The organism is Streptomyces sp. NPDC048389, assembly GCF_040706335.1.
Lineage (GTDB): Bacteria > Actinomycetota > Actinomycetes > Streptomycetales > Streptomycetaceae > Streptomyces.
In genome coordinates, this window is the sequence record NZ_JBEZKP010000041.1 from 25284 (window position 1) to 68464 (window position 43181).

The 43181-nt window shown below is 68.4% G+C and carries 28 protein-coding genes; 21 read left to right on the top strand and 7 right to left on the bottom strand.

From position 1 onward, the window contains the following. Positions 1-134 precede the first annotated feature (134 nt). The gene (locus tag AB0903_RS24555) at positions 135-1421 is read left to right on the top strand and encodes a hypothetical protein (protein ID WP_366706191.1); all 1287 of its coding nucleotides are present in this window, start codon (positions 135-137) and stop codon (positions 1419-1421) included. Here AB0903_RS24555 and AB0903_RS24560 read toward each other — a convergent pair. The 4 genes from AB0903_RS24560 to AB0903_RS24575 form a co-directional block, all read right to left on the bottom strand. Next, entirely contained in the window at positions 1393-3525 is a 2133-nt protein-coding gene (locus AB0903_RS24560) for a tetratricopeptide repeat protein (RefSeq protein ID WP_366706193.1), read from the bottom strand. The two genes, AB0903_RS24555 and AB0903_RS24560, sit on opposite strands and share 29 nt — an antisense overlap. Before the next feature lie 422 nt (positions 3526-3947). Then, positions 3948-6635, bottom strand: coding sequence for an RNaseH domain-containing protein (locus AB0903_RS24565; RefSeq protein WP_366706195.1), 2688 nt, complete (start codon positions 6633-6635; stop codon positions 3948-3950). Further along, positions 6629-9970, bottom strand: a complete 3342-nt coding sequence (locus AB0903_RS24570; RefSeq protein ID WP_366706197.1) for a hypothetical protein — start codon at positions 9968-9970, stop codon at positions 6629-6631. Before AB0903_RS24570 ends, AB0903_RS24565 begins: the two co-directional genes overlap by 7 nt. Beyond that, positions 9967-11124 carry a hypothetical protein gene (locus AB0903_RS24575; protein WP_366706199.1) on the bottom strand — a complete coding sequence of 386 codons (1158 nt, stop codon included), beginning with the start codon at positions 11122-11124 and terminating at the stop codon, positions 9967-9969. Before AB0903_RS24575 ends, AB0903_RS24570 begins: the two co-directional genes overlap by 4 nt. Before the next feature lie 652 nt (positions 11125-11776). Between AB0903_RS24575 and AB0903_RS24580 the strand changes: the two genes are divergently transcribed. The 7 genes from AB0903_RS24580 (at position 11777) to AB0903_RS24610 (ending at position 26300) form a co-directional block, all read left to right on the top strand. Next, positions 11777-15232: a helicase-related protein gene (locus tag AB0903_RS24580; RefSeq protein ID WP_366706201.1), complete on the top strand. Its 3456-nt coding sequence runs from the start codon at positions 11777-11779 to the stop codon at positions 15230-15232. Next, positions 15232-17130, top strand: a complete 1899-nt coding sequence (locus AB0903_RS24585) for a hypothetical protein (RefSeq protein ID WP_366706203.1) — start codon at positions 15232-15234, stop codon at positions 17128-17130. The genes AB0903_RS24580 and AB0903_RS24585 overlap by 1 nt, the downstream gene beginning before the upstream one ends. 233 nt (positions 17131-17363) lie before the next feature. Further along, a complete protein-coding gene (locus tag AB0903_RS24590) occupies positions 17364-18779 on the top strand; it encodes a hypothetical protein (RefSeq protein WP_366706205.1) in 1416 nt (471 codons plus the stop codon). Between the two features lie 179 nt (positions 18780-18958). Further along, a complete protein-coding gene (locus AB0903_RS24595) occupies positions 18959-20440 on the top strand; it encodes an ATP-binding protein (protein WP_366706207.1) in 1482 nt (493 codons plus the stop codon). Between the two features lie 76 nt (positions 20441-20516). Next, complete coding sequence (locus AB0903_RS24600; protein WP_366706209.1) at positions 20517-23306, top strand: Z1 domain-containing protein; 2790 nt, start codon at positions 20517-20519, stop codon at positions 23304-23306. Further along, on the top strand, positions 23303-24313 hold the full coding sequence (locus AB0903_RS24605; RefSeq protein WP_366706211.1) for a PD-(D/E)XK motif protein: 1011 nt from the start codon (positions 23303-23305) through the stop codon (positions 24311-24313). Before AB0903_RS24600 ends, AB0903_RS24605 begins: the two co-directional genes overlap by 4 nt. After that, entirely contained in the window at positions 24306-26300 is a 1995-nt protein-coding gene (locus tag AB0903_RS24610; RefSeq protein WP_366706213.1) for an AIPR family protein, read from the top strand. Before AB0903_RS24605 ends, AB0903_RS24610 begins: the two co-directional genes overlap by 8 nt. Positions 26301-26340: 40 nt before the next feature. Here AB0903_RS24610 and AB0903_RS24615 read toward each other — a convergent pair whose 3' ends face one another. Next, entirely contained in the window at positions 26341-26529 is a 189-nt protein-coding gene (locus AB0903_RS24615) for an AbrB/MazE/SpoVT family DNA-binding domain-containing protein (RefSeq protein WP_366706215.1), read from the bottom strand. Between AB0903_RS24615 and AB0903_RS24620 the strand changes: the two genes are divergently transcribed. Then, complete coding sequence (locus tag AB0903_RS24620) at positions 26528-27031, top strand: very short patch repair endonuclease (protein ID WP_366706217.1); 504 nt, start codon at positions 26528-26530, stop codon at positions 27029-27031. The genes AB0903_RS24615 and AB0903_RS24620 overlap by 2 nt on opposite strands. On the opposite strand, the gene AB0903_RS24625 is transcribed toward AB0903_RS24620, so the two are convergent. Beyond that, a complete protein-coding gene (locus tag AB0903_RS24625; RefSeq protein WP_366706219.1) occupies positions 27028-28944 on the bottom strand; it encodes a DNA cytosine methyltransferase in 1917 nt (638 codons plus the stop codon). The two genes, AB0903_RS24620 and AB0903_RS24625, sit on opposite strands and share 4 nt — an antisense overlap. A gap of 997 nt (positions 28945-29941) precedes the next feature. On the opposite strand from AB0903_RS24625, the gene AB0903_RS24630 reads away from it, so the two are divergent. Then, complete coding sequence (locus AB0903_RS24630) at positions 29942-30880, top strand: DUF5655 domain-containing protein (RefSeq protein ID WP_366706221.1); 939 nt, start codon at positions 29942-29944, stop codon at positions 30878-30880. A gap of 96 nt (positions 30881-30976) precedes the next feature. Here the strand turns inward: AB0903_RS24630 and AB0903_RS24635 are convergent, their stop codons facing one another. Further along, positions 30977-31735: a site-specific DNA-methyltransferase gene (locus tag AB0903_RS24635; RefSeq protein WP_366706223.1), complete on the bottom strand. Its 759-nt coding sequence runs from the start codon at positions 31733-31735 to the stop codon at positions 30977-30979. A 579-nt stretch (positions 31736-32314) separates the two neighbouring features. Here AB0903_RS24635 and AB0903_RS24640 point away from each other — a divergent pair. From AB0903_RS24640 to AB0903_RS24690, 11 genes are all read left to right on the top strand, one after another. Continuing rightward, on the top strand, positions 32315-33460 hold the full coding sequence (locus AB0903_RS24640) for a C40 family peptidase (protein WP_366706225.1): 1146 nt from the start codon (positions 32315-32317) through the stop codon (positions 33458-33460). An 86-nt stretch (positions 33461-33546) separates the two neighbouring features. Then, positions 33547-33855, top strand: a complete 309-nt coding sequence (locus AB0903_RS24645; protein ID WP_266400976.1) for a DUF6112 family protein — start codon at positions 33547-33549, stop codon at positions 33853-33855. Beyond that, positions 33855-34544 (top strand): hypothetical protein, encoded by a 690-nt coding sequence (locus AB0903_RS24650; RefSeq protein ID WP_366706227.1) that lies wholly within the window; start codon positions 33855-33857, stop codon positions 34542-34544. Before AB0903_RS24645 ends, AB0903_RS24650 begins: the two co-directional genes overlap by 1 nt. Before the next feature lie 27 nt (positions 34545-34571). Then, complete coding sequence (locus tag AB0903_RS24655) at positions 34572-35966, top strand: ATP-binding protein (protein ID WP_366706229.1); 1395 nt, start codon at positions 34572-34574, stop codon at positions 35964-35966. A gap of 146 nt (positions 35967-36112) precedes the next feature. Continuing rightward, entirely contained in the window at positions 36113-37585 is a 1473-nt protein-coding gene (locus tag AB0903_RS24660) for an SCO6880 family protein (RefSeq protein WP_366706231.1), read from the top strand. A 34-nt stretch (positions 37586-37619) separates the two neighbouring features. Continuing rightward, positions 37620-38072, top strand: coding sequence for a DUF6238 family protein (locus AB0903_RS24665; protein ID WP_366706233.1), 453 nt, complete (start codon positions 37620-37622; stop codon positions 38070-38072). 30 nt (positions 38073-38102) lie between these two features. Further along, positions 38103-39674, top strand: coding sequence for an ATP-binding protein (locus AB0903_RS24670; protein ID WP_366706235.1), 1572 nt, complete (start codon positions 38103-38105; stop codon positions 39672-39674). Further along, positions 39671-40192, top strand: a complete 522-nt coding sequence (locus tag AB0903_RS24675; protein WP_366706237.1) for a hypothetical protein — start codon at positions 39671-39673, stop codon at positions 40190-40192. The genes AB0903_RS24670 and AB0903_RS24675 overlap by 4 nt, the downstream gene beginning before the upstream one ends. Before the next feature lie 28 nt (positions 40193-40220). Beyond that, positions 40221-40919: a hypothetical protein gene (locus AB0903_RS24680; protein ID WP_366706239.1), complete on the top strand. Its 699-nt coding sequence runs from the start codon at positions 40221-40223 to the stop codon at positions 40917-40919. Positions 40920-41061: 142 nt separating this feature from the next. Continuing rightward, entirely contained in the window at positions 41062-42204 is a 1143-nt protein-coding gene (locus AB0903_RS24685) for a hypothetical protein (protein ID WP_366706241.1), read from the top strand. A 97-nt stretch (positions 42205-42301) separates the two neighbouring features. Next, positions 42302-43075 (top strand): hypothetical protein, encoded by a 774-nt coding sequence (locus AB0903_RS24690; protein ID WP_366706243.1) that lies wholly within the window; start codon positions 42302-42304, stop codon positions 43073-43075. Positions 43076-43181: the final 106 nt, after the last annotated feature.

Consider the following 43181-nt stretch of genomic DNA (forward strand, 5'->3'; position numbering starts at 1 on the left):
TACGGAGACCGGAGACCGGAGACCGGAGACCGGAGACCGGAGACCGGAGACCGGAGACCGGAGACCGGAGACCGGAGACCGGAGACCGGAGACCGGAGACCGGACCCGTCTTCGGGCTTTCCCCGGAGTGGCTGTTGGCGGATGGCACCCCGGTCGCGGACGTGCTGGCGCTGTCGCACCCCGAACAGATCGAGCGGTTGCGTAACGCCTGCCCGGAAGCGGCCCCGACAGCGGTACTCGCGGGAGATCCCTGCTTCGACCGGATGCTGGCAGCACGCCCGTATCGGGAGCGCTTCCGTAGAGCGTTGGGCGTGAAGCGCGGGCAGCGGCTCGTGTTGTTGAATTCGACGTGGAACCCGGAGTCACTGTTCGGGGATGGCGGCGACGAGGACGTACTGCCGTTTCTGCTGCCGAAGCTGACCGCCGAACTCGCTGCGGACGAGCACCGGATCGCAGCCATACTGCACCCCAATATTTGGCATGGCCATGGCCCTGGACAAATCCGGTCATGGCTGGACAGAGCGCAACGCAGCGGCCTTACGCTGGTGGATCCTCTGGAGGGGTGGCAGCAGGCATTGCTGGCAGCGGACGTCGTGGTGGGGGACTTCGGATCGGTCTCGTACTATGCCGCCGCCCTCGGCACCCCCACCTTGCTCGGAGCCGCACCGCTGGCAGGTCTGGCCGCCGATTCGCCGGTAGCCGACTTCGTACGAAGGGCACCACGACTGGACCCGCACGCGCCATTGCGACCGCAGATGGAAGCGGTGCTGGCCACGCACCAACTCATGAGCGGCCCTGCCGAGTTCACGACCTCCGCCCCGGGTGAGGCAGCGGCCCGTCTGCGCCGCGTCTTCTACGACGTCATGGGGATACCCGAGCCCACGGCGCCGGCGCTGCTCGACCCACTGCCGCTGCCCTCGTACGACCCACCGGTGCGCACTTCTCCGCTGCGGGTGCTGACGAGTGTGCTGGGCGCGACCGAGGTATCGGTCACCCGCTACGCCGATCCGCGCCATGAACCGCAGGGCCCGGGCGAAGCTCACACGGCGGTGCACGAGGACACCCTCGACCCCGGTCTCCTTGCCATCGCCGATGTGATCTTCAGGTACGGCTCACCCGACGACCCGAGGCTCGGCCCGCCCGAGTACTGGACCGCAGAGGTGCTGGAACGCCACCCGGGCTGCGCACTCGCCGCGTACGTCACGGCCGCCGGCGGTTGCGTGGTGCGGACCAGGGACGGAGCGCTCCTGCGTCTCGACGCCGACCCGCAGGCAGCCGACCCGGCCGCATACGCCTCCGCGTTGCATGCCTGGCTGGCCCTCGGCAAGGACCCCGCAGACCTGACAGACGGTCTGACGGTGTGGACCGGACAGACCGCCCACCAGGTGTCGGTCACTCAGGCCGGCCCCGGTCCCCGCTGACACAGCGCTCACGCAGGGCCCGGAGGTGGTTGACGTGATAGTGGGCGTTCTCGCCCGCGAGCGCGTCGATCGCCTCGTCGATCAGCGGCAGCGCCTCTGACTGCCGCCCGGCACGCATGTATGTGTCCGCCAGATCGGTGAGCGTACGGGCGGTGTTGTAGGGCTCCTTCTCGCGGAAGAACGCGAGAGCCTCCACCAGCAACTCCTCGGCCTCATCAAGGAGATGGAGACCGTTCAGCGCGCGCCCCCGGTGACGCTTCAGAAGAGCACGGGCACGGGGCTTGTCACCGTAGCCGTCGTCTCCGGGACCGATACGCTGCCATATGCCGTCCGCCTCGACGAACAGGTCGTGGGCGTCCTGGAAGCTCCACTGCCCCAGCCGTACAAGGCCCAGCGTCTCGATGGCGGTGGCCAGGCCGCGCAGATGCCCTGCCTGTCGCTCGGCCGCCGCAGCCGCCTCCGCGTGGATCTTCGCCTCGTCGAATTGCCGCGACTCGATCAGGGCCATCGCCTGCAGGGTGTGCATGCGTCCCGCCATCCGGGTGCCGGGACAGACGTCGTCAGCGACCTTCGTGCCCACTCGAAGGGCCGGCAGGATCTCTTCGTGGCGTCCGTCCTTGAGCTGCAGGGCCCACAGGGCTTCGCACAGCTGACACGCGGTATCGCCGAGACGGTACTCCTCAGCAGCGAATACCGCCTGAACGAGATTGCCCAGCTCGACGCCGAGGGCGGCGATCGCCTGGCCCTTGGACGCGTGGGGGCCAGGGGGCAGCACGGTGAACAGAGGGCCCACGTGCCAGCGTTCCGGCAGGGCGGCGCGGTCGGCCTGCACCGCGAACGGCAACAGCAACTCCACCGCGCGCACCACGGCCCGGGAGCAGGCGGGGATGCCGTCCTCGCGCGCGGCGGCCTGCTCGGCGTGCCGACGTACGGCGGGACGGAAGCGGTAGCGGCCGGTGTCGGTCTCCTCCATCAGCCCCTTCTCTACGAACTCGGCGAGCAGACGGGCCGCCTCGGCCTCCTCGACCTCGGCCATGGCCCCTGCCACAGCCGGGCTGAGCGCCGGCCACGGCCACAGTGCCGAAAGCCGGTACAGCCGGGCGGCAGTCGGCCCGAGCGTGCGGTACTGCTCCTGCGCGGCGGCGTAGGCGGGCTCGTTCCCGGGCATGGTGGGGATCTCTTCCTCTCCCAGGCGCGCTTCCAGCAGCGACGCGAAGGTCCTCAATGCGTACGGAGACCCGCCGCATTGGGCGAGCACCTGCGGCAATATGGCGCGGGCGCGGGCCTCCTGGACGGTCCGCTTGCCCGCGACTTCGGTGAGTAACTCGACGGCGTACCTCTCGGGCAGCGGCACCACCTCGATCGGTTCGGCGTCCACATGGGGAAGACGGCGATGGGCGACGATGATGGTGAAGACTTCCGGCGCCGAGGTGAGTAGAGGCGTCACCTGCGCGGCGGTCTGAACGTGGTCGAGAACGATGAGCAGCCGCCGGTCCGCGACAAGCCGGCGGAAGAGATGCATCCGCTCCTCCAACCCCGGCGGGATGTCCTCCGAGTCCAGTCCGAGGCTGCGAAGGGATTGTCGGAGGGCCATGGCAGGATCCGGCACCCGGGCCAGATCCACGTACAGTTGCCCGTCCGGATACCGCTGCAGCTCGCGCCAGCCCCATCGCAGAGCGAGGGATGTGCCGCCCATCCCCTCAGGCCCGTACAGATGAACCCTTCGAGCACGTCCGTCGAACTTGCGGGACGCCTCGCGCGTAAGCTGCCGCATCTGCTTGTCGCGATCAACGAAGCCCCGGAGGCCGTCGGGCAGTTGCGGAGAATTACGGATGCGCACCTGGACCAACGCCCTGCTGACCACCGCTTCCACCTCGGCCAGCCCCCGGGCGTGCTCCGGATCGCGCAACGCTCCTTCGTACAACAGCCGGGCCAGTCCCTCCCATTCGGCGGGCCGCTCGGGGGCCGGAACCTCCCGCCCCGCGATCCGACGTGCCAACCCGCCGATCATCAGGGCTACGTTCTTTCCCGCCTCGTTACCCACCCCCGCAGCCACGGTCCCCAGCATTGCCGTAACCGTCGCCAGCGATATGAGCTCCAGCATCCTGCGCTTCCCCGTTCCCACGCGCCGCCCACCGGGCGATCACACGCCTCGGCCTGGAAACCAACCGTAGCCGGGGGACCATGCATGGCGCGCGCATCGCCTCGGTTAAGGCCGTGTCCTACGAGGCGAGTTGGGCAGGGGAACAAATGTGAGTAGACGCTGCAGTTGGATCCTGCAGGACGGATTGCGGGAGCCCGTGCGGCCTCTCCTTCGGCCGCACGGGTGAGTTCGCAGGGCGGCGGGATACAGAACACACAGAATCCCGTCTCAGCAAAGGGCCGCCCCTCGTGTGCGAGACGGCCTTGCTCGTACAACCCACCGATTGGTACGCATCGTGTCATCCAGCCCCAGACGACGCGGCAGCCTCCGGGCTTGAGCTCCTCCGCAACCGCAGCTGACTGACGGCCTCGGCGTCGGACCGGTCAGGACGCGTCCTCGTCGCTCTCCTCAGTTGTCTCGGTCTCGAAGCTGACGCCTCGGTACTCCGGATGGTTACGGTCGACCGCGCCAGCAACGTGGAGGGGGACCGGATGGCGGGTGCGGGCGTCCCAGGCTAGGGACTGGTGGCAGAGTGCGGCGGCTAGCGCGGCCAGGTCCTGTGGTTGGTGGCCGTCCGGCCGAGGCACAGTGATCTGGGTCGCGGTGAAGCTGTGCCAGTCCTTACGGAGCAGAGCCTTTTGAAGCTCTTCGGGGATGGTGAAGCGGGTGCATGTGCTGCCGTTGATACTGGTCTGGCCGAAACCGTCGTAGGTGCGCGACTTCTGGGCGAGATACCAACTGGTGACCTTGGTGTCCGCCGTAGTGCGCTCGTGGAGCCAGTCATCGGGAGCTGCGGGCCGCTCTGGGTCGCGGCGGCGGGCGTCGGAGCGATCGACTGGGGTGGGGACCTCGCCGTACGAGGTGTTGATACTGACGACGGCGATCGGGCGGCCGTCGTCGTCAAGGCCGTCTCCTGGGAAGGGGCCGTTGCCGAGCTGGGCGTGCTGCAACCCAGGCCAGATGGTCCGGCAGGCTTCCGTGTCCACGAAGATGACGAGTGGGGTCTGGGCCGGCAGGATGCGCAGTGCCGCCTTGATGTGCTCGCGGACCAGCCCTGCGCCCTCCTTGTGGCGGGCGTGTCCTTCCACACCGATCGGTCCCGCGCCGAAGGCGGACTCCCCTTGCGGAAGGGGCTGCCAGGAGTGCGTGTGACGGTTGTACATCTCCATGCGCCAGGGCTGCTGCGGATCCGGGTGTGTATGGAGGGCTGTGAGGACTTCGACCATCTGGGTCTTGTTGGCGGCTCCGAATGTCTTGGTACTGACACGCTGTTGGCGTAGGTGCAGGCCGACAAGGATCGCGGGGCGGTCCAAGGTGACTCCGGGGGCGAGTCGTCCATCGACCGCTCCGAGGCGCAGGAACAGATCGCGGAGTCCGTTGATAGCCGGGTAGTCCACCCGAGGACGGGTTCGCTTGGGCTTTTCGCCCTTGTCCTCAACGGCCGGTTCACCGTCGACGCTTCCGGCCTGCGCCAGGAGTTCGAGTTCGGCCTCCAGCGCCTGGAGGGCCAGGTCCTGTGTTGCCTCGGCCGCGTCTTCGAGCTTGGGGGGCTTGGGCCGAGCACGCTGGGCGATGAACTGGGAAACCATGCCACGCCGGTGGAAGTGCCTGCGGAGGTCACGTTTCGGGTCGTAGCGGTCCGGGGTCTGACCCCGGCGAGGGGTGCGCTTCCTTGGATTCCAGATCGTCTCGACCCATACGCCGGTCAGGGCGGTGCCGACCAGGTCGGAGAGGAAGGCCAGTTCCAGGTCCCAGTCGACGGGGGTGGGAGAGACCAGCGCCGGCATGCGGTGGAGGCGGACGCGCAGCCGTTCGGTGAGTTGGTGATCGCGGTTGTCGTCCCAGTCCGCTGCCTGCGCCGGCTCTTCAAGGTAGGGGGTCAGGGCGGTGATCATACGTTCGCGGGTGTACTCGTCGTCGTAGAGGGCGAGGATGCGAACCTGGTCGTGGCCTGTCCCGCTCAGTGCCTGGTCAAGGTCCTCCCGTACGACCGGCCCCTTCGTGGTGCGCGTCACCTCGACATCGGTGCGCTCGTACGCGACCTGTTCAAGGCCGAGCTTGGCGGCTGCCTTCTTGATGTGGTTGGCGAGATAGAGGTTGAAGCGGGTTCCGGTGCCCTTGCCGAGCGGATGCTCGGTCGGGCCGGGGACCAGAGCGCGTACCGGGCCGTCCATGGTGGCCAGCGTCTCGTTGGTGCCGAGGTCGATGGCCTCAAGCTTGCAGGCTTCTACGACCTGTGCGGCGAAGTTGCGCGTGTAGGGCTCCCAGCCCTCACCGGTGCGGCGGTGGCCGACGGGCAGGCGCAGCACGGTGTCCTTGCCGCGGGCGACGAACGCGGTGCGCGTGCTGGCCCAGTGGGTGGCGAGCCTGCTGAAGGTCGGCAGGACGTGGATCCCGATCCGGGATTCACCGGGCAGGGTGATGACTCGGAAGTCGAGTTTGTGCATGGCGTAGCCGACCCTCGCCGGCCTCTCCGTCTTGCCTTCCAGGATGTGGTTCCAGGCGAGCAGGCTGCCCTTGGTGTCCATGAGCCAGTTCAGGCGCTGTCCGCCGCTCGGAGCTGAAGCACCGGGAAGGTTAAGCGGGGTCTTGGCGACGGTCGCGGCGAAGTTCCATGCCGCGACCTTGTAGAACCACTGCGGTGCGCGGGGCCGTCCCGAGTCCGCGTTTTCCACAAAGGACCCGAGCGCGCGCTCGTACTTCTCGGACTGGGCCAGGAGGGGACCGAGGGCGTTGTCGTCCGCTCCGCCTCGGATGTGCCGTTCCCAGCTGCGCACAGCCCGGGTGAGAAGGCGAGGTTCGATGGGGGCGGTGGTGACTAGGACCGCGGGGACGGCGAGATCGTCCTCGGGCGGGTCGAGGGTGTCCGGCATGATGACGACCGGCTGGTTGGTCACGGCGGACAGCGCCGTGGCGAGGCCGGCGTAGGCGGGGCGCAGGGGCTTGGCATTGTCGCTGTCGCGGAAGCGGGGCAGTTCGCTCCAGGCCTGAGCGAAGTCCTCACTCAGCGGGTAGAACACCGCAGAGCCGAGACGCTCGGGATCCAGGAGGTAGGCCAGGGTGGTCAGCATGCGGTGTCCAGGGAGTCGCGAGTGGCGGTGTGGTTGTCGGCGAAGGTGAAGAACGCCCGGAGGGCGGCACCGTTGGTGCTGAGGAGGACGTCGAGTTCGCCGGTGCGAGCCCAGTCGGCACGGAGCTGGCGAATGAGGCTGGGCAGGTCGGAGTTGCCCTTGGGATCGAGGAACGCATAGTCGACGAGCCGGAGCCGCCCGGGGGTGCCACCGCGTCGGGCGCGGCCCACCAGCTGAATGATGGAGGCGATGAGTTCGGCGGCGATTGCCTTCTTGGCGCGATGCGGCAGCGCGCTGAAGTAGCGTCGGCTGCTCAACAGCTCGTCGAAATACGTCCCGGCGGTCTTCTTGGACCGGTCTAGTTCGATCCAAGGGTGGGCGTGGACGCGCCGATCGTCCAGCGCCCGGGCCCCTACGTGGGCCAGCAGCTCGTCCGGGTCGTCGACGATGGACATGGGGCGCACGGCGAGCCAGATGGAACCGATGCGGGAGCGGCGTTGGCCGGGCGAGAGGATGTTGAGGCTGCGTTCGGCACGCTTGAGCGGGGCGATGAGGATACGGGCGTGGGCGCGGGCGCCGAAGTCCTCGAGCTGGTCTCCGGCGATCTCGATCCACGGCCGGTCGTCGGCCTCCGGCCCGTCCGTCGTCCCTGCGTCCGCGTCGGGCCGCACCGCGACCGCGATCAGGCCCGGTGGTGCGCCGGCTGCACGCATGCCTTCGGCCAGGTCACGGCAGCTCTGGTAGGACGTCGTGGCGAGCAGGATCGCATCCTGAATGCCAGGCATGTTCTCTGCTGCGAGGACTTCCAGTTCGCGCGACAGCTCGCTCCACAGTTTCATGCCGAGTTGTCTGGTGGCTTCGCGCCTCTGCTTGCCGGACAGCCCCGAGATCCGGATCAGCTCACCTTCCAGGCCGGGGATGGGACGGGCGTCGATGGTTACCTCGGAGCCCTCGTCCGGGACGACGAACATGGGCCGGGCGTGAATATGGTGCCGATGCGCCCCCGGCATGTAGGCGGTCGCCGACAGTCCGAGCACCACCCGCCGGTGCCCCGCCTGAGCCAGAGCGGTGATCTGTCCGAGGGATGTGATGTAGCTGTGGGGGTCGCCGCCGAAGGCGGCAGCGCTGAGCTTGGTGTCCTGGGGAGACTTGGGACTGTGGTCTTCGGTGAAGGCGAACACCAGTCGCCCGAGCGGGCCGTGCGGGATCGCGCGCCAGCTCTCGTAGCCGCCTACAGCCTGAGCGATCTCCTCTGCCGCCGGCACCCCGGCGAGCTTGAGCTGCGGGGCGTCGTGAACGAATCCGTACAACATCGTCCTGAGCGGCACGAGGAACATCCTGCGTACCAGCCGGTCGATGACTGCGGCACGGGTCTTCGTCACGGGAACCCAGGGGACGAGCATCTCGAACAGCTCGCCGCGTACGTGCTCCAGGACTCCGGCAGCGTCGCTGGTGGCCGTGATTTCCCGGATCGCCCGCGCGAACTCCCGCACATGCTCGGGCAGCAGATACGACGCGATCTTGCGATCGCAGACGGCTTCCAGGAGTGCTGCCGCGCCCGGGCTCGGCAGTGGATCAGGTTCGGCGGACACCTGAGTGGAATCGTTCACGAAAAAGGCCGCCAGATGCCTGGTCAGCCAGCCGTCCCAACGCTGCGGCACGATCCAACGTCTGCTCCCCTCGCTCTTACGACGCTTGTGGCCCGGCTCGTCGGGGAGTTGGTCGCTGAGAGTCAGATCGCCTCGGGACAGGTGCATCGTGTAGGTCTCGGCCAAGCGCCTGCACTCCGACACGTTCGAGCGCGTCCGTTCTTCAAGGGCCGCCGGCAGACGACCGAAGGCACTGACGAGCTGCGTGTCCACATCGATCAGCGGACGGTCGTGTCCGCGATCTCCCCATGCCAGGGTCAGCCCGCGCCCGGATCGGTCCATCACCGTCGACTGGAAGGCGTCGAGTTCGTCGATGAGGACGACCTGGCAGCGGCCCATGATGAACTGCTCCACGCTGACCTTCTCGTCCACCGTCCCGTCGTCCAGTTCCAGTGGGATGTGCATCCGGCCCGCGTAGAGGTTGGCATGCGTGGTGACGATGATCCGGGCCGAGCATGCCTGGCGGGCCAGCCGGAACTTGCCACAGTCCTGTTTGAAGGGGCAGACCTTCGGGGCCGGCATGCTCCGGTACGGTTCGCCCCGTTCCGGACGCACCGGGGTCAGCCTGGTACACGGTTCCCCGCCGGGTACCCAGGTGTCGACTGCCTCGTCAACCGAGGCCAGGGCGGGCAGTTGGCAGGAGTATCCGATCCGGGCGAACACCCAGTCGACGTACTCGGGATTCTCCGACCCCTTGACCGCTCGTTCCAGCTCCCGCATGAGGCTGTTCGGCGACATCAGCGGGACCACCACCTCCGAGGGGTCCACCCCAAGTCGCTCCCGGGTGTCCAACTTCTTCAAGTCCTGCTCGATGGCATGAGCGAGCTTCAAGGCGTTGGCGTTGGTGTCAACGACCAGGGCGACGGTGTGCCCCTCCTGCACCGCCCAGGATCCGTAGCTCCGGAGCATGACGCTCTTACCTGAGCCCGTGGGCGCGCTCAGGACTCGTGTCGTGCCCGCGGGCAGCCTCAGCGCCTTTCCGACGGCTTCGCCCCGCCCGGTCCGCATCTTTTTGAAGAAGGGGACGAGGGTCTCAACACGGAACGCCTTGCCTGGCGGTTCATCAAGCTGCGCGTTCAGGTCCAGAAAGTCCTCGACCTTGAGCACTGCTTCCACAAGCTCGGGAGCGGTACGCAGACGCTCGGTCCGTGGCGGCGGCGGGGCGTGGTGTTCATCGAAGGTGTAGTAGGCGAGGACCGGGGCGCTCTGGCGTCCCGCCATCGGCACACGCAGCGTGTGGGTGTACTCCCCCGGCTTCGCGACTGGGCTGGTGACCAGCTGCGAGGCCCGGATGTCGTCCAGTTCGGTCAGGAGCCGGTCGGCGCAATCGCGAGGGTCGAGGCCGTGGTGGGCGCCCACCTGTTCCTCGTCGTCGAGCAGCCGGAATCCTGGGATGTCACCCCTCAGGAAGTAGTCGCCCGCGTGATTGCGGAACGCGGTCTCGTTGGCAAGTTCGTTGGTCCGGTGGCGCAACAACCGACTGAGCCGGTGCTGGTCCTCCAGCGAAAGGCTGGCGTACTGGTCCCAGGCGTCGAACTTCCCGGTGAGCAGGAACTGAGCAGCGGTCAAAGAAGTCCCCGATCGGCCCTCCGCGGGGAAGTACACCTGTGCGCAGACACAGGCACAGGCGATCACGCGGGGCAGGAGCCTGGACTCACGCTCGCTGAGAACGTGCACGTCGGTCACAGGGCCCGCCTCGCCTCGGACAGCTTCTTCTTCACGATCCGGTTCACGTCCTCGACCCTCAGCACCGTGTAGTCGGGCAGGAGGTCCTGCAGCTCCTGGCGCTGCGCGATGCCCCGATGGTCCGGGAGGACGATGGTCTTCGCGGCGAGCGGCTTCCTGGCGATCTCGTCGGCCAGTGCGCTGGCACTGGCGACGTCCTTGAGGTCGACCGCCAGCGTCCACTGCAGCGACTCGATGGCGAACTTCAGGTCGTAGGCGTCCTGGTGCGGCCACAAGCTGACATCCAGGAGCGGCTTGCCGTGCCACTTTTTGTAAAGCGCGAGCTCGTCGACGCCAGGGACGACGATGTACCGCCAAACCGGCAACTCCACGCACACCGTCCGCCGGCCACCGTCGGTGCGCAGCAACCGAGCCGCAGGCTGGCGGCCTACTGTGTCATCACGCGGTCGGAGCTTGGGCGGCCGGCCGTCCTCCAGGCTGCGGATGCCGTACTCGGCGTTGTGCGCCCGATAACTGCAGCGCACCGTCACTCCGCTGACTCGCATGGGCCAGCGGCACGTTGGACACGGCCACCAGTGACGCCCCTGATGGACGCGGTCCGGCGGGAGCGGCGCATAGCGGACCGGAGGCTGGATCCCGGCGTCGCTGCACTGGTCGGCGATCGTCTCCAGTTCGCCGGCCGGATACTCGATCACGTACCGTCGGCGGGCCACGTAGTCCGCGTCGCTCGCACCGGTCTTGATCTTCAGGAACGCCTCGTTCTGCACGATCTCCTGCTGGAGCCAGGTCCAACTTGGCATCCATCCCCGCCCGCGGTCACCCTTTTCCAGCAGCGAGACGATCGCCGAGCACCCGTCGGAGTAGACGTCGTCACTGAGTTCGTCCCATTCCAGGACCGTCAGCCACCCCAGAGGATCGTCCTCGAACACCTCAGGGGCGATCTGCCGCAAGGGGTACCGCGACAGCTGGTCGACGAGTTCAGTCGGCGTCAGCGCGGTCCGGCCAGGGCCGAGAAGCGAGTTGACCACACCGGCCATGCTCATGATTTCGCGCCAGGCCCGCGGTTCGTCACGGCGGACCGTCCAGGCGTAACCGATACGGATGGCAGCACTGACCAGGGTGGTGCGGCGTCGGCTCAAGACAGCATCAAGCACCGTCACTCCTCCATCTCACTTTACTGAGTGTCCTTGACAGAGAGTTTTGTGTGGCAGGAATGATGCCTGGGTCCATCGGGGCACGACAACAAGCACGCGAAGCAGGCGTGTCGCTGAAAATTCATCCTTAATCAGGGCATTCATTAGATTTCCGGGATGAGTAACCCAGAGCTGGAGTGTTCGATCGTGCGAGCGTCTGTCGGCGTCGACTGCACCGTTTCACCCGACGCCGAGAGCCGCCTTGGCACCTGGCGAGGTAACCGTGCCCACCAGTCAGTGCAGAACTGATCGAGCTGACATCTGATTCAGGTAACGGACGGGCTGGATCAAGACAGAATCGCCCAACTTGGCATACCGGCTTGTGACTTCAGAGGTCTGCACCCGATGCTGCTGAGGTTCGGAGAAGCAGAAGGCGTCCGGCCATGGCGTCGTGCCATGGCGGCTTCTGACTCGCGGACCCTGGAGTTCCCGTGGACACCCTTGTCCTGCGGGCCGACTTGGCGTTCTCGCCTTTGTCGGCACGCCCTTCAGAGCCACCTCGGCTCACCCCTCGCCCCATGTGCGCGAGCGACCGGAGCACCTGCCGGAGCAGGTCCTCCCGTGATCTTCCTTCTTCGTCGGTAGGACGCACCCAATCCGACGGGAAGTCGCAGTGACCACACCTCCGTTCCAGCCGAGCGTCACCCAGCAGACGGTGCTCGTCGAGCACCTCGTCAACGCGGTGGTGAGCGACGCGACCGGAGAGGCCCAGGGCGACATCTGCCTGGGCGAGCCTCCGAGCGCCCGCTACTTCATGGAGAGTCTCGGCCCACACACCGTCGAACCAGGTGGTGTCGCCCCGAGGTACGGCCGCACCACTCCGGACAGCCTCGGATTCGAGTTCGAAGCCGAGAACGCCAGCTCCATCACCGTCAAGGCCCGTGCGTCGTTCTACTACGCGGCCCTTCCAACCCGCGCCCAACAGCGTGAGTGGGCCGGGGAGCGCGAGGAGTCCTACCGGCTTGCACCGCTGTTCCGGCGCCTGGGCGTGACGGTCGGGCCGGTCGAGATTGTCGTCGGGCACGAGACCGGGCTCCGCCAGACCCTGGAACGCGAGTTCCGGCACGCCTTCGACGAGGCGGTCCAGCTCGCTCTCCGGGACCCGCGGATCGACCGCCGTGCCGGGAACGACCGCAGGGAGCGGTTGGTACCTCCTGCAGCGATGACGGACGACACGGCATTCGAGCAGTGGCTGGCCCAGGAGGTTGGTGGGAACGCGGTCGTCCCGTCCCCCGCCGCACATGTCGTGGTCACGTCGAGGCTCGTGGCATCCGGAAGGCTCCGGGTGACCGTGACGCTGCAGAACCTTGCAACCGACCCCGTGGTGACTGTCCAGGGTCGCGGCAGTAACGCCGGCCGTACCCGTCGGGACGAGGCGAGGGACAACGCACTCTTCCGCGCGGGGCTGGAGGTCGAGGGCGACCGCCTGCTGCCCATCGTGATGGACCTCGGCGCCGATGCCTACCGATACTCCGGTGAGCTGGGAGCGTACGCCAACAACTGTGGCGTCGAACCCCGGTGGCACGATGGCCGACTTGTGGCGGTGCGCAGCGTACCGGTGCCACAGCACGACACACACCGCGCCGTGCCACGGACCGACGAGCGCTGGGGGTACACGACGCTCGCCTCCGACCCCCTCCCGGTTCTGGACGATCTCGCGGACGAGATGGAGGCATACCTGAAAACCCCCGCCTGGAGCACCACGGATCTCCAGGACAGGCCCGAGCTGGCCCACCGGAAGGACGCCGACCGGAGGGCCGCAGCCTTGGAGGTGGCACGCTTCCGCGACGGCGTCGGCTGGCTGCGACGGGACAGGCGTCTGCTGACGGCCTTCCAACTCGCGAACGAGTCCATGGTGGAACTCAACCAGCGCCAGAAGCGGCCGAGTCGGGGGTGGCGCCTGTTCCAACTCGTGGCCATCGTCAGCCAGCTCGGCGCGCTGGCCTGGCGAGAACATCCGGAGCACCTCTTCGCCCCGGGGCTCTGGGGCGACGACGAGGGCGTAGACCCGACCGAGGCAGCAACCGTCGTCTGGTACCCCACCGGGGGCGGCAAGACCGAGGCCTACCTCGGCCTGGTCCTGGTGTGCATGTTCTACGACCGGGCCAGGGGCAAGAAGGTCGGCGTCTCCGCCTGGTGTCGCTTCCCGCTCAGGCTGCTGACGCTGCAGCAGACCCAGCGGCAGCTCGACGCAGTTGCTGCGGCAGACACTGTCCGGAGCCGGAACGCCGAACGGCTCAGGGAGGCCGGCGGCGACCCGGGGTGGCCCTTCTTCATCGGCTTCTACGCCGGTGGCGGCAACACGCCCAACTCGCTGCTCTCCGACGGCATGCTCGACCGACTCCGGTCCAGCGAGGAGGCACGGCACACGTACCGGCTCGTCCACGACTGTCCATACTGTGGGGAACGGTCCATCCGCATCCCGGAACCCGACCCGTCGCGACTCCGCCTCGAACACGTGTGCAGCAACGAGGCGTGCGGGAAGACCCTTCCGATCGTCGTCGTGGACACGGAGATCTATCGCTACCTGCCCACGGTGGTGGTCGGAACGCTGGACAAGCTCGCCAACATCGGGCTGTCGGACCGATTCGGCGCGCTCCTGGGCGACGTCGACTGCTGGTGTGCCCCACACGGATTCGGCCGGGGCGGGAAGTGCCACGAACGTCACGCGCCAGGCCACGCGAAAACCACCCCCCGCCGTCTGGACACCCCTCTCTACGACCCCTCTCCCTCGTTGGAGATCATCGACGAGCTGCACATGGTCAACGAGGAACTCGGAGCGTTCTCGGGGCACTACGAGGGCCTGCTCGCCGAGGTCCAGCGCACCCTGTCCTCCCGGCAGCGCTCCGACGGGAGGGGGGTCAGGATGAAGGTGGTCGCGACCACCGCGACCATCCGCGGCGAGGACCGCCAGAGCGAGCACCTCTTCGGTCTGAGGTCTGTGGTGGTTCCGCTTCCCGGGCCGAACCTGGACGAGAGTTTCTACTGGCGGCTCGACCGGAGCCTCCCCCTGCGCCGCTTCGTCGGAGTCATGCCGACGCGTGGAACGGCAGAGATGACGCTGGTCAGGATACTGACGTCTGCTCACCGGGCGCTGTGGAAGCTCGACCGGCGCCAGGACCTGCCCGCAGCTGTCTCCGGCTGGCCCGACGACGAACTGCACGCGGTCGTGGACCTCTACCGTACGAGCCTCACCTACGCCACCACGCTCGTCGACTTCGGCCGTATCCGACGTTCACTGGACACCCAGGTCAACGAGGTCCTGCGTAGGGAGGGGTTCCCGGATCTCCGTGTGGCCGAGCTCAAGGGCGAGACGCGCTTGGACGAGGTGCGCGGAGTCCTGGACGACCTGGGCAGTACCAACGGCAACACGGGCATGGTCGTGGCGACGAGCATGGTCAGCCACGGCGTTGACGTGGACCGGCTGAACCTCATGTTGTTCAACGGGATGCCCAGGTCCATGGCCGAGTACATCCAGGCCTCGTCCCGCGTGGGCCGCGCCTACCACGGCCTCGTGTTCATGCTCTTCAACCCGGTGCGGGAACGGGACCGCTCGCACTACCGCTACCACGGCAAGTTCCACGAGTACCTGGACCGGATGGTTGAGCCGGTGGCCATCAACCGCTGGAGCCGTTTCGCGGTACGCAGGACCCTCCCGGGCATCCTCATGGGCCACCTGCTCCAGATCGCCAACCACGACTGGTGGCAGGAGGGCAACGCGCCCGGCCACCTCCACGATCTCTCGAAGATGCAGGCGGCCCTCCGTGACCCCGTCGGCGGGGGACTGGAAACGGTGCAGCTCACCCAGCTGTTGGAGGCGCTACACACGGTCTTCCAGTCCGAGCGTCCCGAGGGGGAGGAACTCCGACGCGACCTCGTGGACATGGTGGAGCATGCGCTGGCCAACCTGCGGTCGGCCGGTGCGTCCGCCGGTCTCGCCGGCGGGAACAGCCGTGGGTACCGCGCTACGGGCGACTACCTCGGCCTCGAGCACCGGCCCATGACCAGTCTCCGGGACGTCTCCGAAGGCATCCCGTTCCACGTCGTGTCCGATGGCAGGAGGTCGTGATGGCGTTCAACCCCAGGAATGACGACATGGCCCGTGGTCGCGGCCAGGTTCTCTACCGGTACCGTCCCGGGCAGACGTTCGATCACCGGGGCGGGTACACGGCTCAGGTGGTCCAGTTCGGGCGTGACGAGGAGTTCGACGGCCCCTCGCTCGACCGCGAGCACCTGGTCCAGGAGGCCACGAGGTTCGTACGCAGGTGGCGGGCCGCCGGCCGCGCGCTCGCCGGCGGAGCAGACCGGGCACCGGAGTTCCCCGGAGACGAGGACCGACTCGCGGCGCGCCACTACGAGGTCGTCGTCCCCGGCAAGGTCTTCTGCCGGGTCTGGCCCCGAGTTGTACGGTGCTCCAGTGGTGAGTGCGGCCACGTCTGGACGGCCACCGACCCCCGGCCCGGAACCGACGACTGGCCTCCGGCATGTCCCGCCTGCGGCAACGGTGTCGGAAACCGGCAGCTCCAGTTCGTCTTCGCCCATCGGTGCGGGGAGATGTCACCCATGCACCCCCCACACAAGTGTCCGCGGGGCCACGCTCGGTTCAAACTCGACGACCGCGCCAGTCGGTTCCGTGACTTCCGATGGGAGTGCATAAGCTGCGGCTTCCACCTCCCCGTGCAGCGGAGCTGCGTCAACTCCTCGTGCAGTTACCCGGACAAGTACATGAGCCCCCTGCTCCACACCGCGGGGACCGCTCACGTAGGCCAAGGCCTGACGCTTGTGAACGTGACCACGACCGAGGAGGCCACGCGTCAGAGCAACCCCCTCTACACCGCCGCGGTACTCGGCTGGTGGCTCGGGGAGATCACCGAGGACGAGTTCCGCCGACTCACCGACGGACACACGGTCGACGTCCCCGACGAGGTCGTCGAGAGCATCCGTGTGATGGAGGAGGCGGGACTGCACGACCAGGCACGGGCACTCCGATCACGGTTCATGCCGGTCGAGGTGGACCACCTGCGGGACCGGGTGGGCAAAGCTCTCGGTCTCGACACCGAGGGTGATGACGCGCGCGGGCTCGCGGCCGAGCTGCACACCTACCGGCGGGTCCTCAACCTGGAACGCCTGAGCGTTCCCCGTCTCCAGCGGGAGGCCAGGAACTCCACCCGTCGCGCACTCTACGAGCGGTACCCCGGGGTCCTCACCGCTGCCGGCCTGAGTCAGGACACATGCCTGGTGAGCGATCTCCCGATCACCTACCTTGCGATCGGCTACAGCCGAACCGGGTTCAGCCCCGAGGAGGCGGACCTCGTGCCCTACCGGGGGCGTGCCTCGCGGGGCGCACCCGAGAGGACCCTGCTGTACGCCCACCCCACCCAGGCGGAGGCGTTGCTCTTCCCGGTGGACAGGCAGCGGGTGAGCCGGTGGCTCGTCCGCAACGAACTCGTCAGCCGCAGCGCTCTCGAGGACGCCGGCGGTGTCGCCCAGTGGCTGGTGCACCAGCTCGGTCCGAGCAACGGTGAGGCCCTCTCCCACGAGACCCGCCCGGCACCGGGACATCCCGATCTTCCGGTCCACGAGCTGTTCGGTCTGCTCCACTCCCTGTCCCACCAACTGCTCCGAGCCCTCGCGGTGGACAGCGGCTACAGCGAGACGAGCCTGTCCGAGTACCTCTTCCCGTACGACCTGGCTTTCGCCATCTACCCCAACGGCGGGAGCGAGTTCAGCCTCGGCGCCATGCGGACCGTACTCGAGCAGAACCTGGACGCGGTTGTGAGCCGGGCCGTCGACAACGACTCCTGCCTGTACGACCCCAACTGCATGATCACCAACGAGGGCGCGGACCACGGTTGCCTCCAGCTTCCCGAGACCGCGTGCCAGTCCTGGAACCGGAACCTCTCCCGCTGGCACCTGTTCGGTTCTCCTGACGGTTCGAGAGTCGGGTACTGGGATCCGACCCTGTGAAACACCGGTGGGGAGGGCCCTGCTCCTGGTCTCTCCCCACCACCGGCCCTGTCGCGGGTCACAGGGCCTGTCAACGGTCGATCGTGGACGAGTGGGAGTCGCGTGTGAAACCCGAGTTGGACCTTCTGGACGCTATCTCCAGCGCTCGTGACCAAGTCCGTGCGCACCGGGCCTGGCGTTCCGGACCTGAGCGGATCTACGACCTGCTCCGGACAGCGACCAGGCTGCGGGCGATGGAGATCACCGCAGGGGTGACATCCGACCTGCCCTGGGAAAGCGTCCTCGCCCAACTCGTCGTCTGGCACCACGAGTTCCCCGTCGGCACGGGTCCGTGCCCGGAAGCCGACGCAACCGAGATCACTCTCGCCGCTGCCGCCGCCCAACACCTCGATCTGCTCGAGACCGGTGTGCGGACCGGCGCCTACCAGGTACGTCTGACCGGGAACGACTTCCGGGTGCGTCACCGCTGGAACGCGTCGGTCGAGGTCGCAGACATGATCCTCACAGAACGCGCCGTTCCCACCCACCTACCGGACCTGTCCGACGTGGAGCGCCGGTGGATCTCCACCAGACCTGTGAACTCCCGGACGGGACCGCCCCCGGAGGTCCTGCGGGCCGCCGTCGACCGCGCCTCGGAGACGATCGAGGCGTATCGGCAGGCGGTGCCCGAGGGGCAGGTTCCTGACTCGTTTCCGCTTGGCGAGGGGATGACCGCCGGGGACATGATCCGCGTCCTGGCCGTGGTCATGGGTCTCGCCTCGCTGTGTGAGGAGACAGCGCACCGTCTCTCCAGACTCGAGACAACCCTCGCCCATATGCCGGTCACGCGGTTGATGGACGTTCTGGCCGAGATGTGCCCGGCCGTGTCCGAGCCCCACCGGGCCCTGGTGGTGGAGAGGCTCACCTACCGGGCCGGGCGTTCGTCCAGGACCTCCCCGCTGGTACGGCACGGCGACTCCCTGATCATCTGTCCGCCCTTGGTCACCCCCAGGGCCGTGGACTCGATCATGCTTCGTTCCGCTGCCTACGACCCGCGAGGTTTCGGTCGAATCGGACGCGAACAGGGCGAGCGCGCGACGGCGTGGGCCGACTGGCTGCGCGCCACCCCGGGCGCCCTGGTCGCCGAGCGAGTCCCTGCGGTAAGGACCGACGGCCGGTCCGCTGGCGACCTTGACGTGGTCGTCGTGGACCCGGCCAAGCGTGTCGGTCTGTGCCTCGAGATCAAGTGGCCGATCGAGGCGCTGTCGCTGCCCGAGGTCGTGAAGGTGGAGAACTGGGTCACCTCCGCGGCCCGGCAGCTGGACCGCCTGAGGGGAGAGCTTCGGGAGGGCGAAGCGACGGCCCGTCTGCCGCACGGCTGGCCGACGTTCGGTGCGGTCGACTGGACCTGGTGCGTCGGCACCCCGCAACAGCTCTCCCTGCGTCCCCTTCCCGTGCCGGAAATGCACGCCACCTCCCTCCGGTACGTGCAGGCCCTGGGAACGCCACCCGACCTAGACGCGCTCGTGGGAGTACTGGTGAGGCCCGACCTACCGACCGAGGGGGTGCACTTCGACGTGGCGAAGAGGTCCTTCCCCGTGGGGCGTCGCCGGGTACGCCTGGATACGCTCGGACTGTCCGTGGACCTTTGGCACCCTCGGTTCCGGTAGGACTGCGGTCCGGTTTCCGATAAGTACATCGGATTCGCTAGGATCGCTCGGGGGCAGCATGCGAATGCTGTGTGCGATGTGAGCGAGACATCGGCTGACTGATCGCGAGCCCGTCACATCCCAACTCACGGGACCGGCAGCCACGAAGTGACCGCCTGCCGAAGGACCCGGTTCGGAGCGTGCTGGTGGAGTTCGACGTCGCAGCTCCCGACCCCGCAGGCATGGTCGCGTCCCTGAGCTCCCTCGGTTACTCGCTTCCGGCGGCCATCGCAGACCTGATCGACAACAGCATCTCCGCCGACGCGCAGAACATCGACGTCGACTTCACCTGGGCCGGCCGGGACTCGTGGGTCTCGGTGGTCGACGACGGTACCGGCATGACCGAGAAGAACCTGATCATCGCGATGACCGTTGCGGCCCGTGGTCCCGGAACGCCGCGTACCTCGACGGACCTCGGACGCTTCGGAGTGGGCCTGAAGTCCGCGTCGTTCTCTCAGGCCCGTCAGCTGACCGTCGCCACCGCCACCGACGGCACATGGCACACACGTACCTGGGACCTCGACGTCGTGGAGAAGTTCGGGGAGTGGAGGCTTCTGCGGGGTGCAGGCCCGGAGACCACCGCGCTGGTGGAGACGCTCGTTGCCGACAGGACCCATGGAACGGTGGTCCTCTGGAGACAACTCACCGGCTACCGCTCCGACGAGGTCGCCGAGGACGACGAGAAGACGCAGCAGCAGTTCTACGCGGAAGCCGAGCGCACAGGTACCCACCTCGGCATGGTGTTCGCCCGCTTCCTCACCGGCGCCTCACGTCGGCAACTGCGCCTCTCGAACAGTCCGGTGGAACCCTGGGATCCCTTCCTCGCCTCCCACCCCTCCGTGCAGCGGCTTCCGGCGGAGGACCTTCCACTCGCAGACGGTTCCGTACGGGTGGAGCCGTACGTCCTGCCGAACGCACAGCGCCTGTCGGTCTCCGCCTACCAGGCGGCAGCGGGTCCTCAGGGGTGGCTCGGCCAGCAGGGCTTCTACGTCTATCGACGGGACCGTCTGATTCTGGCCGGGGACTGGCTGGGTATCCGCGGGCTGCGACGTGAGGAGAAGTTCAGCCTCGCGCGCATCGCGGTGGACATCCCCGCCGAGAGTGACGCGGACTGGGCCGTGGACGTCCGGAAGGCCAGCGTCGTACCGCCGGTGGCCCTCCGGGGGCACCTTCGGCGGATCGCCATGCACGCACGAGGCCAGGCAGCGGACGCGCTGCGGCACCGGGGACGCATCGCCGCACGCCGGTACGGGGATCCTCTCCGGTACGTCTGGACCGTCCGCAGGGATGACGGCAGGATCAGTTGCAGGATCAACAGGAGTCATCCGCTCGTCCAGGAGGCCCTCAAGGGCGGCCAGGGGGACGGTACCCGCCTGCGCGCGCTCCTCCGTCTTCTGGAGGAGACCGTTCCCGTGACCGCGCTGCGGGTTCTGCACGAGACGGACTCCCTCGACGACCCCGAGCCCTTCGGCGGGCCGGGGCCTTCGGACGAGCAGACACTCGAAGTGGCACAGCAGGTCTTCGAAGTCATGCTGGGCCAGGGCCGGACGGCGGAGGAGGCGCGAGCCCAGCTCAGGCTGATGCCACCCTTCGACCAGAAGCAGGGGTTCTGGAACGAGTGACCGCACTGTCCTGACCGCACTGTCCGTACCCACCTCTAATCTACGCAGCGTCAGATCTGTCGGCCCGGAGGTCCCCGTGAGTCCCACCCCTGATGACGCCATCGCCAAGGCCACGCAGGCAGCACTTCTGTTCCTGCCCACCGACCACCAGGCCACCCCGGACGAGGTGGAACTGGCCGTCAACACGGCCCTCAGCGTGATGACGGCCCAGGGTCTGAGTGTTGACCGACAGCAGCTGACCAAGGTGCTGGAGGCGATGACCTCCGTATTCCAGGAGTCCTCGTCGGCCCTGCACAACGACGAGGGCCACCTGCCGTGGCTTGCCGACGCGAAGAACGACCGCGAATGGGACTTCTGGGACCGCTACAAGCGCTACCTGCAGATCGTCCGCAAGCTACCGCCCCGTGTCGTGTCACGGCTCGACCAGAGCACCGACGACGTCCTGGGGGAACTCGAGGACCCCCGCCGCCTTGGAGAGTGGCACCGTACCGGTCTGGTGATCGGGCAGGTGCAGTCCGGCAAGACCGGTGACTACATCGGACTCGCCTCGAAGGCAGCAGACGCCGGCTACCGCCTCATCGTCGTCTTCGCCGGCATCCACAACGACCTGCGCAGCCAGACCCAGCAGCGGATCGACGAGGGGCTCCTGGGGTTCGACTCCCAGTACCAACTGCGGTCCGACCAGAAGGGCGCCAACTACAAGATCGGCGTCGGGGCGATGTCCCATGTGAAGAAGCTCCCTGCGGCGTCCCTGACCAACAGCGCCGAGAAGGGGGACTTCGACCGCAAGACGGCGTCGAAGGCGAATCTCCCGATCGGCAGTTTCCCGATCGTCCTGGTGGTCAAGAAGCACCGGCGTATCATCGACTACCTCCGCACCTGGGTCACCGAGGTCCACGGCGAGGAGGACCCTGCGACCGGCCGGAAGATCGTCCGTGACATCCCCCTTTTCGTGATCGACGACGAGGCGGACAACGCCTCCATCAACACCTCGAAGGACCCGGACACGGAGCCGTCGAAGATCAACGCCGCGATCCGGCAGCTGGTCAACAGCTTTCAGAAGTCCTCGTACGTGGGCTACACCGCGACCCCGTTCGCCAACATCTACATCGACCCCGACGCCGACCACGACGAGCTGGGGAGCGACCTGTTCCCCGCAAGCTTCATCCGCGCCCTCCGCGCCCCGTCCAACTACCTCGGCCCTGAGCGGCTCTTCGGTCTCCGCACCGACGACGAGGACGAGGACGACGTGGAACCCCTGCCGCTCGTGCAACGGATCAGGGACACCGACACCTGGATGCCCGACAGGCACAAGCCCAGCCACGTGCCGTCAGACACCCTCCCCGCCTCCCTGAGGACGGCGATCCGCTCGTTCGTCCTCACGTGCTCCGCACGCCGGGCACGCGGCCAGGTCGCGGTGCACAACTCGATGCTCGTACACGTCACCCGCTTCACCGCCGTGCAGGGGCACGTACGCGAGCAGGTGGACACCTACGTCCGGCTTCTGGGCGACAGCCTCCGGGACCGGTACGGAAGCGCTGCGGCCCAGTGCACGGAGGAGTTCCGCCAGCAGTGGGAGCGCGACTTCGTCCCCTCGACCCTGCAGTTCCCCGCTGACGAGGCCGAACGACTCGAGTGGACCGACGTGGCCGAACAGCTCCTCCCCGCGCTCCGCAAGATCTCGGTGAAGGCCGTGAACGGCACCGCCCGCGACGTGCTCGACTACGTCGAGAACCGCAAGAACGGTCTCTCCGTGATCGCCATCGGCGGCGAGAAGCTCTCCCGGGGGCTGACGCTCGACGGCCTGTCCGTCAGCTACTACCTCCGGTTCTCGAAGACGTACGACACCCTTCTGCAGATGGGCCGCTGGTTCGGCTACCGGCCCGGCTACGAGGATCTCTGCCGTCTGTACACGACGCCCCAGCTCGTCGACGCCTACGCAGAGATCACGTCGGCAACCGACGAACTACGCCGGGACATCGAGGAGATGGCCGCGCTCGGGCTCACCCCGCGGGAGTTCGGCCTGAAGGTCAGGACCTCGTCCCTGGGCCTCGGAATCACCGCGGCCAACAAGATGCGGCAGGGAACACGGGTCCGGCTCAGCTACTCCGGGGAGATCGCCGAGACCACGATCTTCAACCTGAACGAGGAGGTGGTCCAGCACAACTTCGACACGTTGGACACCTTCGCCAGAAGTCTGACGGCCCTCGGCGCCCCCACTGTCGACGAGGACAACGGCAGCGTCATCTGGGAGAACGTGCCGCCCGAGGAGATCGCAGCGGGTTTCTTCGACACCTACCTGACGGACCGTAAGGCACATCGGGTGCGGCCGGCGTTCATCGCCGCGTACATCCGCCAGAGCGCGCGGTACGGAGAACTGGGGAACTGGACCGTCCGTCTCGTCAGCAAGTCGCCCGCCGAGAACCCGGTCGACATCGCAGGCCACAACGTCGGTCTGGTGACGCGGAAGACACCCCATGCCACGACAGACGGCCGCTACACGATCAAGCGCGTCCTCAGCCCCCTGGACGAGAGCACCGACCTGGACGAGGGACAGAAGGCAAGGGCTCTCGCTGCGGTCAGGAAGGCCGCCGAGGGCAAGACGAACCGCAACGGCGAGCCCCGCGACCCGAAGGTCCCGACGGGACGCCCCCTGCGGGATCAGCGGCGCACCGACCAGCCCCTGCTGCTGGTCTATCCGATCGCCCCGCCGGCCTCCAGCGCCCTCGGCGCCTCGACGCCCCTGGTGGGGTTCGCGGTGAGCTTCCCGTTCTCCCAGTACCAGAGCAAGACGGAGTACGTCGTCAACGACATCTGGTGGAAGCAGGACATGGAGATGGACGACGTGGAGGACGAGGACGAGTGAACATCGACGAGGAGCTCTGGCTCGAGTTGGAGGAGCCCCAGGCTGGTCAGGGTAGGTCGACCCGCCGCGTGTACCCCGAGTCGCCGCACGACATCCACGTGTCCGTCACCCACCCGGGACGCCGGCGGATGCTGCTCCTCAAGGCCGGCGCCCGGGCGGCCGACGGCATCGTCCGGTCGGTCGGCGAGCTTCCGCGGACGGCGGGTCTCGACCTGTGCATCACGGCCCAGTCGCGTCACGAGTACGAGCTGCAGGTGTCCCTCACGGCTGACGAGCTGCGTGAGGTGTTCACCCCGCTCGTCTCGGACATCGCGTCCGCGGTGAAGGACGCGCCCACCACGGAGACCGCCCTCGAGGCAGCCGTGCGGCGGTTCAGCTCCTGGCAGCAGCTCCTGCGGACGGTCGGCAAGAACGGTCTCACCGCCGACACCCGACGAGGGCTGTTCGGCGAGTTGTACTTCCTGAACGAGTACGTGCTGCCGTCCGTGGCCCAGACCCCGGGAGTCCAGGCATGGACCGGGCCCGGTGGAAGCAACCAGGACTTCCAGCTTCCCGACGTGGCCGTCGAGGTGAAGACGACCACCGCGAAGAACCCGCGCACCGTTCGGGTGGCGAGTGAGCGGCAGCTCGACAGCACGGGCACGCCGGCCCTGCTCCTCACCCTGATGTCCGTCGACGAGCGGCGCGGCGGCTCGGGAGAGAGCCTGAACGCTCTGGTGGACCGTATCCGTCACCGGCTCACTAACCCCGCAGCCAGGTCACGCCTCGACAGCCTGTTGATACAGGTCGGCTACCTGCCGGGACACAGGGACCTCTACGACGAACCCCGCTACACCCTCCGCCAGGCGGAGACCTGGGAGGTCCGTGAGGGCTTCCCCCGGCTGATCGAGTCGGAACTTCCTGCCGGGGTGGGCGACTGCACCTACAACATCAGCACGTCCGCGCTCGACGACTACCGTGTCACGACTGACCAGGTCACTGCCTTTATCAGAGGAACCGATGGCTGAGCTCGACCTGAACGACTTCGCCCGCACACTCATCGCCGACACACAGGCGACTGCGGAGGCGGAGCAGACCTCCATCCCGGGGACGTTCACCCGCCGGGTGCTGGAGGACCTCGAGCTGGCCGGCGTGGTGTCGAACACCTTCACCGCCTACCACAAGGCCCATGGTGTCGAGGTGTACGGATACGGCCTGGGCGAGGCCAACGGGAGCCTCGACCTGTTCATCACCGACTTCAGGCTGACCCAGTGGGAGGACAAGCTCACCAAGGCGGAGTCGGAGAAGCTGTTCAGGCGCCTGCTGACCTTCGCCCGCCGGTGCGGAAGCATACGGCCGAACCTCGACGAGCACTCCGACGTGCGTGACATGTGCGAGGCCGTGGAGAAGGCGCTCGCCGACGTTCCGAGGATCCGGCTCTTCCTGCTGAGCAACCGGGTGAGCACGTCGGCTGCTCCGGCGCCGACGGAGCTGGGCGGCATCCCGGTCACCCACGAGATATGGGATCTGAGCCGTCTGCACCGTCAGGCGACGTCCGGGATGATCGGAGAGCCCATCGTGGTCAACTTCGATCCCCCGCTGCCCTGCCTCTCGGCTCCGAGCTCGGAGCCGAACCACTCGGTGGTTCTCGCGGTCGTTCCGGGCCAGAGGCTCGCCGAGCTGTACGACGAACACAGGACCAGATTTCTGGAACTCAACGTCCGTTCCTTCCTGCAGACGCGCGGCACGGTCAACCGCGGCATCAAGGACACCCTGCTCAAGGCGCCGGCGCGTTTCCTGGCCTACAACAACGGCATCACCGCCACGGCGTCCCACGTCGACTTCGTCGAGAGCGAAGACGGGGAGTACGTCGCCATCAGAGAGATGCGCGGTCTGCAGATCGTCAACGGCGGTCAGACCACGGCGTCCCTCCACCACGTGCTCGTCGGTATGAAGGGCGACCTCTCGCAGGTGCGCGTCCAGATGAAGCTCACCATGGTCAGGCCCGAGCACCTCGCGGAGATCGTTCCGAAAATCTCCCGGTTCTCGAACACGCAGAACAGGGTCTCCCTGGTCGACTTCAGCTCCAACCACGAGTTCCACGTCGCCCTCGAACGGATCACCCGGACGCTCTGGGCCCCCGCGGCGGACGGAAGTAGCCAGGAAACCCGCTGGTTCTACGAACGCGCACGGGGCCAGTACGCCGACGAGCTGTCGAAGGCCACCACCCCTGCGGCGCAACGCAAATTCAAGGTGCTGTGTCCCACCCGACAGAAGTTCAGCAAGTCCGATCTCGCGAAGTACGTCCACTCCTGGGGGCAGTTGCCCTACTTCGTCAGCCGGGGTGCGCAGAAGAACTTCGCCGAGTTCATGATCCGTGTCGAGGAGTCCACGCCGACCGTCGACCTCAGGTACTGCCAGCGCGTGATCGCCATGGCTCTGTTGTTCAAGGCCGTCGACAAGGCCGCGGCCGAGCACGGGGCGGGCAGCCACAAGAGTCTGGTCACCACCTACACGATGGCCCGTCTCTCCCTTGCGACAGACCAGCGGATCGACCTGGACCGCATCTGGCGGGAGCAGGACGTCACTCCGGCCCTCAGGGCGGCCCTGGACGAGCTGTGCCCCCGGGTCATGCGTGTCGTGGTCGCCGCGAACAAGCACGTCGGTGAGTGGGCGAAGCAGTCCGCGTGTTGGGACGCCGTCTCGCGGGTGCGCTGGACAGTGCCAGAGACACTGGCTGACGAACTGTTGGAGCAGCCGGTCGAGATGGCGGCCCAGCCCGTCGGCGGGGACGAGGCCGTGGACGAGGTCGAAAGCATCGCCGTGGAGGAGTGGGACGCCATCGGGCAGTGGGCCAAGGAGACCGGGAACCTCGAACTTCCCGAACGCCAGCTGGCGTTCACGGTCGCCAAGCGACTCGACACCGGCGAGCTGATCCCCGCCGCCCAAGCGGTCCAGGCCCTGCACGTACGGCGTGAGGCTCTGCGCCTGGGGTTTCGTCCGACGTCAGCGTAGCTGGGAGCCTGACGGCTCCTACGCGACGCACTGGGGAACGCTAGAGCCGACCATCTTCGAGGAGGTCGCGGACCGCGTCCTCGGCCCGCCGGAACACGATACGTCCGTCACCGTCGCTGAACGCGAGCAGCTCGGTGCCGGGGCTGATGCCAGCTTCAGCCAGGAGCCCCAGCGGGATCTCGACCCGTCCGCTGTCGTCGACTCGCAGTTCTGCCGGTTCTCGGATCATGGCCCCCAGTCTGCCACCGTGGAAGCGCGGGACGAGGGCCCGCCGAAGAGAGAAGGTGACGAACACGGGTGACGAATGGGTGAGTACCCACGAGGGCGAGCACCTTCGCGGGCGCAGGATCCGAGACACGGCTCCGGAGCGATCCCTGCGGAGCGCCGTGCACCGGCTCGGGTTGAGGTTCCGCCTGCACCGGAAGATCGCAGCCCGGTGCACGGCGGACTTCGTACTGCCGAAGCATCGGGTCGCGGTCTTCGTCGACGGTTGCTTCTGGCACGGGTGCCCGGAACACGGACCCCGCCGTTTCCAGGGCCCGAACGCACGTCTGTGGTCGGAGAAGATCGCGGCGAACGCCGCGCGGGACCTGCGGAACACCGAGGCCGTAGAGGCTGCGGGGTGGGTCGTGGTCAGGGTCTGGGAGTGTGAGATCCGCCGTGACGCCGACGCCGCAGCGCAACGTGTGGCGTCGGCGACCCTCCGGGTACCCGGAGCTCCCTATTCCTAGTCCTCCGTGCCCGCGAGGGTGAAGAGGTCATCGGACAGGGCGTCCTTGCGCGGGCAGTACGCAGCAAGGGGGCACTCGGAGCAGACTGGCTGCTTCTCCCTGCACAGCTCCGCGCCGATGAGCCGCAGGGCCGCCATGCGGAGAGGCGCGTCGTCGCCCGCTCCGACGAGTTTCACCAGGTGAACCCGTCCGTCACTCAGCCTGTTGCGGTCCACCTCCGTGTTGTTCAGCCTCGCGGCCACCCGCAGGGTTCCGTGGCCGACCAGCATGAGGTCATCACCACTCAGCAGCCGGTAGAGCGCTTCCTCACTGGGCTTCAACGCCAGTTTTTCGAGTACGGACTCGGGCTTGTTCCAGATCAGGGGCTGGTCCACGAGGGGCGCCAACCGATCGATCCGGGCTCTGACAGCATCGGTGGGTGCCGCCTCGACCAGCCTCCCGAAGACCGGCGACGTGAGCCGCTTCGCCTTCCGGACGGTTGCCATCAGCCCTGCCAACACCGTGGGCTTCATCTTCGACATCGACACCACTGCCATCACCGCCGCGTGGAGTACGACGGGCTTCACTGCGGGTAGTTGGTACCAGTCGACTCCGCCACGCCTCCGGTCCGCCCAGTCGGTGAGCGTCTGCCGCACCTCCCGCCAGTGCGGTCGCAGTCCGGCAGAGGGCGGCTGCACTCCTTCGAGCGGCTTGAGGACCTCGGCCGCAGCCTCGCCCAGCAGGGGGGGTACCGCGTTGCCGATCTGACGGAACGCGTCACTGCGCGTGCCTGCGAACCGGAACCGGTCGGGGAACGTCTGGAGGCGGGCCGCCTCACGCACGGTGAGAGTGCGCGCCTGGTCAGGGTGGATGTACCAGTAACCGTCCTTGGCGATGTGAGCTGTGATGGTCCGGCTGAGGTCGGCCCAGTCGAGCTTCTTGTACTTGTCCGTGAAGTGGTTGGCCTTGTACCGACGCAGCCCCTCGTCGATCTCCGAGTACAGGGTCTTGGAGTCCATCTCGGTGAAGATCTCGAAGTCGTCCTCCCGGACCCTCCGCGTCATGTGGTCCCAGACCAAGCCCTTCTCTGCGCCCTCCCTCATGGTCTTCGCGAAGGCAGACGGCTGCCTCGGTGACCTGTAGTCGAGTTTGCGACTTCCGACGCGTTCCAACGGCACGACGTCAAGCTTCGGAAGATCGCCGATGGCGTCCCGCAGACTGGTCCGCTTCGCGTCAGGATCACGCCAGGCAAAACTGTCCACGTCGTTCCGAGCCAGCAGTATCAGGCGCTTGCGGTGCTGCGGCACGCCGTAGTTCCAGGCGTCGACGAGGCGGACCTGGGTCGCGTACCCCAGCTCCTCCAGCTCGTCCTCGATCATGCGGATGACGAAGAAGTCGTCACCGAGGCCCATGTCGGGCACGTTCTCCATGAGCACTACGCGCGGGCGGAGCCTCTTGACCACGTCCAGGTAGGCAACCCAGAGTTCCTTGCGACGATCCAGCGGATCACGATTGTGTTTCTTGACGAGATGGCGGATCTTGCTGCGCCCTGCCCTGCTGAACGGCTGGCACGGGGGGCCGCCGGCTACCAGGTCGATCTTCGCCGGTCCCACCAGTTCCACGAGCCGGTCGCGCTCCGAGGGATCCCCGAGGTCCATGTGGAGGCTCATGCCGGGGAAGTTCGCCGCGTGTGTCTCCAGCGCGCGTTCGTCGAAGTCGACGGCGGCTGCAACGGTCCATCCAGCCTTCTCCAGGCCGAAGGTCAGACCACCGGCACCCGAGAAGAGGTCTACCGCCAGCTGCTTCCCCTCGCCGAAGGTTTTTAGCCACTCCGGGAACCCGTCGGGGGTACAGCTGTTTTTGTGCGGGTCGAGTTTGAGGTAGTCGCTCCGCTCAAGAGGCACACCGTAGTACCCCCCCGGTTGCGCTGCCACAGTCCAACCTCCGCCACGACGAGATGAATGAGCACCAGGAGATCACGGAAGTGGTGTCCAGATCAAGGTACGAGGCCTGTTCTGAGCTGCTGAGTCGGGCGGCCCAACCAACTGCGACCGGCGCTCACAGACGCCGGGGAGGCGTCCAGAGGTTGTTGTTCTCCAGGCAGTGGTCTGATGCATTCGGGACACCCATCGTAAGGGACACAACGACCTGCGAGTTGCCGCAACCCAACCGAAATACTACACAGAGTGACCATTCGCGTCTGTATGGTCGCGCGATACCGCGGACGTCCAGCACTTTAGCGAGGACTGGAACGGCGCGCTGCCGCATCGGCTCTTCACCCAGCGGAAGATGGCAGGCACCTTGGACTTCACCCGCCGGCGGACCGCCAGAATTGCTAGCGAGGCACATCCCCTTTCCGCCGAACTGACCCCGCATAGTCTCGGCGCGTGGTCACCACGACCCGCCATCGTTCGCGAGTCCGCTGTTGCCCATCGATCCACCGTGCTCGCGGTACGTGTTCGAGGACCGGAAGGTCAGCCATGAAGTGTGCGATTTCGACGTAGTAGGCGTAGCCGCCGCTTTCGGCGAGGTCGCGCAGGCGGGAGATCCCGGCTGCCAGCTCGCCTTGCGCATCCAGGACCGCATGGTGGAAGCACATGGCCAGTTGGAGTTTGGCCGCCGCGCAGGAGAGGCCCGAGACACCGATCTCGGCGAGAAGGACGGCGGCCCGGTCCTGCAAGTCCCCGGTGCACCCGGCATCGCGGGGGATGACGCGTTCGAAGTCCCCTTGACGGCTGAGGGGCAGGCCCAGATCCAGGCAACACGGCGAATGTCCGCAACTCCACTTGGTTCGAGCCCCGTTCCCCCGTCGACGCCGACGGCGCTCCGAAGACCGACAGGCTCCCTCACAGAGGCAGCCCGACAGCGCGGAATAACCGTGCTCTCCGGTCGATTGTCCGACTGTTGACATCGGGGAGGAGGGGGAGGCTGGTGACCGACCTGAAGCTGTTCCGGCTGGATGCCGATGGCCGGGACGTCGAGCTGCGGGGTTCGACGGTGGCGCTGGAGGTGGAGCTTCAGCGTCGGATCGAGGCGGGGATGGAGGCGATGCTCAGCATCCGCTTCCTGGCGTCGGAGTACCCGACCGGCCCCTGGCACCGGGGCCGGATCGACACGCTGGGGCTCGACGAGAACAACACGCCGGTGCTGATCGAGTACAAAAAAGGCGCCGATAGCGGGGTCATGTCACAGGCGGTCTCATACCTGTCGTGGCTGTGCTCCGCACGTCACGAGTTCGAGGCCCTGGTCAAGGAGAGGCTGGGTTCCGAGGCGGCCGAGGCGATCGACTGGCGGAACCCGCGGATGGTCTGCATCGCGGCCAGCTTCTCGCACCACGACCGGGTCGCGGTCCACCGTCTTCACGAGCGGATCGACCTGGTGCGTTACCGCGTCTTCGACGGCGGGCTGCTGAGCCTGCTGCTGATCGAGTCCGCCCCTGGGTCTGCGAGACCGGCTTCGGCTCGGCGGCAGGGTCAGGAGCGGGAGGTGGCGGCTGGTGCCAGCAGTGGAAGCGGGAAGCCGTCGGTCCATGCGACCCAGGGCGCGGCTCCCGCTTGCCTGCGGGACCTGTACGGCGAGTTGGACGAGACCCTCACCGCGTGGGGCGAGGTCGAGGTGGCTCCGCTCCTGCACTACATCGCCTATCGGCGGATGGTGAACCTCGCCTCGGTGATCTTCCGCCCGAAGCACGAGGTGATCCTGGTCTATCTCAAGGTCGACCCGGACACGGTCGAGCTGGAGGGGGGCTTCTCGCGCGACATGCGCGGCATCGGCCACCTCGGGACGGGCGACCTGGAGGTTCGGATCGCCTCTGCTGCCGACCTGGAGAAGGCGGGACCGTTGATCCGGCGGGCGTTCGAGGCGGCCTAACGCAAGAGGAAGGGCGGCTGGTGCATCGGTTTCTCGATGCTCCAGCCGCCCTTTGGCGTCTGCGGTCCGTCGGCCCTGGTCTGGTCGTTCTCATGCTCATGCCTCCGGCCCGGCCAAGACGAAGTCGTCCTGGGTCAGAGCGTGTTGCGTTGCCTGCAACAGTCGCTGTTCTGCCACGTCGGCGTAGTGCGACGACAGCTCGACGCCGACGAACTGCCGGCCCTCGCGCAGGGCGGCGACGCCTGTCGAGCCGCTGCCGGTGAACGGGTCGAGGACGGTGCCGCCTTCGGGGCAGATCTGCACGAGCTGCTGCATGATCTCGACGGGCTTCTGGGTGATGTGGACGCGGTCCTTGCGGGGCTGGGAGGCGATGAAGTGGCCGGGCAGATAGAGGTCCCGGTTCTTGTCGAGGCTGCCCTTGACACCCCAGGTGATGAACTCGGCCGACTGCTTGAACCCGCCCTTGCGGGGCCGGCTGGCGGGCTTGATCCAGGGGATCGTGCCGCTCCAGGTCCAGCCCGCCATCTGCAGGGCGTCGCTGGTAGTCGGCTCCTGGCGCCAGTCGGAGAAGACCATGGCGACGGAGTGCTCGGCGGCGGCCCGGTACGCCTCGGTGAGCAGCGCGGTCAGCCAGCTTCGATAGCTCCGCTGATCGCGGTTCTCTCCGGGGAAGTTCTGCAGGTCATGCGCCGATCCGCTGGTGACGTACTTGGCGCGGGCGGTGCGGCCGGTGCGGTCCGAGCTGGTGCGTCCGCCGGAGTTGTACGGGGGGTCGGTGATGACGGCGTTGACGCTCTCGTCCGGGAGGGTCTTCAGCACGGTGAGGGCGTCGCCTCGGTGCAGCGTGTAGCTCATGTGCGGGGCCTCTTTCAGGGCACGACGGGACTGGGCCCGCTCCGGACGGCGGTCAACAGCGGCCGTTCGGAGCGGGGTTGCGCCGGAGGTTAGCTGCGATTTCCGGCCGCGCCTAACGAGCCTGTGCCGTGCTTCGGGCCTGGGTTCGGCGGTCGTTTGGTGCGGCCGGAATCCCGGTCTACTGTCTCGCCGTGTCACCGAGGCGGAGCCCAGCTCCACCCCCGATGACCTGTGCTGATCCGTGTTGCCGCGTCCAAAAGCACGGCCCGGAGGGCACGTTGACCCCCCGTTCTCGAAGCCGTGAGGAGACCCGGTGCACCGCCTGAGATTACGAGCGCGGCCGGCTGCCGCGCATGACCTGAATCCGGCGTCCGGGAGCTACCAACTCCCCTGACCCGGGCCCGCCCTGAGAGGCGGATTCACATCGGCGCGGTGCCGACGGCTTTGCACGAGAAGTCGGCACCGCGCCTCCTACGAACCGCGAGGAGCCGCTGCGATGCAGCACGCCCTGATACGCCCACGCCCTGACCCAACCCCATTGCCCGGCCGGGCTGTCCGCCCCTGCGAACGGCGGCGGCGATGAAGAAGACCACCGGAACCGTCGTCGGTCTCTTCGCCTCCGGTCCGCTACTGCTGGCCGTTCCGATCCTCGGTATCGCGGCCGGGAGTGCCTCGGCCTCCTGCTCGACCGGCGGTACACAGGCTGTGGATACCTCGGCCGTTGCCGCTCAGGTGAAGGCGATCCTGGACGACGGAGACAAGGGAACAGTCTCCGTGCCGGGCCTGGACGACCCGGCCGAGCAGGTGCCCAACGCCAAGACCATCCAGGCCACCGGTGTCGCGATGAACATCCCGGCCCGAGGCCAGATCGTGGCCCTGGCGACCGCCTTGCAGGAGAGCGGCCTGCAGAACCTGACCTACGGCGACCGCGACAGCCTCGGGTTGTTCCAGCAGCGTCCGTCGCAGGGATGGGGCACCGCGAACGAGATCCTCGACCCGGTGCACGCCTCGACGAAGTTCTACGAGGCGCTGGACAAGGTCTCGGGCTGGCAGTCCCTGTCCGTCACCCAGGCCGCCCAGGCGGTGCAGAAGTCTGGCTTCCCCGAGGCTTACGCGAAGTGGGAGCCCTTGGCCACCGCCTTGCAGCAGGCGATCGAGCCGCTGCTGTCGAAGGCCGGCGGCACGTCGCCGAGCCCTTCGCCGTCCGGCTTGGACAGCACGGGCAACCCTCCGCCGAGTACCGCGGGCGGCTGTACGACCGGCGGGGACGGAACCGACTTCGGAACCATCCCGCCCGGCACGTTGCCGGCCGGATACAAGATCCCGGCAGACGCTCCACCGAAGGTCCAGACGGCGATCCGATGGGCGCTCGGCCAGCTCGACACCCCATACCAGTGGGGCGGGAGCTGCACCGACTCCCACGGGCCCGACCCCATGGGCCGCTGCGACTGCTCCTCCCTGATGCAGCAGTCGTACATGGCCGCCGGGGTCACCCTCACGCGGACGACGTACACGCAGGTCAAGGACGGCAAGCCGGTATCGGTCGATGCTCTCCAGCCGGGTGACCTCGTCTTCACCGAGGGGACGGCCAAAGTCCCGGAACACGTCGGGATGGTCGTCGGCCAGGGCTTGATCGTGCACGCCCCGCACACCGGCGACGTGGTCCGCCTCGTGACCCTCGCGTCCTGGAAGCCGCAGATTCTCGCAGCCCGCCGAGTCGTCTGACCGGCGCTTCTCCCCTCCCCCTTTCCTTGCACCGCCGCTTCGCCCCCTCGGGCTTTGGCGTGCATTAAATCGAACTGGAGTTCTTAATGTATCTCGCCGACAAGGTCGTCCAGCTCGCCTACGACCCCGGGATCAAGCCGAACGATGGTGGCCTTCCCGGCTTGGCGGTCCTCAAGCAGGTGATGGGCTCGATCAACCTCTTCGGGATCATCGCCGTGGTCGGCGCGCTTGCCGTCAGCGCGGGCGTGTGGGCCTGGGGCCATCACTCCGGCGGTCACCAGGCCGAGGCCAGCGGCAAGAAGGGCGTGCTGGTCAGCGCTGGCGCGGCCCTCCTGCTGGGTGCCGCGAACGGTGTGGTGGCGTTCTTCAGCACGCTGGGGACGCAGGTCCACTGATGCCTCCCCGCTCCACGAACCCCGGCGGCGCATCTCGCGTGCGCCGCCGGGCGCTGCTCGGCACCGCTGTCCTGGTGGTGCTCGTCGCCCTCGCCGGCCTGGCCGCCTACCTCACCCGCGACGGCAGGACCTCCTCCAAGGCTCCTGCACCGCAGGCGAGTTCGGCTTTCCCCTCCTCCCCGACCACTTCTGCTTCCTCCTCCCCACCACCGCACGGGAGCCGCAGTGCCCTTCCCGATCCCCCGTCCACGCACGACCCGATCACCTTCGGGAAGGCGGCAGCGGCAGCGCTGTGGTCCTACGACACCCGCGCCTACTCCCAGCATGAGCTGCTGGCCGCCCTGCACAAGTGGCTGACCAGCAAGGCCAAATACGCCGACACTGCCTCGGTCGACGCGCTCGTTCCCTCGCCCGTGCTGTGGAAGGAGATGGCCGCCAACGGCCAGTTCGCCACCGCCACCGTGAACGAAGCCCACTTCCCCGACTCCTTCACCCAGGCCCTGCAGGCGGACCCCGGGGCGATCACCACCGCGTACGTCTACGCCGTGACGGTCTCCGGCAAACAGTCGATCGCCTGGAAAGGCTCGCCGCGCGGCGGCGCCGAGAACCGCGTCACCACCCTCGCGGTCCAGTGCCGCCCCTCCCAGCCCTGTGCCCTGGCCGGTGTCCTGCCGGCCGTCGCGCCCTGACCCCCACCCCAGAAAGGAGGTACCGCCATGGGAGTCTGCGACCTTCCGCTGATGGACAAGGTCTGCGGCGCCGTCGACTTCGCCACCAACCCCGCCGGGACCGTCACCGACGGCATCGGGGCGTGGATCGCGAAGTCAGCGGGTGAGCTGGCCGCCAGTGCGGCCGACCTCGCCGCCAAGGCCGTCAACGAAACCACCGCCATCGATCTCAACGCCGGATGGTTCCGGGACAACTACGAGCTGCTGTTGCCCATCGGCCTCGCCCTGACCGTCGGCACGTTCTGCATCCAGTTGATGTTCGCGGCCTGGCGACGGGACGAACGCGCCCTCGCCCAAGCCGCGATCGGCACGATGACCGGCGTCCTCTTCTCCTTCTGCGCCGTCGCCTTCACCTCCGTGGCCATCACGGTGGTCGACGCTCTGTCCGACGGCCTGTTCCAAGCAGCCAACAGCTCGGTGGACGACGCGATCCGCCGCGTCATCAAGGTCAACCAGTTGGGGGCGATGTACGGCCTCGGCTGGGGCGTCCCAGCCCTGGTCGCCCTCGGCTGCGCGATCGGCGCGTTCATGTACTGGGGCGTGATGGTCGCCCGCAAGGTCGGCGTCCTGATCATGGTCGCCCTCGCGGTCTTCGCCGGAGCCGGCGGCGGCTGGGAGGTCGCCAAGCGCTGGCGGCGGGGCTGGATCGAGGCCACCGCCACCCTCGTCGTGTCGAAACTGCTGATGACCGTGGTCTTCCTGATCGGCGTCTCGGCGATGGGCAAGTCCGATCCCCAGGACGGAATGGCCGCCCTGTCCGACGCGATGGCCGGCATCGTCGTCATGGTCCTGGTCCTGCTCTGCCCGTACGCCACCTACAAGTTCGTCCACTGGGCGACCGACGGCGGCGGCCACGACGACCTGCACCGCACCGGCGTCGCCGGCATGGCGGTCGCCGCAGGGGCCGCGAAGACCGCGGGCAGCCTCGCGATGCAGGCCAGCACCGGCACTCCTGGTCCACAGGGGCCGAGCAAGGTCCCCGGCGCGGGCAGCGACGGTGTCGCCTCCGGCATCAACCCCACCGGCGGCAACCTGAGCAAGGAGGGCATCGACGCCGGACCCCCGAAGCCGCAGACCCGCTTCCGGTACGGCGAGGACCCGAACGCCTCCGGCGACAAGGGCCGCGCCCTGATCCAGCGCCCCGGCATCCCTGCGCTGATCACACGGCCTGCCGACACCGAAGCAGGAGGCTCCGAGGGGGGCGCTCCCTCCGCCGCCCAGCCCGCTGGTGCGTCGGCTCCGGGCAGCAGCTTGACCCGCGCAGGTGCCGTGTCGCCCAGCGGTCCCGCCGCACCGCCGCCCCCCTTCACCGGTCCGTCGGCGACCGGCTCCCCGACCCCGACGAGCTGGGTCTACCCCAACCAGCCGCCGTCCGGATCCTGAATCACCACCACCCGGAAGGGGGCGGGCTGCATCCCTCCAGCCCGCCCCCCTTCCCCCGACCACCCGAAACGGAGTCCTGCCATGACCTCCAGAAGAGCGCCGCGCCTTCCGCCCCTTCCCGCCCGCTCCCACCGTCTGGAACCGCCATGTCTGACAACCCCCAGGCCGAAGCCACCACGGCCACCGTGAAGTTCCCGCACCGCAGCAGGCGCGGCATCCTGCTCGGCCTGACCGCCCCGCAACTGATCGTCGTGAGCCTCACCGGCCTGCTCCTGCTCGCCGTGATCCTCGCCCGTGGCGTGGTCGGCGCTCTCGAACTCATCCCGCTGTGGGCCGCCATCGCCCTGCTCGTCTTCGTCCGCCACCGAGGCCGAGCCCTGGCCGACTGGGCTCCGATCGTTACCCGGTACGTGCTCCGCCGGATGCGGGGCCAGTTGATCTGGCTCGCCCGACCCTCCCGCCGCCCGGTCCGCGAAGGACTCCTCCACCTGCCCGGTACCGCCGCCAGCCTGCGCGTGGTCACCGCACCCGACCGCCGGTACGGCGCGGTCCACAACCCCCACACCGGCACGCTGACCGCCGTCGTCAAGGTGTCCTCCCGCGCCTACGCGCTGCTCGACCCGGGCACCCAGAACGCCAACGTCAACGGCTGGGGGCGTGCCCTCGCCGCTCTCGCCCGCACCGGTCAGGTCGCCCGGATCCAGGTGATCGAGCGCACCGTGCCGGACTCCGGCGACGCCCTTCGCCGGTACTGGGAGGAGCACGGCCAGCCCGACGCCCCGGTGGCCGGCGCGATCTACAGCGAGCTGATCCAGAGCGCGGGCCCGGCTGCGGCTCCGCACGAGGCGTACGTCGCCATCTCGCTGGACGCCAAGGCCGCGCGACGCCTGATCAACCAGGCCGGAGGCGGTCTGACCGGGTCTTTCAGCGTCCTGGCGCAGCTGACCTCGACCTTCGACCAGGCCGCGCGCACCGCCGGGCTCAACCCCACCGGCTGGCTCACCGCCCACGAGATCGCAGCCGTCGTGCGAACGGCATACGACCCCAAGGCCCTTGCCGCACTGGACCGTTGGTCCTCCTCCGGGCGCCCCGAGGCCGACCCCGCCGCTGCCGGCCCGGTCGTGGTCGTCGAGAAGTCGGACCACATCGCGACCGACTCCGCCGTCCACTCCACGTACTGGGTGGAGAACTGGCCCCGCACCGAGACGTCGGCGGGCTTCCTGCACCAGCTCCTGTTCACCGCCGGGGTGCGCCGGACCCTGTCGCTGTCGTACGAGCCGAAGGGGCTGGACGCCGCCCTGCGCGATGTCCAGCGCAGGAAGGCTTCTGTCATCGCAGACGCCTCTGAGCGCGCCCGGCGCGGCCAGGTCGACTCCGAAGCGGACTCGATCGAGTACCAGGACATCAAGTCCCGTGAACGCCAGCTCATCGCGGGCCACGCGGATGTCGCCCTGACCGGCCTCCTGACCGTCTCGGCCGACTCCGAGGAGGAGCTGCGGTCCGCGTGCGCGGTCGTGGAGACCGCGGCGGTCGGCGCCCAGCTCGACCTCCGGCCGCTCACCTGGCAGCAGGCCGAAGCGTTCACCGCCGCCGCCATGCCGCTGGCCCTCGCCGCCTGATGCCGGCCCTCCTCCCTTCCGAAAGAGCACCCCCATGTCCCGCACCGCCAGCCCGACCGCGCAGGACTTCGTGCCCTTCGCCACCGCCGCGCTCGACTTCCACCGCGCGCTCAACGTGCCAGGCGGTCCTCTCGTCACCACCCGCGCCGAGCTGGACGCCCTGCACGCCCACCTCGTCTCGCTGCACGGCCTGCTCGACGCCCACGCCGCCCGCACAGGCCAGATCGTGCCGATCGAGGGCGACCAACTCCGCGCCGCCCGCACCCGGATCTGGCAGGCCGCCGACCACGTCCACGCCGCCTACCACGCGGCACCCCGGCCGGACTCCGGCGAGGTCCCCGACCGCGAGACATGCCAGGCCGGCCTGCCGGAAGGCGCACCGGAGCTGACCATCTGCCAGCGCCACCAGCGCACCGCGCACCTGGTCCGCCGCCGCACCACCCCGGCCGACCTCCACGCGCCATTCACCGGCCTCGTCCGCCACTGACATCCCTGCCTTCCGTCTGGAGAAACGTTCATGCCCCGCACCCGCGCCAGCGCCTCCCACCTGTTCGTCCCCCGCAAGGCATCACGTGCCGAGCAGCGAACCGCCCGCGCCGGTTTCGCTGCGGCCCGCCGCCAGGCCCGCCTCGCCGGAGCCCCGCCCAAGCGCCGCGCCGAGGAAACCCTCGACCCGGAGCTGCGGCCTACCTACCCGCCGTCCGGACGCCCCGGCTCCTCCTCGGCACGCGGCGGCAAGCTCAGCCTGCCCGCCCACCGAATGACCACCGCCACCGTCAGCGGCGCCTACCCCTTCCTCGCGGAAGGCGGCCTGGGCGCGGAGGGCATCTTCATCGGTCGCGATGTCCACGCGGAGGCCGCGTTCTGCTACGACCCGTTCTCGCTGTACAGCAGCGGCCGGATCGAAGGCTTCACCAACCCCAACGCGGTCCTGGCCGGGATCATCGGCATGGGCAAGTCGGCGCTGGCCAAGTCGATAGCCACCAGGGCGATTGCCCACGGCTACCGGGTCTATGTGCCCTGCGACCCCAAGGGTGAGTGGACGGCTGTCGCTCAGGCTCTCGGCGGCTACAGCATCGCGCTGGGGCCGGGGCTCCCGGGCAGGCTGAACCCGTTGGATGCTCCGGCCCGGCCCGCCTCGGTGAGCGAGGGCGACTGGTCGACCGAGGTCCGCAAGCGCCGCCTCCTGCTCCTGGCCGGCCTGGCTCGCACCGTGCTGAAGCGCGATCTCCTGCCGATGGAGCACACAGCCCTGGACCTCGCGCTGGACCTGGTCGTCGCCGAAGCCGAGGCTGGCGGCACCGTGCCCCTGCTCGGCGAGATCGCGCACGCCCTCGGCTCGCCCGAACGCCTCGACCGGGCCCTCGGAGACCAGGCCGGGCGTATGGGGCCCGCCGCGCAGGACCTCGCGCATGCCCTGCGCCGTCTGGTCCACGGCGACTTGAGCGGCATGTTCGACGCGCCCTCGACCGTGGCCTTCGACCCGACCACCCCGATGCTGTCGATCGACCTCTCCCGGCTCGGTGGCTCGGGCGACGACACCGCGCTGGTCCTCGCGATGACCTGCGCGAGCGCCTGGATGGAGTCCGCGCTCGCCGACCCGGACGGCGGCCGACGCTGGGTGATCTACGACGAGGCATGGCGTGTGATGAGGCACGTCGGCCTCCTGGAGCGCATGCAGAGCCAGTGGAAGCTCAGCCGAGGTCTCGGCATCGCCAACCTGATGGTCATCCACCGCCTCAGCGATCTGCTGAGCGCGGGCGACGTCGGCTCGCGCGGCCGGGTGCTGGCCGAGGGCCTCCTCGCCGACTGCAGCACCCGCATCATCTACCGCCAAGAGCCCGACCAACTCGCCGCCGCCGCGTCGCTGCTCGGCCTGACCGGTGTCGAAACCCAGGCTGTGTCCGCCCTGACCAAGGGCCGGGGCCTGTGGAAAGTCGCAGGTCGGAGCTTCATAACCCAGCACATCCTGCATCCGGCCGAGCGCGAGCTGTTCGACACCGACGCCCGCATGTCCGGCAAACGCGCCGAGTTCACGAAAACTGAAGCGCCCTTGGTGCCTCTCCAGCGCCGGGAGGTGCGGCGATGAGTCCACGTGGGGTCGTGGGTTCCCGGTCCGGGCTCGTCCCCGGCCTCCGGTTCGGTGCGGTCGAGAACGCCGCCCCACCCCAGCACCACCCAACGACCAGCCCGGCCGCGAGTCCGGACAACGGCGCACCGGCCACGGACTGGAACGACCGCCTCGCCGCAGCCCGAACCGAGGAGTTCACCGACCTGTTCCACGAGGCCGTTACGGAGGACTTTGGCGCGGTGGCCCGCCTGCACCAGATGCTCGAAACCGCCTCCGAGTGGTGCCGCACCCACGGTGCCCGAAGCAGCGCGTCCGAACTGGACGCCATCGCTGACCGGTTGACCGACCTCGGCGAGGAGCTGCATCTCGTCGGGGAGAACGTCGACCACGAGATCTGCTCCCGGTCGCACCGAGCAGCAGCAGCGGCCCGTCTCTCGCCAGCAGCGTCGGCCCGGGGAACTTCCCCCGGCCAGCAGAGCGACGCTCCGGCTCCCGTCTCACCGTCCGCTGTGCGCTCGCTGCCGCGTTCGCGGTGAGGCACCCGTACATGAACGAGGAACAACCGTGCCCACTTCTCCCGACTCCCCCACCTCCCCTGACAACCAGCCGCAAGACACCAGCGAACAGGCGGCATGGCGGGTGCGCGTCCAGGCCCTGGCCTCCGCCGCTGACGGCATCAGGCAGGCGTCAGACCGATGGGATGCCGTCTCGGACTCGTACTGCGACGAAGACGGCTGGCCCGTCGACGAAACCGGGTACGCCGACGGCAAGGTGGCCCGGGACGCCGCCGCCTGGGAGCACGTCGAGACCTTTCTGACCCACGGTCCCGAAGTCCTCGCCGGTGTACGGGCAACCGCGCAACAGGCCGACTACCTTGGCGGCGCGATCAGCGCCGACCTGCTGCGCCTGCGGGGGATCGACTCCGTACTGGCGCGGGCGGGCGAGATCCGCCGCGAGTGGGATCAGGTCATCGCGCTCATGGAGGGCTCCATGCCCGGGTCGCGGGAGCTCTACGAGGAACGAGCCCGCGAGATCCGCAACTCCGAAGGCTGGCACTACGCCGACGAACTCGGCTACAGCGGAGCGGCGTTGGCCAGGGCTGCCGATCACCTGACCGACCGGATCGGCGTCGACCAGTCTGCGCACACCGGGCGTGTCCAGGCGGCCCTGGCCCGATCCGCCTCCGGCCAACGTCGTGCCTCTCCCACTTCGCCGCCCGCCTCGGCGGCGTCGGACCCCCCTGCCACGCGCCGCTCGCGCTGACGCCTCTAGCACCGACTTCCGGCGAGGCCAAACCACCCGATCGCCGGATCCTCGACGAACGCCACTACCCCCTACAAGTCCCCGCCCGGCTGCGGCTTCCCGCCGTCGACCGCTGGGGACGACCGGCCACGGAGAAGCCCACATGCGCCCCGATCAGACCCTGGTCACCCTCCAACGCGAGGGCACACACGTCACTGCGCGCACCAGCGAACCCTTCATCCAGGAAGCCGCCGCCGGCGCCTCGGAGCATGAGCATCAGTACAGCCACCTCACCGCGCCACTTCGGCAGCGCGGCCTGGCCTGCACCGTCGAGTACGGCCTCAGCGACTACATCGTCCACGCCGAACTCCCCGACGGCAGCGCCCTGATCATCTCTCCGCCTCAGGAACCACCCACCGACCACCCGCCCGGGTATCCGGAGAGCTGGTTGGTGACGCGCGGGCATCCCGATGACTCCACGCTCCACGAAGTGATCTACGACTCGGAACCCGACGGCCCTCACGCCCGGCACGGCGGCAGCGTCCCCCGCCTGCTCGCCGCCATCGACGCGCGCCTGGATCAGCTCGGCCTGCCGCCCCGACCGGAATCGCGACTCGCTCAGGAGAGCGCTGCCGACGCAGTGCTTCACCGTGCGGGATTCGTCCCCGTCGTGCTGTTCCGCGAGCGCTTCCACCGACTGCCCTCCGCCATGACCGACCTGGTCGAGCAGCGACAGATGGTGACCCGGGCCTTCGACATACTGCAGGCCGAGGGCTTCGACGTCTCGTGCGACCCCGACCTGCTCGACCCCAGCCGGCCGCCCCCTGGCGATCACGGGCTCAGCCTCGGCGACCGGCTCGGCCACCTGACCCAATCCATCCAGTCGGCGGCACATACGAGCGAGGCCGTCGCCGCACTGAGCGAGCTGACCGCTCCCGGTGACGGCGTTCTCCAGCGCGTCGTCGAGTCCCTCAACACGACGGCCGACTGGTGGGAGGGCCTGGGCGCACCCGCCGATCCCCACTACGCGAACCGCCTGCGCTACATCACCAAGAAACTCGACTCCTACGCGCTCGAAATTCGGTCCATGCGCGGCGACCTGGCCGACCGGCACACCGACCACCCCGACAGGGTCCAGGACCGAGCGGACCAAGTCGCCCCGGAGGAACCGGCGGCGCCCCGAGTCGCCGCCGCTCTCGCGGTCTCGCCGACCGCACGGCGCACGACCCCAGCCGAGTTGCCGTCAGCTTCAGCCGTACGTCCCGCCCTGCCTCCCGCCCGACCCTCGTCCGCACCCGGTCGCTGACCGCTGCCCAGCTTGGAGCCCGCCATGTCCCGCACCAGCAGAACCATCCCCGCCCTCGACCGTCCCTCTCCCCCTGCGCGCACCGGATGGATCCGCCATGCCCACCCCCGAGCACGACCCGCTTCCCGACGTCGCGGTCGGTCGCCACCCTGACTTCGGCATCGTCGCCTCCAACCCGAAGCACCTGGCCGCAAGTGCCTGGATGTTGAAGGGATTCGACTTCCACCCCGTCCCCGACCACCCCAACCTGTACGCGCTGGCCAACCAGCAGCGTGATGGCCAGGGCCGCGCCACACGGGCCGTCGCGCTGCTGCGCAAGGCCGGCTACCGGGTTGATGTGGACGCCACGTTCGACCCCTCGCTGGCCTCCGGACCGGCGCCCGCTCGCGACCGGCCCCCGCGCGTTGAACCGGACGTCGCGTTCGCCGAGCATCCGCAGCTCGGCGTGGTCGCCGCCACCGCCGACGGTTCCTCCGCTCTCGGCGGCCGACTCATCCTGGAAGAGCACGGTTGGCGGCATAACCCAAGCCTGAACATCTACACGCTGCCCATCACCACCGACCGCAGCGAGGCGCTCGGCAACGTCGCCACCGCCACGCTGGCCATGCACCGGGCCGACCTCCAGGTGGCCGTGCAGCCCCTCCTCGCCCAGGACGTAACCGGGCGCCGCCCACCCGCGCCTACGACGGCAGCGCGCCACGAGCGCAGCCAGGGCTTCACCACTCACAAGTTTCCCATCAGCGCTGCCGCGCTCGCCGCCAGTCCTGCCCGCGCCGGCCTGCCGGGTAAGGCGCCGGCTGCCGTGCCCGCCGCCTCCGTCCCGGCGGCCCGCCCGGTGGACCCGCGCATCGCGTTCTCCCGTAACCGCTGACCCAACTCCCTTACTGACTTCGGCTCGTTAGGGTGATCCGTCTCGAAGTGCCTGATGATGCGGCGCGGTTGGTTGTATTTCCTGGCGTGTGAGATATGCGGATGGG

Bases quoted from the DNA above. Each gene is read 5' to 3' on its own strand.
- AB0903_RS24560 (WP_366706193.1), bottom strand. From the start codon at position 3,525: ATGCTGGAGCTCATATCGCTGGCGACGGTTACGGCAATGCTGGGGACC.
- AB0903_RS24565 (WP_366706195.1), bottom strand. From the start codon at position 6,635: ATGCTGACCACCCTGGCCTACCTCCTGGATCCCGAGCGTCTCGGCTCT.
- AB0903_RS24585 (WP_366706203.1), top strand. From the start codon at position 15,232: ATGGCGTTCAACCCCAGGAATGACGACATGGCCCGTGGTCGCGGCCAG.
- AB0903_RS24590 (WP_366706205.1), top strand. From the start codon at position 17,364: ATGGAGATCACCGCAGGGGTGACATCCGACCTGCCCTGGGAAAGCGTC.
- AB0903_RS24610 (WP_366706213.1), top strand. From the start codon at position 24,306: ATGGCTGAGCTCGACCTGAACGACTTCGCCCGCACACTCATCGCCGAC.
- AB0903_RS24620 (WP_366706217.1), top strand. From the start codon at position 26,528: ATGGCCCCCAGTCTGCCACCGTGGAAGCGCGGGACGAGGGCCCGCCGA.
- AB0903_RS24615 (WP_366706215.1), bottom strand. From the start codon at position 26,529: ATGATCCGAGAACCGGCAGAACTGCGAGTCGACGACAGCGGACGGGTC.
- AB0903_RS24635 (WP_366706223.1), bottom strand. From the start codon at position 31,735: ATGAGCTACACGCTGCACCGAGGCGACGCCCTCACCGTGCTGAAGACC.
- AB0903_RS24640 (WP_366706225.1), top strand. From the start codon at position 32,315: ATGAAGAAGACCACCGGAACCGTCGTCGGTCTCTTCGCCTCCGGTCCG.
- AB0903_RS24645 (WP_266400976.1), top strand. From the start codon at position 33,547: ATGTATCTCGCCGACAAGGTCGTCCAGCTCGCCTACGACCCCGGGATC.
- AB0903_RS24650 (WP_366706227.1), top strand. From the start codon at position 33,855: ATGCCTCCCCGCTCCACGAACCCCGGCGGCGCATCTCGCGTGCGCCGC.
- AB0903_RS24655 (WP_366706229.1), top strand. From the start codon at position 34,572: ATGGGAGTCTGCGACCTTCCGCTGATGGACAAGGTCTGCGGCGCCGTC.
- AB0903_RS24660 (WP_366706231.1), top strand. From the start codon at position 36,113: ATGTCTGACAACCCCCAGGCCGAAGCCACCACGGCCACCGTGAAGTTC.
- AB0903_RS24665 (WP_366706233.1), top strand. From the start codon at position 37,620: ATGTCCCGCACCGCCAGCCCGACCGCGCAGGACTTCGTGCCCTTCGCC.
- AB0903_RS24670 (WP_366706235.1), top strand. From the start codon at position 38,103: ATGCCCCGCACCCGCGCCAGCGCCTCCCACCTGTTCGTCCCCCGCAAG.
- AB0903_RS24675 (WP_366706237.1), top strand. From the start codon at position 39,671: ATGAGTCCACGTGGGGTCGTGGGTTCCCGGTCCGGGCTCGTCCCCGGC.
- AB0903_RS24685 (WP_366706241.1), top strand. From the start codon at position 41,062: ATGCGCCCCGATCAGACCCTGGTCACCCTCCAACGCGAGGGCACACAC.
- AB0903_RS24690 (WP_366706243.1), top strand. From the start codon at position 42,302: ATGCCCACCCCCGAGCACGACCCGCTTCCCGACGTCGCGGTCGGTCGC.